This window comes from Streptomyces sp. NPDC050546, from assembly GCF_044457425.1.
Lineage (GTDB): Bacteria > Actinomycetota > Actinomycetes > Streptomycetales > Streptomycetaceae > Streptomyces.
This window is the reverse complement of the sequence record NZ_JBITGX010000013.1, coordinates 56703-112888: the sequence shown is the minus strand read 5'-3', so window position 1 is coordinate 112888 and position 56186 is coordinate 56703. Positions and strand designations below refer to the sequence as shown.

Below are 56186 nucleotides of genomic sequence, written 5' to 3'. Positions count from 1 at the left end.
ACCCTTCGAGCCCGCCGAACTGGTCGGAATGGTGCGGCAGTTGATGGAGCGCTCGCGGCGTCGGGAGAGGCGGGGCGGTGGTGGTCCCGACATCGGGGGCGACGGTGCCCAGGCACAGACCGTCGATCAGCCGGCCGTACCGTAGGTGAGGAAGAGCCGCTCGGCCTCCTGAGGGAAGCCGCGTCCACATCCCGGACCCTCCCCAAACCGGCTCGCATACCCACCCCCCTCCTCCCATACGCTTGTGCCCGTGACCCCCGTCGAGCTCTCCCGCACCGTGCTGCACGCCGTGCGTCGCGCTGTCGACGAGGGTGAGCTCAGCGTGACCGTGCCGGAGCGGGCCGTGGTCACGCCGCCGGGGCCCGGAGGGTGCGGCGACTACGCCACCAACGTCGCCCTCCAGCTGGCCGGTGCGGCGGGACAACCGGCACAGCGCGTGGCCGAGATCCTGCGGGCGCGGCTCCAGGACGAGGACCGCATCAGCGACGTCGTCGTCACCGGGCCCGGATTCCTCAACTTCAGCATGGCGAGCACCGCCCCCGCCGCCCTTGTCGACGAGATCCTGGGGCGCGGGCGACGGTACGGCCACGCCTCGGGATTCAGCGGGGACGTCGTGCGGATCCTGTGCCGGGCGGAGGTCCGTGCCGTTGTCGTCGCGGACACCCTCGCCCGGTTGCTGCGCAGCCAGGGTGACTCCGTCCGCATCGAGTGCGACGGCCGGCCCGACCCGGAGTGGCGTTCCGTCCTCGGCGCGGACGTCACCACCCGGGGGGCCCGGCTTCGCATCGACAGCCCCGTCTTCGTCCGCCCCGTCCCCGCCCCCGCCGACCCCCTCCCGCTCGGCCGGGACGCCGCCCGCTGGGCCCTGCTGTACCCCGCCGCGCACGACCGTCCCAGGATCACCGGCGATCACCTGGTCCAGCGGGAGACCAACCCCCTCTTCCGCGTCCGGTACGCCCATGCCCGCACCCGGGCCCTGCTGCGCAACGCCGACGACCTCGGCTTCCGGCCCGAGCCCGGTCCCGCGCACACGAGCGACACGGCACCGCTGATCGCCGTACTCGGCGACCACCCCCGTGTCCTCACCGCCGCCGCCACCGACCGCACCCCCGACCGCCTGGCCCGGCACCTCGTCACCGTCGCCGACGCCACGCTGCCGCTGCTCCCCGCCGTGCTGCCCCTCGGCGAGGAGAAACCCTCGGCCGCCCACCGTGCCCGGCTCGCGCTCGCCGAAGCCGCCGGGACGGTGCTGGCCGGCGGCCTGTCCCTGCTCGGCATCGACGCACCCGATCACCTCTGAAAGACACGAACATGAGCCGTTCCGCGCACCCCGCCGGGCCCCGTCACGCCGATGTCTACCCCGAGGGCCACTACTCCGCCCCGCCCGCCGACCTCAACGCCCTGGACCCCAAGGTGTGGGCCGAGACCGTCGGGCGGGACGAGGACGGTGTCGTCACCGTCGGCGGCATCGCCGTCACCCAGCTCGCCGAGGAGTTCGGTACCCCCGCCTACGTCCTCGACGAGGCCGACTTCCGGGCACGCGCGCGTGCCTGGCGCACCGCGTTCGGGACCGACGCCGACGTCTTCTACGCCGGCAAGGCGTTCCTCTCCCGTGCCGTCGTGCGCTGGCTGCACGAGGAAGGGCTGAACGTCGACGTCTGCTCCGGCGGCGAGCTGGCCACCGCCCTCTCCGCCGGCATGCCCGCCGACCGCATCGCCTTCCACGGCAACAACAAGTCCGTCGACGAGATCACCAGGGCCGTCGAGGCCGGCGTGGGCCACATCGTGCTCGACTCCTTCCAGGAGATCGCCCGGGTCGCCCACATCGCGCAGAGCCTCGGGAAGCGGCAGAAGGTCCTGATCCGGATCACCGTCGGTGTGGAAGCCCACACGCACGAGTTCATCGCCACCGCCCACGAGGACCAGAAGTTCGGGATTCCGCTGGCCGGCGGGCAGGCCGCCGAGGCCGTACGCCGTGCCCTGCAGCTCGACGGGCTCGAACTCGTCGGCATCCACAGCCACATCGGCTCGCAGATCTTCGACATGTCCGGGTTCGAGGTCGCCGCCCACCGGGTCGTCTCGCTGCTCAAGGACGTCCGCGACGAGCACGGCGTCGAGCTGCCGGAGATCGACCTCGGCGGCGGGCTCGGTATCGCGTACACCAGCGACGACGACCCGCGCGAGCCGCACGAGATCGCCAAGGCGCTCACCGAGATCGTCACACGGGAGTGCGAGGCCGCCCGCCTCCGCACGCCGCGCATCTCCGTCGAGCCCGGGCGCGCCATCGTCGGCCCGACCGCCTTCACGCTCTACGAGGTCGGCACCATCAAGCGCCTCGACGGGCTGCGGACCTACGTCTCCGTCGACGGCGGCATGTCGGACAACATCCGCACCGCGCTGTACGACGCCGAATACAGCGTCGCGCTGGTCTCCCGCACCTCCGACGCCGAGCCGATGCTCGCCCGTGTCGTCGGCAAGCACTGCGAGAGCGGGGACATCGTGGTCAAGGACGCGTTCCTGCCGGCCGACCTGGCACCGGGTGACCTCATCGCCGTACCGGCGACGGGCGCCTACTGCCGGTCCATGGCCAGCAACTACAACCACGTGCTGCGGCCGCCGGTCGTCACCGTGCACGACGGCGAGGCCCGGGTGATCGTCCGCCGCGAGACGGAGGAGGACCTGCTGCGTCTCGACGTGGGCTGAGCCACGCCAGGCGTGGGGTGGAAGATCTCCTGTCTTCCACCCCCGTACAAATGAAATAGATATCTCACGATCCGGACGAAGGGCAGAAAGTCCCGTCCGGTGAGTGAGACTGGTGCAACCGTAGACGGTATGAGGAAACGAGGTCGGATGATGCGTACGCGTCCGCTGAAGGTGGCGCTGCTGGGCTGTGGAGTGGTCGGCTCAGAGGTGGCGCGCATCATGACGACGCACGCCGACGACCTCGCAGCCCGGATCGGCGCCCCCGTGGAGCTCGCGGGCGTGGCCGTACGGCGGCCGGACCGGGTCAGGGAGGGCATCGACCAGGACCTCGTCACCACCGACGCCACCGCCCTCGTCAAGCGCGGCGACATTGACGTCGTGGTGGAGGTGATCGGCGGGATCGAGCCCGCCAGGACCCTCATCACCACCGCCTTCGAGCACGGCGCCTCCGTCGTCTCCGCCAACAAGGCGCTGCTCGCCCAGGACGGCGCCGCCCTGCACGCCGCCGCCGAGCAGCACGACAAGGACCTCTACTACGAGGCCGCCGTCGCCGGCGCCATCCCGCTGATCAGGCCGCTGCGCGAGTCCCTCGCCGGCGACAAGATCAACCGAGTGATGGGCATCGTCAACGGCACGACCAACTTCATCCTCGACAAGATGGACTCGACCGGGGCCGGCTACCAGGAGGCCCTCGACGAGGCCACCGCCCTGGGATACGCGGAGGCCGACCCGACCGCCGACGTCGAGGGCTTCGACGCCGCCGCCAAGGCCGCCATCCTCGCCGGTATCGCCTTCCACACGCGCGTGCGTCTCGACGACGTCTACCGCGAGGGCATGACCGAGGTCACCGCGGCCGACTTCGCCTCCGCGCGGGAGATGGGCTGCACCATCAAGCTGCTCGCCATCTGCGAGCGGGCCGCCGACGGTGCGTCCGTCACCGCGCGCGTGCACCCCGCCATGATCCCGCTGAGCCACCCGCTCGCCTCCGTCCGCGGCGCCTACAACGCCGTGTTCGTCGAGTCCGACGCCGCCGGGCAGCTCATGTTCTACGGGCCCGGAGCGGGCGGTTCCCCGACCGCCTCCGCCGTGCTCGGCGATCTCGTCGCCGTCTGCCGCAACCGCCTCAGCGGCGCGACCGGACCGGGCGAGTCCGCCTATGCCGCCCTGCCGGTGTCGCCGATGGGCGACGTGGTCACGCGCTACCACATCAGCCTCGACGTGGCCGACAAACCGGGTGTTCTCGCCCAGGTCGCGACCGTGTTCGCCGAGCACGGAGTCTCGATCGATACGGTTCGCCAGTCGGGGAAGGACGGCGAGGCCTCCCTCGTCGTCGTCACGCACCGTGCGTCCGACGCCGCCCTCACCGGGACCGTCGAGGCGTTGCGCAAGCTCGACACCGTGCGTGGTGTCGCCAGCATCATGCGGGTTGAAGGAGAGTAACCAGCAATGACCCACCAGTGGCGCGGAATCATCGAGGAGTACCGGGACCGGCTGCCGGTATCCGACACCACGCCGGTCGTGACGCTCCGCGAGGGCGGCACGCCGCTCGTGCCCGCGCAGGTGCTCTCCGAGCGCACGGGCTGCGAGGTCCACCTCAAGGTGGAGGGCGCGAACCCCACCGGGTCCTTCAAGGACCGCGGCATGACCATGGCCATCACCCGGGCCAAGGAGGAGGGGGCCAAGGCCGTCATCTGCGCCTCCACCGGCAATACGTCGGCCTCCGCCGCCGCGTACGCCGTGCGGGCCGGGATGGTCTGCGCCGTGCTCGTCCCGACGGGCAAGATCGCGCTCGGCAAGATGGGCCAGGCCCTCGTGCACGGCGCGAAGATCCTCCAGGTCGACGGCAACTTCGACGACTGCCTCACCCTCGCGCGCGCCCTGAGCGACAACTACCCCGTCGCGCTGGTCAATTCGGTCAACCCGGTACGTATCGAGGGCCAGAAGACGGCCGCCTTCGAGATCGTGGACATGCTCGGCGACGCGCCCGACATCCACGTCCTGCCGGTGGGCAACGCGGGCAACATCACGGCCTATTGGAAGGGCTACAAGGAGTACGCCGCCGACGGCGTCTCAGCCCGGACCCCCCGGATGTGGGGCTTCCAGGCCTCCGGCAGCGCCCCGATCGTGCGCGGCGAGATCGTCAAGGACCCCTCGACCGTCGCCACCGCCATCCGCATCGGCAACCCGGCGTCGTGGAACCACGCGATCGCCGCGCGGGACGAGTCCGGCGGCTTCATCGACGAGGTGACGGACCGTGAGATCCTGCGCGCCTACCGGCTGTTGGCCTCCCAGGAGGGCGTCTTCGTCGAGCCCGCGTCCGCCGCGTCCGTCGCCGGTCTGCTGAAGGCCGCCGAGCAGGGCAAGGTCGACCCGGGGCAGCGGATCGTGTGCACCGTCACCGGCAACGGTCTGAAGGACCCCGACTGGGCCGTCGCCGGCGCCCCGCAGCCGGTCACCGTCCCCGTCGACTCGGCGGCCGCGGCGGAGCGCCTCGGACTCGTCTGACGTGCGCGGACGTGCCGAGCGCCGGTGGAGCGCTCGGCACGGTCCGGCGTAAGACGGCGCTTGCCCGGGGAAGTTTCCGGCAGGGGGTGCACAGGGCTCATACGACACGCATCGTGCGCCTCCTGTGCGCCCTATGTCGCGACAGAACCTTCTTTCGATAGGCTGTACTGAACCCGCCCGCCGCATATGCCTCCGCATAGAGCGCGGTGCCGCGCCGTCTCCGCGGCCGGGACAGCGGCCGGCCACCCCGGTCGGCAGCGGCCCCCAGGGTTCTCGTACGCATCGAATGTCCATCGAACGTCATTCGACAATCACGCAGCTCAAGGAGAGTCATCGAGCGATGGCCGGTCCAGCGTTCCGCGCCGCCGCCGTCCGGGTGCGCGTCCCCGCCACCAGCGCCAACCTCGGCCCGGGCTTCGACGCCCTCGGCCTCGCGCTGGGCTTGTACGACGACGTCGTCGTCCGGGTGGCCGACTCCGGGCTGCACATCGACATCGCGGGTGAGGGCAGCGAGACGCTCCCGCGCGACGAGAAGCACCTCCTCGTCCGCTCCCTGCGCACGGCCTTCGACCTGCTCGGGGGACAGCCGCGGGGTCTGGAGATCGTCTGCGCCAACCGCATTCCGCACGGCCGGGGCCTGGGCTCCTCCTCGGCCGCCATCTGCGCCGGGATCGTCGCCGCCCGCGCCGTGACCATAGGCGCCGACGCCAAGCTCGACGACACCGCGCTGCTCGAGCTCGCCACCGAGATCGAGGGCCACCCCGACAACGTCGCGGCGTGCCTGCTGGGTGGCTTCACGCTCTCCTGGATGGAGGGCGGCGCGGCCCGCGCGATCAGGATGGAGCCCGCCGATTCCATCGTTCCGGTGGTTTTCGTGCCCGGAAAGCCCGTTCTGACGGAGACGGCGCGCGGCCTGCTCCCGCGCTCCGTCCCGCACGTCGACGCCGCCACCAACGCCGGCCGGGCGGCCCTGCTCGTCGAGGCCATGACCCGGCGCCCGGAGCTGCTGCTGCCCGCCACCGAGGACCGGCTGCACCAGGAGTACCGCGCACCCGCCATGCCCGAGAGCGCGGCGCTGGTGGAGCGGCTGAGGGCCGAGGGCGTCCCCGCGGTCATCTCCGGCGCCGGGCCGACGGTCATGGCGCTGACCGACGCGGGCACCGCCGACAAGGTCGAGGCCCTGGCGGGCGCGGACTGGGCCGCGAACCGACTGAGCCTCGACGCACAGGGCGCGAGCGTTCTTCCGCTGGCGGCCCCCGGCGACCTTTAAAAGCACTCGGTTGCCGGATTTGGAGAGGGGGAATGTTTGTTGGATCCGGTAGTGTTAACCTCAAGTCTGCACCCGACCCCACCATGGCGAGGTGCCTCGTGTCCCCGTCCGGGACAGACATTCTTCCGGGAGCCCCCCAAACCGCACTGTGTTCTGTACGTCGGACCGTACGCCGTACGCGGACACTGAGCGGGGCGCAGGGCACGCTCCGGAACCGGTGCGACCACGCCGCGTGACACTGACACTGGGTGCCACGGCTCAAGGAAGCGCCATCACCAGATTCCTCCGCCGCTTAGGCGGACCACCGCCCCGGCACGGTTCACACCACACGGACCGAAGCCGGACAGCACAACCGGTCGCCGAGCCAGACAGGCCGACGTCCGCTCCAGGGAAGGACCCTTCGTGAGCGACACCACCGATCTGATGGGCGCACGTGTCGAGGAGACCGCTGCCGCGCCCGCCACGGACGCCTCCGCGCCTGCCACCGGTGCCGGCTCCCGGCGGCGCCGCGGTACCGGCCTCGAGGGCATGGTGCTGGCCGAGCTGCAGCAGGTCGCATCCGGCCTCGGCATCAAGGGCACGGCGCGTATGCGCAAGAGCCAGCTGATCGAGGTCATCAAGGAGGCGCAGGCGTCCGGCGGCGCCGCTCCGGCCGCCAAGGCCGAAGCCCCCGCCGAGACCAAGCCGAAGCGCCGCGCCACCTCCCGGACCCGTACGGGGGACAACGCCGAGAAGGCGGAGAAGAAGGCGGACGCGAAGCAGGCCTCCGAGGCCCCCGCCGAGAAGGCCGACAAGGCCGTGGCGCAGCAGCAGATCGAGATTCCCGGTCAGCCCGCCAACAACGACGAGCCCTCCGAGCGCCGGCGTCGCCGGGCCACCGCCGACGCCGGATCCCCGGCTTCCGCTCCTGAGACGGTCGCCGCCGAGGCGAAGAACGAGGCCAAGGCCGAGGCCCCGGCCCAGCAGTCGCAGCAGCAGTCCCAGAACGACGCCAAGTCGGACTCCGGTGACGGCGGCGAGGGCCGCCGCCGCGACCGCCGTGACCGCGGCCGTGACCGTGACCGCGGCGGCCGGGGCAACAAGGGCGACGACCAGCAGGGCGGCCAGCGCGGCCAGCAGCAGGGTCAGCAGCAGGGCGGCGGTGGCGGTCGTCAGGACCGTGGCCAGCAGCAGGATGACGACGACTTCGAGGGCGGCCGCCGTGGCCGTCGTGGGCGCTACCGTGACCGTCGTGGCCGTCGCGGCCGCGACGACGTGCAGGAGCCGCAGATCACCGAGGACGACGTCCTGATCCCCGTCGCGGGCATCCTGGACATCCTCGACAACTACGCCTTCATCCGCACGTCCGGCTACCTGCCCGGCCCGAACGACGTGTACGTCTCCCTCGCCCAGGTCCGTAAGAACGGCCTGCGCAAGGGTGACCACATCACCGGCGCCGTCCGTCAGCCGAAGGAGGGCGAGCGCCGCGAGAAGTTCAACGCGCTGGTCCGCCTGGACTCCGTCAACGGCATGGCTCCCGAATCCGGGCGCGGGCGGCCGGAGTTCAACAAGCTGACGCCGCTGTACCCGCAGGACCGGCTCCGCCTGGAGACCGACCCGGGCGTGCTGACCACTCGCATCATCGACCTCGTGTCGCCGATCGGTAAGGGCCAGCGCGGTCTGATCGTGGCCCCGCCGAAGACCGGCAAGACCATGATCATGCAGGCGATCGCCAACGCGATCACGCACAACAACCCCGAGTGCCACCTGATGGTCGTCCTGGTCGACGAGCGTCCGGAAGAGGTCACCGACATGCAGCGGTCGGTCAAGGGCGAGGTCATCTCCTCGACCTTCGACCGCCCGGCCGAGGACCACACCACGGTCGCCGAGCTCGCCATCGAGCGTGCCAAGCGTCTGGTGGAGCTGGGTCACGACGTGGTCGTCCTGCTCGACTCGATCACGCGTCTGGGCCGTGCCTACAACCTGGCCGCGCCCGCCTCCGGCCGCATCCTGTCCGGTGGTGTCGACTCGACCGCGCTGTACCCGCCGAAGCGCTTCTTCGGTGCCGCGCGGAACATCGAGGACGGCGGCTCGCTCACCATCCTGGCCACCGCGCTCGTCGACACCGGGTCCCGCATGGACGAGGTGATCTTCGAGGAGTTCAAGGGCACCGGCAACGCGGAGCTCAAGCTCGACCGGAAGCTCGCCGACAAGCGCATCTTCCCCGCGGTGGACGTCGACGCGTCCGGCACCCGTAAGGAAGAGATCCTGCTCGGCAGCGACGAGCTTGCCATCACCTGGAAGCTGCGCCGCGTGCTGCACGCGCTCGACCAGCAGCAGGCGATCGAGCTGCTTCTCGACAAGATGAAGCAGACGAAGTCGAACGCCGAGTTCCTGATGCAGATCCAGAAGACGACGCCGATGCCGGGGAACGGCGACTAGGCACCTTCTGGCCAAAGGGCCGCCCCCGTCCGGAAAGGGACGGGGGCGGCCCTTTGTGGTGTTCGTGTGCAGGTAAGATCACGCTCTTCGAACATGTGATCCCGAGGGGGGACATACGTGGGTACATCCATGCCTGGGGGCGGGCGCCACAGACGCCGGATACGCATCGCACTGCCCGTGGCAGCGGCCGGTGTCGCGGCTGCCGTGGCCGCCGCGCTGCTGACGACGTCCGCCGGCGCGGCCACCCCGCTGCCGCAGCCGACGGTCAAGCCCGCCACCGGCTCGCCGTCGTCCGCCGAGCTGGAGAAGCGCGTCGCGGGCGCCCTGGCCGGCGACGACATCGCGGGCAAGGCGAGCAAGGCGTCGCTGAGCGCGAGCACCGACGAGGGCCGCATCGACCCGAAGATCATCGGCGGCGGCCAGACCACCATCACCACGGCCCCGTGGATGGCGCAGCTCCACTACTTCGACGACCGGGGCACCTCGAGCACGAGCGACGACGTCGGCTTCTTCTGCGGCGGCGCCGTCGTCTCGCCGACGAAGATCCTCACCGCCGCGCACTGCGTCAAGGGCTACGACTGGAACGCCAACGGCGCGGTCGTCACCGGCACCGCCCAGCTGCCCTCGGCAAACGGCACCGACCTGCACGGCGGCACCGCCACCGGCGTCTGGCGGCAGTGGAACCACCCGTCGTACAACGCGTCGACCATCGACAACGACATCGCGGTGCTCACCCTGCCCGAGCCGGTCAAGGCCAAGCCGATCCGGATGACGACGTCCGGTGACACCGCCTCGTACAAGGCCGGCACCAGCGCCAAGGTCTACGGCTGGGGCCGCACCAGCTCCACCAGCGACGACGTCTCCGAGAGGCTGAAGACGGCCACGCTGCCCGTCCAGTCCGACGCCACCTGCGCCGGCGCCTACGGCAGGGACTTCGTCAAGGGCCACATGGTCTGCGCGGGCAAGCCCGCCACCGGCAGCGACTCGGGCACCACCTCCGCCTGCAACGGCGACTCCGGCGGCCCGCTGGTCGTCAACAACCGGATCGTCGGTGTCGTGTCCTGGGGCGTGACCGACTGCGTCAAGAAGGGCGCCTACAGCGTCTTCGCGAAGGTCAGCTCCTACGTCGGCGCCGCCTATCCGCGCGTCGACGACACCAACTTCAGCGGTGACCACAAGGCCGACCTGTGGGTGCGCAACGCCTCCACCAAGACCGGCTACTCCAAGGACTCCAAGGGCACGTCGTTCGCCGCCCGCCAGTCCTGGGGCAACTGGAACGGCTTCAACGTCGTCCTGCAGACCGACCTCGACCGCGACGGCTACCAGGACCTGGTCTACCGGCGCAGCAGTGACGGCGACCTCTTCTGGACCCACTTCGTGCTCGCCGACAACGCCTGGTCCACCAAGCAGATCGCCGACAACTGGAAGACCCGCACCCGCGTCATCACCCCCGGGGACGTCACCGGCGACTACCTGCCCGACCTGCTCTCGGTCGACTCTGCGGGCGTCATGTGGATCTACCCCGGCAAGGGCAACGGCACCTTCTCGTCCCGCGTCAAGGTCGGCTCCGGCTGGAACCAGTACAACTCCGTACGCGGCAAGGGCGACTTCACCGGCGACGGCAAGACCGACCTGATCGCCCGCAGCAAGTCGGGCAGCCACATCTACCTCTACAAGGGCACCGGCAAGTCCGGCTCAGGCGCCTTCTCGGCCCGGGTCAAGGTGCGCTCCTGGGGCGGCTACAACGCCTTCGACGCGACCGGCGACATGACCGGCGACGGCAAGGCCGACTTCCTGGCCCGCACCCCCGGCGGCACGCTCTACCTCTACCCGGGGACCGGAAAGGCGACCAGCGAGATCTTTGCCACAAGAAAGTCCGTAGGTACCGATTTCAAGCAGTACGACATCTTCGGCTGAAACCGCAGGTGAGCGGGATACACCCCGCTGTGACGAACACGCACTGTGCCCACCGCCGCACGCGGTGGGCACAGTCCGTTGTGCAACCCTTTCCCGAGTTTCCCCGTCTGACCAGGCGGAGCGACGATGGTGCCAGGGAGCAGTCCCCCGACCGAGCACGCCTGGCACCGACCGCAGGGGGTAATCGACCGAAGACGAGCCGAGGAGCACATGTCTGCCGAGAGCACGCCGGGTCCGGGTATACCGGGCGAGACCGGCACCACCGGATCGCGCCACCGCGCCAAGGGCCGACGCCGCAAGCCCCGCAAGCGTCACAAGGGCCTGATGGTCACGGCCTGGACCGCGGCGGGCATCGTCGTCCTGGGCGGGACCGGGGCGGGGTACGTGTACTTCAAGCTCAACGGCAACCTCAAGAGCGTCGACATCGACCAGGCCCTCGGAACCGACCGGCCCAAGAAGGCCGACAACGGCTCCCAGAACATCCTCGTCCTCGGCTCCGACACCCGCGCCGGCGGCAACAAGAAGCTCGGCGGCGGCACCGACGACGGCAGCGCCCGCTCCGACACGGCGATGATCGTGCACGTCAACAAGGGCCACAAGAAGGCCAGCGTGGTCTCCATCCCGCGCGACACCCTCATCGACCGGCCCTCCTGCACGGACACCAAGGGCAAGCAGTACCCCGCGGCGAACGGCGTCATGTTCAACTCCGCGTACTCCACGGGCGGGGCCGCCTGCGCCGTGAAGACCGTCGAGTCGATCACCGACCTGCGCATGGACCACTACCTGGAGGTCGACTTCGCCGGCTTCCAGACCCTCATCGACGACCTCGGCGGCGTCGAGGTGACCACGAGCAAGGCCATCGACGACCCCGACAGCCACCTGAAGCTGAAGGCCGGCACCCACAGACTCGACGGTGAGCAGGCCCTCGGCCTGGTCCGCACCCGGCACGGTGTGGGCGACGGCTCCGACCTGGGCCGCATCCAGCTCCAGCAGGCCTTCATCAAGGCCCTGCTCCACCAGGTCAAGGACGTCGGCGTCTTCTCCAACCCGAAGAAGCTCTACGACCTCGCCGAAACCGCGACCAAGACGGTGACGGCCGACTCCGACCTCGGCTCGGTCAACAAGCTCGCCTCCTTCGCGAACGGCCTCAAGGGCATCACCCCGGCGAACATGAACATGGTCACGATGCCGGTCGCCTACGACCCCGCCGACCCCAACCGAGTCCTCCTCCAGGAGAAGAAGGCCGACCAGATCTGGAAGGCCCTGGAGCACGACGAGCCGATCCCGAAGAGCGCCACAAAGGGCAACGCCTCGGGCGAAGCCAAGGGTGTAGTAAGCGCCCCGTAAGGGGCGCGGGGAACTGCGCGACAAGCCCCCACCGGCCCGCGGGGAACAAACAACGGCAACCCCCGGTTTTGGGGGATGGCCCCAGTCCTGGCAGACTGGTACGTCGGCTCCGGTTCACGCTCCCGCACCCCGCGGCAGCGACCCGGCGCCCTCCCGAAACCTAGGAGACACCTTGAAGCGCGACATCCACCCCGAGTACGTCGAGACGCAGGTCAGCTGCACCTGCGGCGCGTCGTTCACGACTCGCAGCACCATCGAGTCCGGCACCATCCGTGCCGACGTGTGCTCCGAGTGCCACCCGTTCTACACGGGCAAGCAGAAGATCCTCGACACCGGTGGCCGTGTGGCCCGCTTCGAGGCCCGCTTCGGCAAGGCCGCCGGCTCCAAGAAGTAGCGAGCCCCATTTCGCCGGTCCACGGACGCGCCCCCCACCGAGGGCGCTCCGGGACCGGCGTTTTTGGTCGCCCGCCCTTCACCCCCGTCCGTACACAGGAGCCACAAGATGTTCGAGGCAGTCGAGGAACTCGTCGCCGAGCACGCCGACCTGGAGAAGAAGCTCGCCGACCCGTCGGTGCACTCCGACCAGGCCAACGCGCGCAAGCTGAACAAGCGTTACGCCGAGCTCACCCCGATCGTCGCCACATACCGCTCCTGGACGCAGACGGGCGACGACGTCGAGACCGCGCGCGAACTGGCGGCCGACGACCCCGACTTCGCGGCCGAGGTCAAGGACCTGGAGCGGCGGCGCGAGGAGCTCACGGAGAAGCTGCGTCTTCTTCTCGTCCCGCGCGACCCCAGTGACGACAAGGACGTCATCCTCGAGATCAAGGCCGGCGCGGGCGGCGACGAGTCGGCGCTGTTCGCCGGCGACCTGCTGCGCATGTACCTGCGCTACGCCGAGCGGGTCGGCTGGAAGACCGAGATCATCGACGCCACCGAGTCCGAGCTGGGCGGCTACAAGGACGTCCAGGTCGCCGTGAAGACCAAGGGCGGTCAGGGCGCCACCGAGCCCGGCCAGGGCGTCTGGGCGCGGATGAAGTACGAGGGCGGTGTGCACCGCGTGCAGCGGGTGCCGGCCACGGAGTCGCAGGGCCGGATCCACACCTCCGCCGCCGGTGTGCTGGTCACCCCGGAGGCCGAGGAGGTCGACGTGGAGATCAACCCCAACGACCTCCGGATCGACGTCTACCGCTCCTCGGGGCCGGGCGGACAGTCCGTCAACACCACCGACTCCGCCGTGCGCATCACGCACATTCCCACCGGAGTCGTCGCCTCCTGCCAGAACGAGAAGAGCCAGCTGCAGAACAAGGAGCAGGCACTGCGTATCCTGCGCTCGAGGCTGCTTGCCGCGGCGCAGGAGGAGGCGGAGAGGGAGGCCGCCGACGCTCGCCGCAGCCAGGTCCGCACCGTCGACCGCTCCGAGAAGATCCGCACGTACAACTTCCCGGAGAACCGCATCTCGGACCACCGCGTCGGCTTCAAGGCGTACAACCTGGACCAGGTCCTGGACGGCGACCTCGCAGCGGTGATCCAGGCCTGTGTCGACGCGGACTCGGCGGCCAAACTGGCGGCCGCGTAAGACACGTAGGAGACGAGTACCGGAGGACTTGCGTGAACCTGCTGCTCGCGGAGGTGGCCCAGGCCACCCAGCGGCTCGCCGACGCCGGCGTGCCCTCGCCGCGCACCGACGCGGAGGAACTCGCCGCGTTCGTACACGGCGTCAAGCGCGGCGAGCTGCACTCCGTCAAGGACTCCGACTTCGACGCCCGTTACTGGGAGGTCATCGCCCGCCGCGAGGCCCGCGAGCCGCTCCAGCACATCACCGGGCGGGCCTACTTCCGGTACCTGGAACTCCAGGTCGGCCCCGGGGTGTTCGTGCCGCGCCCCGAGACCGAGTCAGTGGTCGGCTGGGCCATAGACGCCGTACGGGCCATGGACGTCGTCGAGCCGTGCATCGTCGACCTGTGCACCGGCTCCGGCGCCATCGCCCTCGCCCTCGCCCAGGAGGTGCCGCGCTCGCGCGTGTACGCCGTGGAGCTGTCCGAGGACGCCCTCAGGTGGACCCGCAAGAACGTGGAGGGGTCCAGGGTCGAGCTGCGCCAGGGAGACGCCCTGACGGCCTTCCCGGACCTGGACGGCCAGGTCGACCTGGTCATCACCAACCCGCCGTACATCCCGCTCACCGAGTGGGAGTACGTCGCCCCGGAGGCGCGGGACTACGACCCCGACCTGGCCCTCTTCTCCGGCGAGGACGGCCTCGACCTGATCCGCGGCCTGGAACGCACCGCGCACCGGCTGCTGCGCCCCGGCGGCGTCGTGGTCGTGGAGCACGCCGACACCCAGGGCGGCCAGGTGCCGTGGATCTTCACCGAGGAGCGGGGCTGGGCCGACGCGGCCGACCATCCGGACCTCAACAAGCGCCCGCGTTTCGCCACGGCCCGCAAGGCGCTTCCGTGAGCACCCCGATCACCCCACAGTCTTCGCAGTCTTCATCCCAGCAGCACGTGTACGAGGAGGCCAGCTAAAGATGGCACGGCGATACGACACCAACGACGCGACCGACCGCGTGACCGGTCTGCGTGAGGCAGCGTCCGCCGTCCGCCGTGGCGAGCTCGTGGTGCTGCCGACGGACACGGTGTACGGCATCGGCGCCGACGCGTTCTCCTCGGAGGCCGTCGCCGACCTGCTGGACGCGAAGGGCCGGGGCCGCAACATGCCCACCCCCGTCCTCATCGGCTCCCCGAACACCCTGCACGGGCTCGTCACGGACTTCTCCGAGCTGGCCTGGGAGCTCGTCGACGCCTTCTGGCCGGGCGCGCTGACCCTCGTCGCCAAGCACCAGCCGTCCCTCCAGTGGGACCTCGGGGACACCCGTGGCACCGTCGCCGTGCGCATGCCGCTGCACCCGGTCGCCATCGAGCTGCTCACCGAGGTCGGCCCGATGGCCGTGTCGTCCGCCAACCTCACCGGCCACCCGGCGCCGGAGGACTGCGACGCCGCGCAGGAGATGCTCGGCGACTCCGTCTCCGTCTACCTCGACGGCGGCCCGACCCCCGGCAACGTGCCGTCGTCGATCGTCGACGTGACCCGTGAGGTGCCGCTGCTGCTGCGCGCGGGCGCCATCTCGGCGGACGAGCTCCGAAAGGTCGTACCCGACCTCGAGGTGGCGAATTGACGGCCCCTGGAGCGGGGCGTGGCATAGGCAACGGGGAAAGCGCGGCGGAGATCACGACGACGTTCGTGGGGCTTCCGCGTGACAGCTTCCGCATCCTCCACGTCAGTACCGGCAATGTGTGCCGCTCGCCCATCACCGAGCGGCTGACCCGCCATGCCGTGCGGGAGCGGCTGGGGATCCTGGGCGGCGGGCTGATCGTGGAGAGCGCGGGCACCTGGGGCCACGAGGGCGCGCCCATGGAGTCCCACGCGGAGACCGTCCTGGCCGACTTCGGCGCGGACGCCTCCGGCTTCACCGGGCGTGAACTCCTCGACGAGCACGTGATCCGCGCCGACCTGGTGCTCACCGCCACCCGGGACCACCGGGCCCAGGTCATCTCGATGGGGCACTCGGCGGGCCTGCGGACCTTCACGCTCAAGGAGTTCACCCGTCTGGTGAAGGCCATCGACCCGGCGACCCTGCCGCCCCTTGAGGAGGGCGTGGTCATCCGCGCGCGTGCGCTGGTGCGTGCCGCGGCGGCTCTACGCGGGTGGCTCCTGGCGCCGAACGCCGAGGCGGACGAGGTGTACGACCCGTACGGGGCGCCCCTGACGTTCTTCCGGTCCATCGGGGACGAGATACACCAGGCACTCGATCCGGTGGTCACGGCCCTCACGGGTGTCCCCGCAAAGGCGTAGCAGCCGAGCGCCCCGGGGGCACCGGGCCTACATTGGACGTACGTCACCGTCGACGCCGCCCGGAGCCCATCATGACGGTCACCCCTGCCATCGAGGCCGACGTCCTGCGCCACCAGGACCCCGAGCTCGCCGACGTCCTGCTCGCGGAGCGGGAGCGGCAGTCGACGACGCTCCAGCTGATCGCCGCCGAGAACTTCACCTCGCCGGCCGTGCTGGCCGCCCTCGGCTCGCCGCTGGCCAACAAGTACGCCGAGGGCTACCCGGGGGCGCGGCACCACGGCGGCTGCGAGATCGTCGACGTCGCCGAGCGCCTCGCCGTGGACCGGGCCAGGGCCCTGTTCGGCGCCGACCACGTCAACGTCCAGCCGCACTCGGGCTCTTCGGCGGTGCTGGCCGCCTACGCCGCCCTGCTCCGCCCCGGCGACACCGTCCTCGCCCTCGGCCTGCCCCACGGTGGCCACCTCACCCACGGCTCGCCCGCCAACTTCTCCGGCCGCTGGTTCGACTTCGCCGGCTACGGCGTGGAGGCCGAGTCCGGGTTCATCGACCACGAGCAGGTGCGCACCCTGGCCCGGACGCGCCGGCCCAAGGCGATCGTGTGCGGCTCGATCGCCTACCCCCGGCACATCGACTACGCGTTCTTCCGCGAGGTCGCCGACGAGGTGGGCGCCTACCTCGTCGCGGACGCCGCGCACCCCATCGGGCTCGTCGCCGGGAGAGCGGCGCCGAACCCGGTGCCGTACGCGGACATCGTCTGCGCGACCACCCACAAGGTGCTGCGCGGCCCGCGCGGTGGCATGATCCTGTGCCGCGCTGAGCTGGCCGAGCGGGTCGACCGGTCGGTGTTTCCTTTCACACAGGGCGGCGCGCAGATGCACACCATCGCCGCCAAGGCGGTCGCGTTCGGGGAGGCGGCAACACCGGCGTTCGTCGCGTACGCCCATCAGGTGGTCGCCAATGCGAGGGTTCTCGCGGCCCGGCTGGCCGCCGAGGGCCTGGTCGTCACCACCGGTGGCACCGACACCCACCTCATCACCGCCGACCCGGCACCCCTGGGCGTCGACGGACGCACCGCCCGCGGCCGTCTCGCCGCGGCAGGCCTGGTCCTGGACTGCTGTGCGCTTCCTCACGGCGACGCCCGTGGCCTCAGGCTGGGCACGGCCGCGGTCACCACGCAGGGCATGGGAGAAGCCGAGATGGCGAGGATCGCCAAGCTGCTCGCGGGGGTGCTCAGGGGCGTGACCGAGACCGCGAGGGCACGTGAAGATGTGCGGGAGCTGGCCGGTGGATTTCCGCCGTATCCGCGCTGAGTGGGGGTAGACGGACCAGGGTGCACAGCCACTCGTGCAACCATCGTCGCTACCCGGAAGTCCCCACCCATATGCGCGCATCGCTAGGGTGTGGGGCTGTGATGGCCAGCGAGACCTGTGGGGAAGCCCGTGCGTGAATACCTGCTGACGCTCTGCATCACGGCCGCGGTGACGTATCTGCTGACAGGGCCGGTACGGAAATTCGCGATCGTGGCCGGAGCGATGCCGGAGATCCGGGCACGTGACGTGCACCGGGAACCCACTCCGCGGCTCGGCGGGATCGCGATGTTCCTCGGCCTGTGCGCGGGTCTGCTGGTCGCCGACCACCTGACCAACCTCAGCCAGGTCTTCGAGACGTCGAACGAACCCCGGGCGCTGCTGTCCGGGGCGGCGCTGATCTGGCTGATCGGTGTGCTGGACGACAAGTTCGAGCTGGGAGCCTTGATCAAGCTCGGCGGCCAGATGATCGCGGCCGGCGTCATGATCCTTCAAGGCCTGACCATTCTGTGGTTGCCCGTCCCCGGCGTCGGAACGGTGTCCGTCACTCCCTGGCAGGGCAACCTGCTCACCGTGGCCCTCGTGGTCATCACGATCAACGCGGTCAACTTCGTCGATGGCCTGGACGGCCTGGCGGCAGGGATGGTGTGCATCGCCGCGGCGGCGTTCTTCCTGTACACCTACCGGATCTGGTACGGCTACGGCGCCGAGGCGGCGGCCCCCGCGACCCTGTTCTCCGCCGTGCTCATGGGGATGTGCCTAGGTTTCCTGCCGCACAACATGCACCCTGCCCGGATCTTCATGGGGGACTCCGGCTCCATGCTGATCGGCTTGGTCCTCGCGGCGAGCGCCGTGTCCGTCACCGGCCAGTTGGACGTTGAGGCACTCAACGTCAACCTCGGCGGTGACCGGGAAACGACCCACGCGATGCTTCCCGTCTTCATCCCCCTGCTGATGCCGTTGACGATCATCGCGATCCCGGCCGCCGACCTGATCCTGGCCATCGTGCGGCGCACCTGGCGGGGTCAGTCGCCGTTCGCCGCCGACCGCGGCCATCTGCACCACCGTCTCCTTGAGATCGGCCACTCGCACAGCCGCGCGGTGCTGATCATGTACTTCTGGTCGGCGCTGATCGCCTTCGGGGCGCTCGCCTACTCGGTCAACTCGGCGTCCATGTGGATCGTGCTCGGCGTCGTGTTCCTCAGCGCGATCGGGCTCCTGCTGCTTCTGCTGCCGCGCTTCACGCCGCGCGCTCCGCGCTGGATGGAGCGCTTCGTGCCGCCGCGCTACCGGCGCCGTGTCTCCGTCGCCGCCCTCGCGCCCGAGGCCTCGACGCCGGCGGCCGCGGCGGCTGTTCCCGGTGTCTCCGGTGTCTCTGGGGTCTCCGGTGTCAACGGGGCGACCGCCATCGGCCCCCGTTCGCGTCTGGCGGACCGGCGCAAGGCCGGGACAAGGTAAGAATCTGACTAGAGCATTGCCAAGTCGTGGGGTTGTGATGGGGGAGCGAAGCGCCCCAATACCAGACAAGTCGGCGCTGTTCTTGCACAGACGCGCAGCTTCACTCTCATGTGTGACTGCTCGCACACCCCCAGGTAAAGACTGCATCAAATAGTTTGTGATACGGTTCACGAGAACCCCCGGATAGAGCCGAAGGACCGCAGTGCGACGGTCCATTGGCGTGAGGACTCCACTCAGCCCGGGACTACGCTCGTCCATGACGACACCCCTGCCCCCTGCGAAAGCGGAGTTGCCGCCATGCCGTCCAATGACGCCCGGAACCTCTTGCAGTGCGCTGTGCCCACAGCGGCTGCCGGTGCGGTCGCGGTCGCCGTCAGTGGCGTGGTGGCCGGAGGCAAGGGAGCGATCGGAGCGGCTGTCGGCGTGGTGGTGGCCATCCTCTTCATGGGGATCGGTCTCTTCGTTCTCCAGTGGACGGCAAAAACGCTCCCGCAGTTGTTCCAGGCCATGGGGCTGATGCTTTATATGGCTCAGCTCCTGCTGCTCCTGATCTTCGTCGCCCTCTTCAAGGACACCTCTCTCTTCAACGCGAAGACGTTCGCCGCAGGGCTCGTCGTCGCGACCGTCGTGTGGATGGCTGCGCAGGCCCGTGCGCATATGAAGGCCAAGATCTTCTACATCGACCCGGACTCCGAGAAGAGTGAGAAGCCCGAGAAGACCGGGTCGACGTCGTGACGGGTAGGGGCGCGATAAAGAGCACTGAGAACTCCTGCTATCGTCCGGTGCCAACTGCGGCATCGCGGGCGCGGGCATCTGAGCTGACGCCTGCTCGAACGCGAGGCTCGATGCCCCAAAGCCGCCCTCACATCCGTAACACCAGTCCAGTGCCGATCCGCGGCTGCGCGCCGCGCCGACACAACGAGGTTGCCGTACCCATGCGTCACGCCGAAGGAGCCCGCGGTGAGTGCTGACCAGACCCAGCTCGCCTTTGACTGGAGCTGTCGGATCATGTCCGACGGGTGTGGTTTTCCGGCACCGGGCCTGCACTCGTTCCTCTTCAAGCCGATCGCCACGGTTGGAGGGTTCGAGTTCAACAAGGTGATGCTGCTTGCCCTCATCACCACCGTCCTCGTCATCGGCTTCTTCTACGCGGCCTTCGGCAAGGCCAAGGTGGTGCCGGGCAAGCTGCAGATGGTCGGTGAGGCGGGTTACGACTTCGTCCGCCGCGGCATCGTCTACGAGACCCTCGGAAAGAAGGAGGGCGAGAAGTACGTCCCCCTGATGGTCTCGCTGTTCTTCTTCATCTGGATCATGAACATCTGGTCCGTGATCCCGCTGGCGCAGTTCCCGGTGTCGTCGATCATCGCCTTCCCCGCGGTCCTCGCCGCGATCGTCTACGTGACCTGGGTCTCGCTGACCTTCAAGCGGCACGGCTTCGTCGGGTTCTTCAAGAACATCACCGGCTACGACAAGTCGCTCGGCCCGGTGCTGCCGCTCGTCATGATCATCGAGTTCTTCTCGAACCTGCTCGTCCGGCCCTTCACGCACGCCGTGCGACTGTTCGCCAACATGTTCGCCGGCCACCTGATGCTGGTCATGTTCACCGTGGCCTCCTGGTACCTGCTGAACAGCTGGATGATCCCCGCGGCCGGTGTCTCGTTCGTCATGACCGTCGCCATGATCGGCTTCGAGCTTTTCGTGCAGGCCGTCCAGGCGTACGTCTTCGTACTCCTCGCCTGCACGTACATCCAGGGCGCTCTGGCCGAGCACCACTGAGCCCTGCCCCCGCAAGTCCCAAGAACGTCCGGTGGCCAACCCCCGCCGGTCCGTGAAAGAGAAGGAAGATTCAGCATGGCTGCCACTGAGACCCTTGCCGCTGTCTCCGGTTCGCTCGGCTCCATCGGCTACGGCCTCTCCGCCATCGGCCCCGGCATCGGCGTCGGCATCATCTTCGGCAACGGCACCCAGGCCCTGGCCCGCCAGCCCGAGGCCGCCGGCCTGATCCGTGCCAACCAGATCCTGGGCTTCGCGTTCTGTGAGGCGCTCGCCCTCATCGGCATCGTTATGCCGTTCGTGTTCGGTCAGTAATTTCCTGCTCACCGACACGTTTCGACGAAAGGCACTGATGTGATCGCCAACCTGGTGCAGCTGGCGGCCGAGGAAGAGCAGAACCCGCTCATGCCTCCGGGCCCCGAGCTGCTCGTCGGCACCATCGCCTTCGCCATCGTGTTCTTCTTCTTCTGGAAGAAGCTGCTTCCGAACATCAACAAGGTTCTGGAGGAGCGCCGCGCGGCGATCGAAGGCGGTATCGAAGAGGCCGAGACCATGAAGGTCGAGGCCCAGAGCGTCCTTGAGCAGTACAAGGCACAGCTCGCCGAGGCCCGGCACGAGGCCGCGCGTCTGCGCCAGGAGGCGCAGGAGCAGGGCGCCACGCTCATCGCCGAGATGCGGGCCGAGGGCCAGCGTCAGCGCGAGGAGATCGTCGCCGCCGGCCACTCGCAGATCGAGGCCGACCGCAAGGCCGCCGCGTCCGCGCTGCGTCAGGACGTCGGCAAGCTCGCCACCGACCTGGCCGGCAAGCTCGTCGGGGAGTCCCTCGAGGACCACGCCCGCCAGAGCCGTGTGATCGACCGGTTCCTCGACGAGCTCGAGGAGAAGGCCGAGGCCGGGCGATGAACGGAGCGAGCCGCGAGGCCCTGGCAGCCGCACGAGAGCGTCTCGACGCGCTGACGGACTCCACGTCCGCCGACGCGGGCTCGCTCGCCGACGAGCTGGCCGCCGTCACCGCTCTGCTCCACCGCGAGGTATCGCTGCGTCGGGTCCTCACCGACCCGGCGCAGGCCGGAGAGGCGAAGGCCGAGCTGGCCCAGCGTCTGCTCGGCACCCAGGTCAGCGGCCCGGCCGCCGACCTGGTTGCCGGCATGGTGCGCTCCCGCTGGTCGCAGTCGCGCGACCTGGTGGACGCGCTGGAGCAGCTGGCCGACACGGCCGACCTCACCGCCGCGCAGAAGGCCGGCAAGCTCGACGACGTCGAGGACGAGCTCTTCCGGTTCGGCCGGATCGTCTCCGGCAGCACCGGGCTGCGTGCCGCGCTGACCGACCGGAAGGCCACCACCTCGGCCAAGGGCGAGCTGCTGCGCAGCCTGCTCGGGGGCAGGGCGCAGTCGGCGACCGAGCGTCTGGTGACGCGCCTTGTGACCGCGCCGCGGGGACGTAGCCTGGAGTCGGGACTTGAGTCCCTGTCCAAGCTCGCCGCCGAGCGCCGGGACCGCATGGTGGCCATCGTCACCTCGGCGGTGCCGCTGAGCGACCCGCAGAAGCGACGCCTGGGTGCCGCCCTCGCGAAGATCTACGGCCGCCAGATGCACCTCAACCTGGACGTGGACCCCGAGGTCCTCGGCGGAATCCGGGTGCAGGTCGGCGACGAGGTCATCAACGGCTCCCTCGCGGACCGGCTGGAGGACGCGAGCCGCCGCCTGGCGAGCTGAGCAGCAACTCAATAGCACCACGTACTTACGACGGCCCTGGTTGGGCCGTGCAGAAGAATCCTGGGGGTCGCCCCCAGACCCCCAAAGAAACTTCGGGCCCAACAAGGAGAGCAGGGAACCCAGATGGCGGAGCTCACGATCCGGCCGGAGGAGATCCGGGACGCGCTGGAGAACTTCGTCCAGGCGTACAAGCCGGACGCGGCCTCGCGCGAGGAGGTCGGTACGGTCACCTTTGCCGGCGACGGCATCGCGAAGGTCGAGGGTCTGCCCTCGGCCATGGCCAACGAGCTGCTGAAGTTCGAGGACGGCACCCTCGGCCTCGCCCTCAACCTCGAGGAGCGCGAGATCGGTGCCATCGTCCTCGGCGAGTTCAGCGGCGTCGAGGAGGGGCAGCCGGTGCAGCGCACCGGTGAGGTTCTCTCCGTCGCGGTGGGCGAGGGCTACCTCGGCCGCGTGGTGGACCCCCTCGGCAACCCGATCGACGGCCTCGGCGAGATCGAGACGGACGGCCGTCGCGCCCTGGAGCTGCAGGCCCCGGGCGTCATGGTCCGTAAGTCGGTCCACCAGCCGATGGAGACGGGCTACAAGGCCGTCGACACCATGACCCCGATCGGCCGTGGCCAGCGTCAGCTGATCATCGGCGACCGCCAGACCGGCAAGACCGCCCTGGCCGTCGACACGATCATCAACCAGCGCGACAACTGGCGCTCGGGCGACCCGGACAAGCAGGTCCGCTGCATCTACGTCGCCATCGGCCAGAAGGGCTCCACCATCGCCGGTGTGCGCGGCGCTCTGGAGGAGGCCGGCGCGCTGGAGTACACGACCATCGTCGCCGCCCCGGCGTCCGACCCGGCCGGCTTCAAGTACCTGGCGCCGTACACCGGTTCGGCCATCGGCCAGCAGTGGATGTACGACGGCAAGCACGTCCTCATCATCTTCGACGACCTGTCGAAGCAGGCCGACGCCTACCGCGCCGTGTCGCTGCTGCTGCGCCGCCCGCCGGGCCGTGAGGCCTACCCGGGTGACGTCTTCTACCTGCACTCCCGCCTGCTGGAGCGCTGCGCCAAGCTCTCCGACGAGATGGGCGCCGGCTCGATGACCGGTCTGCCGATCGTCGAGACCAAGGCCAACGACGTCTCGGCGTTCATCCCGACCAACGTCATCTCCATCACCGACGGCCAGTGCTTCCTGGAGTCGGACCTGTTCAACGCCGGTCAGCGTCCCGCGCTGAACGTCGGTATCTCGGTCTCCCGAGTCGGTGGTTCCGCGCAGCACAAGGCGATCCGCCAGGTGTCCGGCCGCCTCCGCGTGGACCTCGCCCAGTTCCGTGAGCTGGAGGCGTTCGCCGCCTTCGGTTCCGACCTGGACGCCGCGTCCAAGGCTCAGCTCGAGCGTGGTCAGCGCATGGTCGAGCTGCTGAAGCAGCCGCAGTACCAGCCGATGGCCACCGAGGACCAGGTCGTCTCCATCTGGGCCGGCACCACCGGCAAGATGGACGAGGTCCCGGTCGCCGACATCCGCCGCTTCGAGAAGGAGCTGCTGGAGTACCTGCACCGCAAGGAGCAGGGCCTGCTGACCTCCATCCGCGAGGGCGGCAAGATGTCGGACGACACCCTCCAGGCCATGGCCGACGCCATCGCGGAGTTCAAGAAGCAGTTCGAGACCTCCGACGGCAAGCTGCTCGGCGAGGACACCCCGGCTGCCGGTAAGTGACGACGGAAGGGACCTGACTCATGGGAGCCCAGCTCCGGGTCTACAAGCGTCGCATCCGATCCGTCTCCGCGACCAAGAAGATCACGAAGGCGATGGAGATGATCGCCGCCTCGCGCGTCGTCAAGGCGCAGCGCAAGGTGGCGGCCTCCACCCCGTATGCGACCGAGCTCACCCGCGCGGTCACCGCGGTCGCCACCGGGTCGAACACCAAGCACCCGCTGACGACGGAGGCGGAGAACCCGACCCGCGCCGCGGTCCTGCTCCTCACGAGCGACCGTGGTCTGGCCGGCGCCTTCAACTCCAACGCCATCAAGGCCGCGGAGAGGCTCACCGCGCAGCTCGAGGGTGAGGGCAAGGAGGTCGTCAACTACATCGTCGGCCGCCGTGGTGTCGCCCACTACAACTTCCGCGAGCGCAAGATCGCGGAGTCGTTCACGGGCTTCACCGACGACCCCTCGTACGCGGACGCCAAGAAGGTCGCGGCCCCGCTGATCGAGGCGATCGAGACGGAGACGGCCGAGGGCGGCGTGGACGAGCTCCACATCGTCTACACCGAGTTCGTGTCGATGATGACGCAGACGGCTGTCGAGGCGCGGCTGCTGCCGCTTAGCCTCGACGAGGTCGCGGAGGAGGCGAAGCCGAGCAAGGGCGAGATCCTCCCGCTGTTCGACTTCGAGCCCTCGGCGGAGGACGTCCTGGACGCCCTGCTGCCGCGCTACGTCGAGAGCCGCATCTACAACGCGCTGCTCCAGTCGGCCGCCTCGAAGCACGCCGCCACGCGGCGCGCGATGAAGTCGGCGACCGACAACGCCGGTGATCTCATCGAGAACCTCACCCGGCTTGCCAACCAGGCCCGCCAGGCCGAAATCACCCAGGAAATCAGCGAGATCGTCGGTGGTGCCAGTGCCCTGGCCGACGCGACCGCGGGGAGTGACTGAAAATGACCACCACTGTTGAGACGGCCACGGCGACGGGCCGCGTCGCGCGGGTCATCGGCCCGGTCGTCGACGTGGAGTTCCCCGTCGACGCGATGCCGGACATCTACAACGCCCTTCACGTCGAGGTCGCCGACCCGGCGCTGGCGGGCGAGAAGAAGACGCTGACCCTGGAGGTCGCCCAGCACCTGGGTGACGGCCTGGTCCGCGCGATCTCCATGCAGCCCACGGACGGTCTGGTCCGCCAGGCCTCGGTGACCGACACGGGCGCGGGCATCTCCGTCCCCGTCGGTGACTTCACCAAGGGCAAGGTGTTCAACACCCTCGGTGAGGTGCTGAACAGCGACGAGACCTACGAGGGCGAGCGCTGGTCCATCCACCGCAAGGCCCCCGCGTTCGACCAGCTCGAGTCGAAGACCGAGATGTTCGAGACGGGCCTGAAGGTCGTCGACCTTCTCACCCCGTACGTCAAGGGCGGCAAGATCGGTCTGTTCGGTGGTGCCGGTGTCGGCAAGACCGTGCTGATCCAGGAAATGATCATGCGTGTCGCCAACCTCCACGAGGGCGTCTCCGTCTTCGCGGGCGTCGGTGAGCGCACCCGTGAGGGCAACGACCTCATCGCGGAGATGGAAGAGTCCGGCGTTCTGGACAAGACCGCCCTGGTCTTCGGCCAGATGGACGAGCCCCCGGGCACCCGTCTGCGCGTGGCCCTGGCCGGCCTGACGATGGCGGAGTACTTCCGTGACGTCCAGAAGCAGGACGTGCTGTTCTTCATCGACAACATCTTCCGCTTCACCCAGGCCGGTTCCGAGGTGTCGACCCTGCTCGGCCGTATGCCCTCCGCGGTGGGCTACCAGCCGAACCTGGCCGACGAGATGGGCACCCTGCAGGAGCGCATCACCTCGACCCGTGGTCACTCGATCACCTCGATGCAGGCGATCTACGTCCCCGCGGACGACCTGACCGACCCGGCCCCGGCCACCACCTTCGCCCACCTCGACGCGACGACGGTTCTCTCCCGTCCGATCTCCGAGAAGGGCATCTACCCGGCCGTGGACCCGCTGGACTCGACGTCCCGCATCCTCGACCCGCGGTACATCGCGGCGGACCACTACAACGCCGCGATGCGCGTGAAGAACATCCTGCAGAAGTACAAGGACCTGCAGGACATCATCGCGATCCTCGGTATCGACGAGCTCGGCGAGGAGGACAAGCTCGTTGTCCACCGTGCCCGTCGCGTGGAGCGCTTCCTGTCCCAGAACACCCACGCCGCCAAGCAGTTCACCGGTGTGGACGGTTCGGACGTGCCGCTGGACGAGTCGATCGCCGCGTTCAACGCGATCTGCGACGGCGAGTACGACCACTTCCCGGAGCAGGCGTTCTTCATGTGCGGTGGTCTCGAGGACCTGAAGAACAACGCCAAGGAGCTGGGCGTCTCCTGACCCGAGCCGCGCTCGAGTCTTGAGGGGGCGGGGTTCGTCCCGCCCCCTCTGTCACGCCTACTAGACTTGTAACCAACACCCGGCACTACCGCCGGGTGGTGACCCGAGGAGCCACCTTGGCTGCTGAGCTGCACGTCGCGCTGGTCGCCGCCGACCGTGAGGTCTGGTCCGGCCAGGCCACCCTGGTCGTCGCGCGCACCACGTCCGGCGACATCGGCGTCATGCCCGGTCACCAGCCGCTGCTCGGTGTGCTGGAGTCGGGCCCGGTGACCATCCGTACGAGCGACGGCGGGACGGTCGTCGCCGCGGTCCACGGCGGTTTCATCTCGTTCGCGGACGACAAGCTCTCGCTGCTGGCCGAAGTCGCCGAGCTGTCGGACGAGATCGATGTCCAGCGCGCGGAGCAGGAGCTGGAGCGCGCGAAGGCGGAGGACGACGCGGACGCCCAGCGCCGCGCGGACGTCCGTCTGCGTGCGGCCACGGCGGCGCGCTGACCCTGTCCGCCGTGTGAAGTCGTCACTCAGCCGCGGCTGGGTACCGGAGAGATCCGGACCCAGCCGCGGCTGAGGCAGATGTGGGAGATTTTTCCGTTCCGTTACCTAGGAGACGAGGAGGTCGGTGTCGATGGTCCTCGCTCTGACTGTGTGCGGAATCGTGGTGGCCCTAGTGGTGGTGGGGCTGTTCGTCTTCGGTCTGCGCCGTCGGCTCATCCAGCGCTCGGGCGGCACCTTCGACGCCAGCCTGCGCTGGGGCGTCCCCGAGCAGGGCGACACCAACGGCAAAGGCTGGGCGTACGGAGTGGCCCGGTACAACGGCGACCGCGTCGAGTGGTACCGCGTCTTCTCGTACTCGCCGCGCCCGCGCCGCACCCTGGAGCGCTCCGCCATCGAGGTGGCCGGCCGCCGCGTCCCGGAGGGCGAGGAGGAGCTGGCGCTGCTCTCCGAGCATGTGATCCTGGCCTGTCTGCACCGGGGCTCGCGTCTCGAACTCGCGATGAGCGAAGACGCGCTGACCGGTTTCCTCGCGTGGCTCGAGGCAGCCCCGCCCGGTCAGCGCGTCAATGTCGCTTAGTTCTCAGGTCAGTTGAGCCCGTTGTTGATCGCGTTCACCAGCTCTCCATTGCCGGTGTCACCGCTGAACTCCCAGAAGAACGCGCCGCCGAGGCCCTGGTTCCTGGCCCAGCTCATCTTTCCGGCGATGGTCGACGGGGTGTCGTACGACCACCAGTTGCTGCCGCAGTGGGCGTACGCCGTGCCCGCGATCGTGCCGGTGGCCGGGCAGGAGTTCTTCAGGACCTTGTAGTCCTCGATGCCCGCCTCATACGTACCGGGAGCCGCGCCGGTCGCCGATCCGCCCGGTGCCGACTGGGTGACGCCGGTCCAGCCGCGGCCGTAGAAGCCGATGCCGAGCAGCAGCTTGGCGGACGGGACGCCCTTCGCCTTCAGCTTGGCGATCGCGTCGGCCGAGTTGAAGCCGGCCTGCGGGATCCCGGGGTACGAGGTGAGCGGGGAGTGCGGGGCGGTCGGGCCGTCCTTGTCGAAGGCGCCGAAGTAGTCGTACGTCATCACGTTGTACCAGTCGAGGTACTGAGCGGCGCCGCCGTAGTCGGCCGCGTCGATCTTGCCGCCGGAGGAGCCGTCGGCGGTGATGGCCGCGGTGACCAGGTACTTCGAGCCGAACTCCGTGCGCAGCGCGGACATCAGGTTCCTGAAGGCCGCCGGGCCGGACGTGTCACAGGTCAGGCCGCAGGCGTTCGGGTACTCCCAGTCGATGTCGATGCCGTCGAAGACGTCGGCCCAGCGCGGGTCCTCGACGACGGCCTTGCAGGACTTGGCGAACGCGGCGGCGTTCTGCGCGGCCTGGCCGAAGCCGCCCGAGTAGGTCCAGCCGCCGAAGGAGTACAGCACCTTGATGTGCGGGTACTTGGCCTTCAGCTGGCGGAGCTGGTTGAAGTTGCCGCGCAGCGGCTGGTCCCAGGTGTCGGCGGTGCCGCTGACGGACTGGTCGGCGGTGTAGGCCTTGTCGTAGGCGGCGTAGGTGTCGTCGACGGTGCACTGACCGTTCTTGACGTTGCCGAACGCGTAGTTGATATGGGTGATCTTCGAGGCCGAGCCCGAGGACACCAGGTTCTTGACGTGGTAGTTGCGGCCGTAGACGCCCCACTCGACGAAGTAGCCGAGCTTGACCTTGTCGCCCGTGGGCGGGGGCTCGGTGGTGCCGCCGGTGGTGCGCACCGCGCGGGCGCCGCTGACCGGGCCGGTCTGGTCGGTGGTGTCGCGGGCCCGGACGGTGTAGGAGTAGTCGGTGCCGGCGGTCAGGCCGGTGTCCGAGTACGACGTCGTCGTCACGGTGGCGACCTTGGCGCCGTCGCGCAGGACGTCGTAGTTCTTGACGCCCTTGTCGTCGGTGGCGGCGCTCCAGGACAGCTTCACCGAGGTGTCGGTGATGTCCGAGGCGGTGGGGGTGCCGGGGGCGGAGGGAGCGGCGTCTCCCGGAGTGCTGCCGCCGTCGCAGCTGCCGCCGTTGAGCTCGCAGTTCGACGGGGAGCCGGAGCCGGTGCCGTTGAAGCCGAAGGAGACGGACGCGCCGGGGGCGAGGGTGCCGTTCCAGGACTTGTTCTTGGCGGTCCAGTGAGTGCCGGAGGAGGTGACGTCGGCGTCCCAGGCTGAGGTGACGGACGTACCGGAGGGGAAGTCCCACTCGACGGTCCAGGAGCTGAGGGCGGTCGTGCCGGTGTTCCTCACCGTCCACTTGCCCTCGAAGCCGGAGCCCCAGTCCTGGGTCTTGGCGTAGGTGGCGGTCGCGGATGTCGCGGCCTCTGCGGGGCTCGCGAGGCCGACGAGACCGGCCAGCGGGAGCAACAGGCTCGCGAACCCTGCCGCGGCTCTGTGTCTGAAGCGCATGCTGCGCCTCCCTTGTGGGGTGGTCGGGGCGTGACTGAGCCTCACGTCCCTCATGGTGCGGTGAGAATAGAAAGGTCTGGACCACCGGTCAATAGGTCTGGACCACCGCTCCCCACGGTTGGGTCAGATACCCAACTCCTGCGCCAGCACCGCCGCTTGTACCCGGCTGCGCAGCTCCAGCTTCGCCAGCAGCCTGCTGACATGGGTCTTCACGGTCGCCTCGGCCATGTCGAGCCGATCGGCGATGTCCGCGTTGGACAGGCCCTCGCCGAGGCACGACAGCACCTCGCGCTCGCGCCGGGTCAGCCGGTCGAGGACGGCCGGGTCGGCCGTGGGCTCCCGTGTCGGCTTCGCGGCGAACTCCGCGATCAGCCGCCGCGTGACCGCCGGGGAGATCAGCCCTTCCCCGCGCGCGACCGTCCGTACGGCCTCCAGCAGCTGCCTCGCCTCGGTGTTCTTCAGCAGGAAGCCGGACGCGCCCGCCCGCAGCGCCCCGAAGACGTACTCGTCGAGGTCGAACGTCGTCAGCACCAGTACGTCGGCGAGCCGTTCCGTGACGACCTGGCGGGTCGCCGACACCCCGTCCAGGCGCGGCATCTGAACGTCCATCAGCACCAGGTCCGGCCGCAGCTCGCGGGCCAGCGCCACCGCCTGCTCGCCGTCCGCAGCCTCGCCGACGACCTCGATGTCGGGCGCGCTGCGCAGGATGAGCACCAGTCCGGCGCGGACGGCGGACTGGTCCTCGGCGACCAGGACGCGGATCATGCGGGTTCTCCTTCGGTGACGGGCAGGGTCGCGCGTACGACCCAGATCTTGCCCTGCGGCGAGTCCTCGGGGCCGGCTTCGAACGTGCCGTCCAGCAGCGCCGTGCGTTCCCGCATGCCGACCAGACCGGCGCCCGAGCCGGGGGCGCTCGGCCCGTCTCGGTCGCCGTAGGGGCTGGTCACCGCGACGGTCAGCAGCCCGTCCCGCTGGGCGAGGGACACGGTGACCCGGCCGTGGCCGGCGTGCTTGAGGGCGTTGGTGAGCGACTCCTGGACGATGCGGTAGGCGGCGAGTTCCACGGGCGCCGGGACCGTTCCGTGGGAGGCGTCGAGCGTGACGTCGAGGCCGTTGGTGCGGGCCCCCTCGACCAGGGCGCCGAGTCCGTCGAGGGTGGGGGCGGCGACCGGCTCGGTGTCACCGCTGGAGTCCCGGAGGATCCCGATGAGCCGCCGCATCTCCGAGAGCCCTTCCACGCTGTTCTCGCGGATCACGACCAGGGCGTCCTGGGAGGTCTTCGGGTCGTCGAGGGAGAGGGCGGCCGTGGAGTGGATGGCGATCGCGGACAGGTGGTTGGCGACCATGTCGTGCAGTTCGCGGGCCATCCGGGCGCGTTCTGCGGTGACCGCCTGGGTGCGGTCCATCTCGGCGAGCAGCGCGGTCTGCTCGGCGCGCAGCCGGGCGGACTCGGCCGCGTCGCGGTGGTTGCGGACGATCAGGCCGGTGGCGGCGGGGCCGAAGGAGACCAGGCCGGTGATCACGCCGATCAGCAGTGCCTCGGGCTCGCGCCAGATCGCGAACGGCACCACCGCCCCCGCCACCGAGAGCAGCCCGGTGATCCGCGGGATGCGGTGGGCCGATGCGGGCGGGCCGTACAGAACGGCCGCGTACATCAGGTCGGTGTACATCAGGATGGAGACCAGGTTGCCCTGTGTGAGGACGTCCAGGATGATCGCGGCCGTGCCGATCAGCAGGCCCGTGCGCGGGGCGCTCCGGCGCAGCAGCTCGCAGCCGGCCATGACGAACAGCGGCAGCAGGACAGGCCAGCTCCCGGGCAGGAGTACGTACACCTCGGTGTGCGGTCTGGTGGCCAGGCCGACTCCCCACAGCAGCAGTCCGCCGAGCAGGCCGCCCGTCGCGATGCAGACGTCGAAGCGGCGTGGGCGGGGGAGTCGTACGGCCATGACTCCATCCAACACGGCCGTGGCGCCACGCGCGTGATCCCCGCGTAGGGTCCCTGGCTGCATCTTTCGATGTACCGCGGGTTCGTCAGTCGCGACGACGATTCCGGCCGCCCCGACCGGGAGCCTTGAAGGTGACCGAGAGGAGCGAACCGTGATCGTCGCACTGATCGCCGCCTGCGAGATCGGCTTCTGGGTACTGCTGGCCGCCGGACTCGGCGCCCGCTACCTGCTGAAGATGCCGCGCACCGGCCTGGCGCTGCTGCTCTGCGAGCCGCTGCTGGAGGTCGTCCTGCTGGTCGCCACCGCGCTGGACCTGAAGAACGGTGCCGACCCGAACTGGACGCACGGCCTGGCCGCGCTGTACATCGGCTACACCGTCGGGCACGGCCACCGCACCGTGAAGTGGCTCGACGGCCACGCGGCCCACCGGTTCGGCGGTGCCCCGCCTCCGCAGAAGCCCCCGCGCGACGGCATGGCCCGCGCGCGCCACGAGGCCAGCATCTGGCTGGGCACGCTGATCGGCGCGGTCGTCGCGACCGTGCTGCTCCAGGGCGCCATCTGGTACGTGGACGACCCGAGCCGCGTCACCTCCCTGGAGAGCTGGCGCTATACCGCCTGGCGCGCGGCCGGTATCCACGGCCTGATCGCGCTGAGCTACTTCGTCTGGCCGCGCAAGCCCTCCGCCGGGGAGCAGGACACCACTGTCAGCACATCGAAGGAAAGGATCCAGTCATGACCAAGGCAAAGCAGTATCTGACCGAAGGCGTCGCCACCTTCCTGATCGGCCTGCTGCTGTGGCGCTTCACCGGAGACATCGACGTCCCCGTCGTCACCCTCACCAAGGTCGGCATCGTGATGATGATCGTCGGCGGGGTCCTCTCCGCCAACGGCCTCTGGCACGCCGCGCGGGGGAGAACCTAGCGCTCGCCGCCCGGAACCCACAACACGTCTCCGACCTGCTTGTTCGCCGTCCTCGCGAGGATGAACAGCAGGTCGGAGGCGCGGTTGAGGTAGGTCGCCGTCAGGGGGTTCATCGTCTCGCCGTGCACCTCCAGGGCGGCCCACGTCGAGCGCTCCGCCCGGCGTACGACGGTGCAGGCCTGGTGGAGCAGGGCCGCGCCCGGGGTGCCGCCCGGCAGGATGAAGGAGCGGAGCTTCTCCAGCCGCTCGTTGAAGTGGTCGCAGTCCGCTTCGAGCTTGTCGATGTAGAACTGCTCGACCCGCAGCGGCGGGAACTCGGGGTTCTCCACCACCGGCGTGGACAGGTCCGCGCCCACGTCGAACAGGTCGTTCTGCACACGGGTGAGGACCTTGACGACCTCCTCGTCCAGGCCGCCCAGGGCGATCGCCGCGCCGATCGCCGCGTTCGCCTCGTTGGCGTCGGCGTACGCGGAGATCCTGAGGTCGGTCTTGGCGACCCGGCTCATGTCGCCGAGGGCGGTGGTGCCCTGGTCGCCGGTCCTGGTGTAGATGCGCGTCAGATTGACCATGTGGCCAGCGTAGTTATGCTCCGGCGGTTCGGAACACGCGTGTGCCCACTGTCACGGACGCGGTCGTGAGGCCGACGGCCACCAGAACGCCGTAGAGCATGGGCGCCGTCGTGTAGCTGCCGACGTAGGCGTCCCGCACCGCGTCCACCAGATAGCGGAACGGCATGAGGTGCGACAGCACGTCCAGCCAGGCCGGGCCCAGGGTCATCGGGAGCATCAGGCCGGACAGGAGCATGGACGGCATGGTCAGCGCGTTGACCGCCGGGCCGAAGCTCTGCGGGGTGCTCAGCTTCATGGCCAGCGCGTACGACAGCGAGGCCAGCGAGAGCGAGAGCAGGGCGACGAACCCGAAGCCGATCAGCACGCCTCCCAGCGGGGCCCGCAGCCCCATCGCCATCGCCGCCAGCACCAGCAGCACCGCCTGGAAGACGAACACCGTGGCGTCCCGCAGCACCCGGCCGAGCAGCAGGGCCAGCCGGCTCACCGGGGTGACGCGCATGCGTTCGACCACCCCGTGGCCCTTCTCGATGATGATCGAGAAGCCGGCGAACGACGCCCCGAACAGCCCCAGTTGGAGCAGCAGTCCGGGGACGAGCACCTGCCAGGAGCTGCCCTGCCCGCCGAGCGGCAGGTCCGTGAGCAGGGGACCGAAGAACAGCAGGTAGAGCAGCGGCATCAGGACGCCGAAGAGCAGGGCGAATCGGGAGCGCAGGGACTGGCGGAGATAGCGCCCGTAGACAAGCGCGGTGTCGTGGAAGAGCATCTCTGGGATTCCTATACGGCTACGGGTTCGGCGTCGGCCGGGGTGGCGCTGCGGCCGGTGATGGCGAGGAAGGTGTCCTGGAGCGAGGCGTCGAGCGAGCCTCCGTACCGGAGCTTCAGCGCGCTCGGGGTGCCCTCGGCGACCACCACGCCCTGGTCGACGACGACCAGCCGGTCGGAGAGGGCGTCGGCCTCGTCGAGGTAGTGGGTCGTCAGGAAGACGGTCGTGCCGTGCTCGTCGCGCAGCCGGCGCACCAGGTCCCACAGGTCGGCACGGCTGCCGGGGTCGAGACCGGTCGTCGGCTCGTCGAGGAACAGCACCTTCGGGCGGTGGGTGAGCGCCATCGCGATGTCCAGCCGCCGCCGCTGCCCGCCGGAGAGCGCGGCGCACTTGCGGTCGAGCAGTTCGGTGAGGCCCAGGTCGCGGGCGAGTTCCTCGGCGCGCTCGGCGGCCCGCGCCCTGTTCAGGCGGTACATGCGCCCCTGGGTGACCAGCTCCTCCCGCACGGTGATCCCCGGGTCGACCCCGCCGGACTGCGCCACGTAGCCGCAGGCCTGTCGCACCCCCGCCGGGTCGGTCGCCAGGTCATGGCCCGCGACGGTGGCGGCCCCGCCGGTCGGCTCCAGCAGGGTCGTGAGCATGCGCAGTGTCGTCGTCTTGCCGGCGCCGTTCGGGCCGAGGAAGCCGAGGATCTCGCCCTCGCGGACGGTCAGGTCGATGCCGCGCACGGCCTCCACGACCCCACGCCTGGTCCGGAAGGCACGGGCGAGCCCGGCCGTACTGATGATTGCCATGCCCATAGAAAAACAGAGTCTCTTAAAGTTTGCAATGACTCCAAGTTTTCAGACTCCCCAGGGAAGCTAGGATTCGGACATGGCTGAGGGACTCAGGGAGCGGAAGAAACGCGAGACCAGGCAGCGCATCTCGGACATCGCCACCGGGCTGTTCCTGGAGCACGGGTTCGTGACGGTGACGATCGCGGAGGTGGCGGAGGCGGCCGACGTCTCCGTGAACACCGTCTACAACTACTTCCCGGCCAAGGAGGACCTCTTCTTCGACCGCTCCCAGGGCGTCGTCGACCGCCTCTCCCGCTGGGTGCGCGGCCGGGACGCGGGGGAGTCGGCCGCCCGGGCGGTGCTGCGCGAGCTGCGCGCCGAGACCGAGGCCGTCTCGCCCCGGATGGGCCTCATCGAGGGCTACGACCGCTTCATGCGCTGCATCGACGAGGCGCCGCCGCTGCGCTCCCGGCTGTGGAGCATCCAGCAGGAGGTCCAGGACAACCTGGAGGCGACCCTCCGCGAGGAGACCGGCGCCGGTGACGGCGACCCGCTGCCCGGGCTGATCGCCGGTCAGATCTGCTGGATCCACGGCACCGTCTTCGTCGCCGTCGGCCGCGAGATGGTCAAGGGGCGCAACCCGGACGAAGTATCACGAGAGATGCTCGTCCTCCTCGACGACATCGAGGAGCTGTTGAGCGAGAAGGTGCTCAACTACGCCGTACGAGCCGCCCCATGACCCTGCCCGGTGTGATGTCCGTCATGTGAGACGTGACGCGCGTTACTTAGCGGTCACACAGCGCCTCACGAACGCTAGTGTCCGCCCGAGAGGCATACATAAGAGCCGTGTCAGCAGGGAGTCGTAACGTGGCAGGGAAGCTCGCCGTCATCGGAGCCGGCCTCATGGGAGCCGGTATCGCCCAGGTCTCGGCACAGGCGGGCTGGGACGTCGTCCTGCGCGACGTCACCGACGAGGCGCTGAAGCGGGGCACCGACGGAATCAAGGCCTCGTACGACAAGTTCGTCGCCAAGGGCAAGCTGGAGGCGCACGACGCCGACGCCGCCCTCGCCCGGATCACCGCCACCACCGACCTGGACGCCGTGGCCGACGCGGACGTCGTCGTCGAGGCCGTCTTCGAGAAGCTCGAGATCAAGCACGAGATCTTCCGCGCGCTCGACAAGCTGGTGAAGGACGAGGCGATCCTCGCCTCCAACACCTCCGCCATCCCGATCACCAAGATCGCGGCCGCGACGGAGCGCCCCGAGCGGGTCGTCGGCGCGCACTTCTTCTCGCCGGTGCCGATGATGCAGCTGTGCGAACTGGTCCGCGGCTACAAGACCAGCGACGAAACTCTCGCCAAGGCCCGTGAGTTCGCCGAGTCGGTCGGCAAGACCTGCATCGTCGTCAACCGTGACGTCGCCGGCTTCGTGACGACCCGTCTCATCTGCGCCCTGGTCGTCGAGGCCGCGAAGCTGCAGGAGTCGGGCGTGGCGAGCGCCGAGGACATCGACCTCGCCTGCAAGCTGGGCTTCGGCCACGCCATGGGACCCCTGGCGACGGCGGACCTGACGGGCGTCGACATCCTGCTGCACGCCACCAGCAACATCTACACCGAGTCCCAGGACGAGAAGTTCGCTGCTCCCGAGCTGATGCGCCGGATGGTTGACGCCGGTGACATCGGACGCAAGAGCGGGCAGGGCTTCTACAAGCACTGAAACCGCACATGCCCCGGGGGCATCACACCCCCGGGTGAATTCGGTATCGGTTCGCTTACAAGAAGCAACCTCTGCCGCCTCCACACAGTCAGAGGTTGCATCACCGGCATCAGAACGCGGAGCACGAGACGCACGCACGGGGAGCGCATATGCACATCAGGGGCGACCACGCCGAGCTGGTCGTCGGGGGCCGCCTCGACGTCCGGAGCGCGGCGGACGCCCGTACGGTCCTGCACTCGGCCGTCGACGACGGAGTCGGCGACCTCGTGCTCGACCTGTCCGAACTGGACTCCTGGGACGCCACCGGACTCGGCGTGATCATGGGAGCCCACCGGCGGGCCGGCCGCTGCGGCCGGCGCCTGGTGCTGCGCGGTGTACCGCCGCAGATGCAGCGCCTGCTGGTGGCCACCCGCCTGCACCGGATCCTGGCGATCGAAGGGGGCATCGGGGTGGAGACACTGCCCCGCGTGTGACGCCGGAGTACGGGTGTGAACCGGGCGACCGGGGAGACCCGGACGGACCTTGTCGAATCGTGCGACGAGCACAATCCTCACGAGACCGTGACGTCTCGGACGCCGCGGTACCCCGGACTGTCGTAGATACTGTGCGAATGGTTTAGGGTTCGGCTGCCCGCTGCCTTGCCACCCTTCGAGCGGGCCCGGACCAGAAGCGACAGCGCGGTGTGCAGCAAGGCCGGGAGGGGCTTTCACAGCACACACCCGCTTTTGGGGGGCTTGACTTATGGACCCGAACACCCGGGGACCCGAGGAGTACGGCCACGAGGGCGACGGCCAGGGGCCGCGCCAGCGCCCGCCCCGGGAATCCCTCACACCCGACTTCGCCCAGCACGCGCCCGCGCTCGCGCGCACGGTGCGGCTCGTCGCCGGCGACTTCCTGCTGACCGTCAACCCCGTCGACGGCAGCGAGATAGAGGCCTGCCCGCCCGCCGAACGGCCCGCCCGGCCCGTGAAGCTCACCCCGGCCGAACGCGCCGAGGCCGAGCGCGCGGCCCGGCCGCCCGTCCCGCCCGGCCCCGCGCGTCCCGCCCTGCCCCTGCTGGCCCGACAGGACGAACGCGAGCGACTGGTGCGCCTGCTCGCCCGCGGCCGCTCCGTCCGCCTCACCGGACCCGCCGGCTCGGGCCGCACCCGCCTCCTCGACCTCGTCGCCGAGGACTGCTCGGACCTCGCACCCGACGGCGTCGTCCGCCTCAGCGGCTTCGGCCGCACCTCCGGCGACCTGCGGTACGAACTCTTCCGCGCCGTCTTCAACGCCCCCCTGTACCGCCCGGACCAGGACGAACTGCTCACCCACCTCCGTGAGATCGGCGCGGTCGTCGTCCTCGACGACATCGAGTTCGGCGGCGCCGCGCTCGACGAGCTGCTGGAGGCGACCCCGGAGTGCGCCTTCCTGCTCGGCGCCACCCCGGACGTGCCCGCTCCCTCCGCCGGCTCGGCCGTCGAGGAGGTCGCCCTCGGCGGCCTGGACCGCGCGGCCGGACTCGACCTGCTGGAGCACGCCGTCGGCCGGTCCCTCACCGAGGAGGAGTCCAACTGGGCGGGTGACCTCTGGTTCGAGTCCGAGGGCCTGCCGCTGCGCTTCGTCCAGGCCGGTGCCCTGCTGCGGCAGCGCGACCATCTGCGCGCCGGGACGAGCGCCGTCGACGAGTTCGGCGTCTTCGAGGACGCGCCCCCGGCCGAGGCGTACGACGCCGCCGACGGGGACGACGTACCGCTGCCCTCGCTCGGCGAGGCCGCCGCCCCCGCCCCGCTGCTCGCCTCCCGGCTGAGCGCCTCCGCCCGCGCCACCCTGCGCTTCGCCGTCGCCCTCGGCGGCGAGGTGCCGCACCAGGCGCATCTGCCCGCCCTGGTCGGCGACACCCACGCGGACGCCGCCCTCGGTGAGCTGGCCGTCTGCGGCCTGGTCTCCCCGGTCGGCTCCCGCTACCGGCTCGCCGCGGGTGTGCCGGCCCAGCTGGAGGCCGCCGGATACGGCGACGAGGCCGAGGCAGGCGCCCGCAGCGCCGCCCAGCACTACTCCTGGTGGGCCGGGCACCCCTCGGTCACCCCGGAGCGCGTGTGTGCCGAGTCCGACGCCGTCCTCGCGGCCCTGGCAGTCCTCGGGCCCCTCACCCGGCCGCCCGCCGAGGGCGAGGAGAGCGCGGCCGTCCACCTGGCCCGCACCGCCGCCCCCGCGTTCGCCGCCGGACTGCACTGGAGCGCCTGGGAGCGGGCCCTGCGGGCCGGCGCCGAGGCCGCCCGGCTCGCCGGGGACGTCGCCGAGGAGGCCTACTTCCACCACGAGCTCGGCATCCTCGCCCTGTGCGGCGGCCGGCTCGACCGGGCCCGGGCCGAACTGGAGGCCTCCATCGGCCTGCGCGGCGCCCTGTCCGACAAGCGCGGCACCGTCGCCGGCCGGCGCGCCCTCGCCCTGGTCTCCGACCGCTCGGGCACCCCGATCGGGCTCGGGCCGACCGCGGGGGAGGAGGTGCCCGACGCCCGGGTCGAGGAGTCGGCGTCTCCGGCCGGCGGTGTTCCGGCGGCCTTCCCGACACTCCAGCAGCCCTCCTCGCCGACCGTGATCAGCCACCACAGCTCATCCGCGTCCTCGCACAAGGCCCGGGGCGGCCTCAAGGGCCTGGCCCGTCGCAACCTCGTCGCCGCGGGCGCCGGTGCCCTGCTCGTCGCCGTGCTCGGCACGGTGGTGACCCTCGGCGCCACCTCCGACAAGGACCGGAACCCGCCCTCCGACCAGGTCGGCGTCAACCCCTCGGCCAGCCAGGGCCTGGGCGACGGCAGCCTGGGCGCCGACCCGGCTGCGAACGAGGGCGGCGGCGACACGGGCGCGGCGACCAGCCGCCCGACCGACCCGGGGCCGGACGGCACGCCCGGCACGTCGGACGACCCGACGCCGACGGACGGACCGAGCGGTTCGCAGGACCCGAGCGACCCGGCGGCGACGTCCAAGCCGCCGACGTCCTCGAAGCCGCCGACCACGTCCAAGCCGCCGTCGACGTCCAAGCCCCCGACCACCCCCACCAAGCCGCCGTCGAGCTCGACGCCGCCCTCGCCGACGCCGACACCGACGGACACCGGGGAGCCCACTCCGACGACGACTCCGCCGACGACCAGCCCGTCCACGTCCGACTCGGCCAGCGGCCCGGCCCCGAGCGCACCCACGAGCACCAGCGCGAGCGCGCCCCAGAGCAGTGGCGCGGGTACGCCCAGCAGCTCGGACCAGGTGATCTGACACCCGTACACACAGCAGGGCCGGGTCCGCTATCCGCGGACCCGGCCCTCTTCGTCGGGTGGGGTGGGTCAGAGACCGGGGCGGTCAGAACAGTCGCAGCTTGTCGTCCTCGATGCCGCGCATCGCGTCGTAGTCGAGGACCTGGCAGCCGATGCCCCGGTCCGTCGCGAGGACGCGGGCCTGGGGCTTGATCTCCTGGGCGGCGAAGATGCCGCGGACCGGCGCCAGATGGGGGTCGCGGTTCAGCAGCTCCAGATAGCGCGTCAGCTGCTCCACACCGTCGATCTCACCGCGCCGCTTGATCTCCACCGCGACGGTCTTGCCGTCGGCGTCCCGGCACAGGATGTCCACCGGCCCGATGGCCGTCGGGTACTCGCGGCGGATCAGGGTGTAGCCGTCGCCGAGTGTCTCGATGCGGTCGGCGAGCAGCTCCTGAAGGTGCGCTTCCACGCCGTCCTTGATCAGGCCGGGATCCACGCCCAGTTCGTGCGAGGAGTCGTGGAGGACTTCCTCCATCGTGATGATGAGCTTCTCGCCCGCCTTGTTGATGACGGTCCAGACGCCTTCTTCCTCGCCGGTGCCCTCCTTCAGTGTGCAGGGCGGCGACATCCAGTTCAGGGGCTTGTAGGCCCGGTCGTCGGCGTGGATCGAGACGCTGCCGTCCGCCTTCACCAGGATCAGGCGCGGGGCCGAGGGAAGGTGGGCGGTGAGCCGCCCGGCGTAGTCAACGGAACAGCGGGCAATGACGAGACGCATGGTCGGCAACGCTACTCGACGGGCGCCTGCCGACGCGATTCGCCCTGGAAAACACGTGTTCAGTAATGGCCGATTGTGTGCAGGGTGTGCTCATTGAGAGTGTCTCATCTGCGCATTCTCCTGGTGCCGTCACCGTCGCTTGCTTACGGTATGAACGGGAGGTCGCGAGGTGTGTACGCAGCGTGTCCGGTATCGCGAACCTCCCCTATCTGTCCGGCAACCCCCGCTCGCCGGGGGTGCGAGAGGAGAACTCATGTCGCTCGACGTCTCACCGGCCCTACTCGAACAGGCCGAGCGAGGCGAGGTCGACGAAGCGGAATTCGTCGACTGCGTCCGGACCTCCCTGCCCTATGCGTGGGAGATGATCAGCTCCCTGGTGGCCCAGCTGAAGGTGGACGGCGGTGCGTTCGCCGACAACCAGACGCCTCCGCCGGACGAGCGGGCACGCGGTCAGTTGCTGCGTGCGCTTGCGAGTGACGCGATACGAGGCGCGCTGCAACGGCACTTCGGTGTGCGGCTGGCTTTCCAGAACTGCCACCGGGTAGCCGTGTTCCCGCTTGACTCCTCGGTCGACGAGAAGCTGAACCGCTTCACCTCGGTCCGCAGCCAGGTGCTGAACCAGTCACCCGAGTTCCGGGACTGCTGACGCGGCGCCGCTTGCTTGCCGCTCCGTACGCGGGAGGTGCGCTTTTGTACCGGAGCGGCAAGCCCCCAGGAATCCATCGCGCGCTCAGACGAGTTGGGGGAGCACCTCGGTCCCCAGCCGCCGTACGTTCTCCTCGGTCGCCGCCAGGTCACCCGAGCCCTCGACGAGCAGGGCGAAGCGCGAGATGCCGGTCCGCTCGCTGGTCGCCGCCAGCCGGTCGGCGCACAGCCGCGGCGTCCCCACCGGGTGCAGCCCGCAGAGCAGTTCGGTGTACGCCAGCGGGTCGCGCATCCGGCGTGTGCGCCCGTCGACCGTGACATGCGCCTCCAGGCCCTGCTTCAGCCAGCCCGGCATCGCCTTCATCAGCGTCTCCGCCGCGTCGACGCGCCGGTCCGCGATCTGGCAGACGCCGGCCGACACATGGGACGCGCCGAGGATCTCCTCGGCGGACCGGCCGCACGCCCGCGCGTGCTGCCGCCACAGGGCGACCATCTCGGCCTTCTCCTCGTCCCCCACATGCATCCCGAGCAGCATCGAGAGACCGCGCTCGGCGGCCAGCCGCACGCTCGCCGGGGAGGTGCAGGCGACGACCAGCTCGGGCCCCTGGACGTCGGTCAGAGCCTCCGACGGCCGGGGGACCACCGGGACTTCACGGAAGCGGAAGCGCTCCCCGTCGGCCGCCACGGACGGTTCGCGCAGCCAGCGGTCCAGGAGGTCCAGGGCCTCCGGGAACCCCTTCTCGTACGCATCGAGGCCCGCGCCGAACACCTCCAGGTCGACCCACGGGCCGCCGCGCCCGACACCCAGCGTGAACCGCCCGCCGCTCGTGTGGTGCAGCAGCGCGGCCTGTTCGCCGAGGGTCACGGGGTGGGCGGTGGGCAGGACACTGACCGCCGTACCGACCCGGATGCGGCGGGTGCGGCCGAGCAGTAAGGCTGCCAGGGTGATGGCCGACGGGCATGTGCCGTACGGCACGAAGTGGTGCTCGGCCAGCCAGACCGCGTCGAGCCCCGACTCCTCGGCCACCTCGGCCGAGCGGACCGCGCGGTGCAGCGCCTCTCCCTCGCCCTGACCGGGGAACTGGGCCGCCAACACGAAACTTCCAACGTGCATTGCTTTCCTGCTTCCTTGGCTCCGACACGGAGCTCCCCCACAGGGCATAACCGTCTGACACGTGCCGAGGACACGGCCGGGCGGAGTATTTTGCGGATTGTCTGCAGAATGGGGCGTTCCGCTGCGGGTCGCGGCGCACCCGCCTCGCCCGGCGAGGGACTTGTGGCGATTGGTGCCGTACGCGTACCCTCGTCCGCGCCGCGTAGGCTGGACACGGCCCGTGCTTCCTGTATAGCCCCGAGAGGTGTCCTGTGTCCCCGCGTCGCAACCGACCCAAGGATGCCGGTTCGTCAGGCCGGAGCGCCGAGGACGACAGCCCCGGCCGCTACGGCGGCTGGCAGTCCTCGGAGAACTGGCAGGGCGAGAACTGGAGCGTGCGGCATGTGGCCGGCGCGAGCGCGCAGGGCAAGTCCTACCGCTGTCCCGGCTGCGACCAGCTGATCCCCGACGGTGTGCCGCACGTGGTGGCCTGGTCCGAGCACACGGGCGTCGACGACCGCCGGCACTGGCACAAGGCCTGCTGGAACGCGCGGGACCGCCGCACCCCGGGGGTGCGGCGGTCCCGTAACTCGCCGAGATTCTGAGGGGACTCAGAGATTCTGAGGGGACTCAGACGTCCCGCTTCTCCAGCAGCGCGAAGGCGGCGGCGAACGCCACGGCCGTCGCGCCGAGGATGATCCACAGCGGGTCCCAGCCGGACGGGCCGGACTCGCTGAGGGAGTTGGCGTAGAAGATGCTCAGCTGGTTCGGGATGGAGTACTCGAACAGCGCGTCGCGCACGGCCCGCAGCGACTCCGAGAACATGAACAGCGCGATCACCAGCGGGGCGAGCACGGCGCCGATCATGATGGTGATCGCGCCCGCCGAGTGCCGGATGATCGAGCCGACGGCGAGCGAGAGCAGGCCCAGCAGCGCGACGTAGGCCGACATGCCGACCGTGGCCTTCAGCCACTCCCCGCCGGTGGGGGACTTGGCGCCGTCGCCCTCCAGCATGGCGACGTGCAGGAAGGCGACGAGGGACGCGGACACCAGCGTCACCACGAACGCGACCAGGAAGAACACGATGGCCTTGGCCGCCAGCACCCGGCCGCGGCTCGGGCACGCGACCATCGTGGTGCGGACCATGCCGGTGCCGTACTCCGAGGCCGTGGTCAGCACGCCCAGCGTGATGATGCACATGCTGCCCAGCAGCAGCCCGAAGAAGCCAAGACCGAGCGGGCTCTCACCCTGCAGGGCCGGGTCGGAGTTCGCCACCACCACGCCGGTCAGCAGACCGATGCCGACGACGAGCAGGACGAACACGCCGAGCGTCCAGATGGTGGAGCGCACCGACCTGATCTTCGTCCACTCGGAGGCGAGGGCGTGCCCGAGGTGCGTGCGCACGACCGGGATCGGCGAGGTGTAGCCGGGGTACGCCGAGCCGGAGGCGGGGTGCGGGGTGCCGGGAGCCGCCTGCCAGGCGGGCGCGGCCTGCGGTGTCTGGGACTGGGGGCTGCTCATCGGGCGTCCTCGGGCTTGGTCAGGTCGGAGGTCGGGGCGGGAGCCGGCGGGGCGGTGGGGGTCCCCGGTGGCACGGGCGGCTGGGCAGCCGCCTGCGGGGCCGGAGCGGCGGCGGGCTGCGCGGGGGCGGCTGCGGGGGCCTGCTGGGGAGCCTGAGGCGCCTGGGGTGCGGGCTGGGCGTACGGGTTGGGTGCTCCCGCGCCGGAGGCGCCAGGGGCGCCCGGAGCGGACCCGGGCGCGCTGGGGGCCGCGGGAGCCCCGGGTGCGCCGTAGGGGCCCGCCGGAGCCTGACCCGGTGCGCCCTGCGGCGGCATCGGGAGCGGCTGCCCGCCCTGCTGGGGCGGCGGCGGGGCGTACCAGCCCGGCTGACCCTGCCCCGGCACCGGCATCGGCGGCTGCGCGCCGGGCGGCAGCGGCTGCTGGAGGCCTTCCTTCTGGTCGATGGTCGAGCGGTAGTCGACGGCGCCCTGCGTCATCCGCATGTACGCCTCCTCCAGCGAGGCCTGGTGCGGCGACAGCTCCCACAGCCGTACGTCGGCGGTGTGCGCGATATCGCTGATGCGGGGGAGCGGCAGCCCGGTCACCCGCAGCGCGCCGTCCTGCTCGGGCAGCACGTGCCCGCCGGACTCGGTGAGCGCGGCGGACAGCTTCTCGCGCTGCTGCGGCTCGGTGTCCGGCGTGCGCACCCGCGCGAAGTCCGCGGAGTTCGCGGAGATGAAGTCCGTGATGCTCATGTCGGCGAGCAGCTGCCCGCGCCCGATGACGATGAGGTGGTCGGCGGTCAGCGCCATCTCGCTCATCAGATGGGAGGAGACGAAGACCGTACGGCCCTCCGCGGCCAGCGCCTTCATCAGGTTGCGCACCCAGAGGATGCCCTCGGGGTCGAGGCCGTTGACCGGCTCGTCGAACAGCAGCACCTGCGGGTCGCCGAGCAGCGCGGCGGCGATGCCGAGCCGCTGCCCCATGCCGAGGGAGAAGCCCTTGGACCGCTTCTTGGCCACGTCCTGGAGCCCGACGACCCCGAGCACCTCGTCCACCCGCCTGCCCGGGATGCCCGACAGCTGGGCCAGGGACAGCAGGTGGTTGCGGGCGGACCGGCCGCCGTGCACCGCCTTGGCGTCCAGCAGGGCACCGACCTGGCGGGCGGCGTTGGGCAGCTTGCGGTACGGATAGCCGCCGATCGTCACCTGCCCGGCCGTCGGGTTGTCGAGCCCGAGGATCATCCGCATCGTCGTCGACTTGCCCGAGCCGTTCGGCCCGAGGAAGCCGGTGACGGACCCGGGCCGCACCTGGAAGGAAAGGTTGTACACAGCGGTCTTGTCGCCGTAGCGCTTCGTCAGGCCGACTGCTTCGATCATGCTCCGCACCCATCGCAAGGTTCAGGACAGCGGGGCACACGCCCCCCGTAAGGGTTAGGAGGATATCGAGGCGCTGACGGTTCCGCCCAAATGAAAGTAAAGGCTGGGGCCCCGAAGGGCCCCGACAGCCCCCCTTCCCGACTCTGCCCAGCCTAGGCGTCGCGCTTCTTCAGCAGCACGTACCCGCCGATCAGGGCCGCGAGCACCCACAGCCCCATGATCCCGAGGCCACCCCACGGCCCGTACGGGGTGTCGTCGTCGATCGGCGTGACCACCTGCATGATCTTGCTGCCGGCCTGGTCGGGCAGGAACCGGCCGACCTTCTTCGTCGCGTCGACATTGCCGAGGATGTTGGAGATCAGGAAGAAGAACGGCATCAGGATGCCCAGCGCCAGCATCGGCGAGCGCAGCATCGCGGCGACGCCCATGGAGAACATCGCGATCAGGGCCATGTAGAGGCCGCCGCCGAAGACGGCCCGCAGCACACCCTGGTCACCGATCTCCGCCCCGTGCTCGCCGAGCATCGCCTGCCCCAGGAAGAACGCGGCGAAGCTGGTGACGAGCCCGACCAGCAAGGCCAGCCCCGTGGCCACCGCGATCTTGCTGAACAGGAAGGAGCCGCGCTGCGGCACCGCGGCCAGCGAGGTGCGGATCATGCCGGTGCTGTACTCGTTCGACACCACCAGCACGCCGAACACGATCATCGCGAGCTGGCCGAGGCTCATCCCCGCGAAACTGATGAACGTCGGGTCGAACTCCGCCCGGTCCTGCGCGTTCATGCTGTCGAACTCGTTCTTCGACAGCGCCGAGATCAGCATGCCGAGGGCGACCGTCACGACCACCACCAGCGAGAGCGTCCACACGGTGGACGCGACTGACCGGATCTTGGTCCACTCCGACCGTACGACCTGGGTCGTCGCCATGCTCAGCCCTTCTTCCAGCCGTCGCCCCACTGCTGCTGCTGTGGCGGCTGCGGGCTTGTCTCGCTGTGTGCGTGGTACTCCACCGACTCCGCGGTCAGCTGCATGAATGCCTCCTCGAGCGAGGCCTGTTGCGGGCTCAGCTCATGCAGCGTCAGCCCGTGCTGCGCCGCCAGCTCACCGACGTGCTCGGCCTTGCCGCCGTCCACCTCCAGCACCCCCTCGCCGCTCTCCACGGCCACGATCCCGGCCTGGTGCAGCACATCGAGCAGCCGCTCCCGCTGCGGGCTGCGGACCCGGACGTACGACCGTGAGTTGCGCGCGATGAAGTCGGCCATGGAGGTGTCCGCCAGCAGCCGCCCCTGCCCGATGACCACGAGGTGCTCGGCCGTCAGGGCCATCTCGCTCATCAGATGGGAGGAGACGAACACGGTCCGGCCCTGCGCGGCCAGCGACTTCATCAGGGTGCGGATCCAGTGGATGCCCTCGGGGTCGAGGCCGTTGACCGGCTCGTCGAACATCAGGATCCGCGGGTCGCCCAGCAGTGCGGCCGCGATGCCGAGCCGCTGTCCCATGCCCATCGAGAAGCCCTTGGTCTTCTTCTTCGCGACCGCCGTCAGCCCGACCGTCTCCAGCACATCTCGCACCCGGCCGCGCGGAATGCCGTTGCTCTGTGCGAGGCACAGCAGATGGTTGTAGGCGGTGCGCCCGCCGTGCCAGGCCTTGGCCTCCAGCAGGGCGCCGATGTACGTCAGCGGGTCCTTGAGCTGCTGGTAGTGCTTGCCGTCGATACGGACGTCGCCGGCGGTGGGGTGGTCAAGACCGAGGATCATCCGCATGGTCGTGGACTTCCCCGCGCCGTTGGGCCCGAGAAAGCCGGTGACGATGCCTGGTCTGACAGTGAAGGACAGGTTGTTGACCGCCACCTTCTCGCCGTAACGCTTGGTCAGCCCCTCGAGCTCAATCATGCCGCCACGCTAGAACGGGACAAAGCCCTCTGCCACCCGAGCGGCAGAGGGCTTTGCGGAGATTCAGACTCCGTATGTCCGCGTGTTACCGGGACTGCTGGGCCGGGACCCCACGGGAGATCGGCTCGTCCTCGGCCGGCGTACCGGCGGCGGCCACCGCGGCGCCCGTGAGCGTCGCGAGCATCTCGCGGACGTTCGTCAGCTGGGCGTTGATGCTGTCGCGGCGGTTGGTGAGGGCGGCCAGCTCGCGCTCGGATTCCGAACGGATGCGGTCGGCCTTGGCGTTGGCGTCGGCCACGATGTCCTCGGCCTGGCGCTGGGCCGTCTCCACCGTCTGGCGGGCGCGGCGCTCGGCGTCCGTGCGCAGCTTCTCCGCCTCCAGGCGCAGCTGCTCGGCGCGGTGCTCGATCTCGGCGAGGCGCTTCTCGGCCTTGGCCTGACGCGACGCCAGGTCGCGCTCGGACTGCTCGCGGCGCTTGGCGAGGTTCGTCTCGAAGTCCGCGGCGGCCTGAGCGGCCTTGGCACGGGTCTCCTCGAAGAGGGCGTCCGCCTCCTCGCGCTTGGACTGCGCGTCCTTCTGCGCCTCGGAACGCAGCTGGGAGGCGTCACTCTTGGCCTTCTCGACGATCCGCAGGCCCTCGTCCTCGGCCTTGGCCTTGCGCTCCGACGAGTACGCTTCGGCGTCGTTGCGCACCTGCTGGGCCGCCGACTCGGCGAGCTCACGGTGCTGCTCGGCCGCGCGCCGGGCCTCCTCGCGCAGGTCCTTCGCCTCTTCCTCAGCGAGGCGGAGGATCTTCTCCACACGCGCACCGAGACCCGCGTACGACGGCTCGGCGTCGGTGACCTGGGCCTGGGCGTTCTGCGTCTCGAGGTGGAGCTCTTCGATGCGCTTTTCCAGAGCGGTGATGCGGGCGAGAGCGCTGTCACGGTCGGAGACGAGCTTGGAGATACGTTCGTCCACCTGAGCGCGGTCGTATCCACGCCGCACAAGCTCGAAGCCGTAGGGGGAAGTGTCGCTCATGGGGTTCCTGTCGAATGAGACCGGTGAGGTGATAGGTGGAATCCTAGGGGCCGAAACGGTGTGTCATCGAGCGGATGCGCGTTTGATCTGGAAAATGAGACCCCTTTTGAGTGGCTAAGCGGCAGAGGGCTTGCCAAAACTTGGCCAAAGCCCCCGGATGACCCCGGAATCGACCTCCCGCCCCGGGTTGCCTCTCGCCGCGGGGGCGCCCCAACGCCCCCGCGCAGCCATGGCCCGAAGCGTCCGTCCAAGTGTGGCACGGGCCGCCCGAAGGCCCTAGCTCTCCGAGGACTTGCCACCCGAACGGGGTGCGCCGACTGTCGCGCCCGCCTTGACTCCGTTGTCCTTGCCCCCGGCCGGGGCCTCGAAGGACTCCAGCGCCTCCAGGACGTCCTGGACCCGGGAGATCTCGGCGTTGATGTCCTCGCGCCGGCGGACCAGGACCTCCAGCTCGCGCTTGCCCTCCTCGACCGTGCGCTTGGCCTCGCGGATCGCCTCGGCCTTGAGCTCCTCGGCCTCCCGGACCAGCGTGGACTTCTTCTGCTCGGCCTCCTTGAGCAGCCCCTCGGCCTTCTTCACCGCGGCGATACGGACCTTGCCCGCCTCGGAGTTGGCCTCCGAGACGATCTCCTTCGACTTCGCCTGCGCCTTCGCGAGCTGCTCCTCGGCGGCCTTGACGAGCGCGTCGCAGCGGTCGCCCGCCGACTTCATCGTCTCGGCCGACTCCCGGCGGGCCCGCTCGTGCAGCTCCTCGATCTCACCCGTGATGCGGTCGCGCAGCTCCTCGGCGCGCTCCCTGATCTGCGTGGCGTCCCGACGCGCGCCGACCAGCAGCTCGTCCGCGTCCGTACGGGCCTTCTCCACCAGCGAGTTGCCCTCGACCGTCGACTCGGACACCAGCCGGTCGGCCTCCGTGCGGGCCGCACCCACCATCGTGTCGGCCTGCGTCTCGGCCTCCGCGGTGGTCTTGTGCGCCTGCTGCTGCGCCTCGCTCAGCAGCTTGTCGGCCTCGGCCGTGGTCTCGGTGATGAGCTTGTCGACCTGCTCGGCCGCCTCGGAGCGCCGCTTGTTGGCGTCCTTGCGGGCCTCGTCCAGGGTGCGGTCGGCCTCCTCGCGCGCGGTGGCGACGAGCCGCTCCGCCTCCGCCTCAGCGTCGGCCTTGACGCGCCCGGCCTCGCTGCGCACCCGCTCGGCGTGCTGCTGCGCCGAGCCGACCGTCTCGGCGGCCTCGGCCCGCAGCCGCTCCGCCTCGCCGGTGGCCTCCCCGACCAGCTGGTCGGCCTTGGCGACCGACTCGGCCCGGACCCGCTCGGCCTCGTTCAGGGATTCGGTGCGGACCCGCTCGGCCTCGGCGACCGTCTCCATCCGCAGCCGGTCCGTCTCGGTGACCGTCTCGGTCGTGAGCCGCTCCGCCTCGCCCCGCGCCTCGGTGATGAGGGTGTCCGCCTGCGTCGCCGCGTCCGACCGGATGCGGTTGGCGTCCTCACGGGCGTCCGCCCGGGTGCGCGAGGCGTTCTGCTCGGCCTCGGCGATGGCGTCCGACGCCTCCGTGCGCGCCCGCTGGGCGTGCTCGGAGACCTCCGTACGGATGCGCTCCGCCTCGGCGATCGCCTCGGACATCGTGCGCTCGGCGAGCGCCTTGGCGGCCTCGGTCTCCTCGTGCGCCTCGCGCCGCAGCCGGCCGGCGTCCTCGCTCGCCCGCTCCCGCTCCGCGTAGGCGTCGGTGCGGACCCGGTCCGCCTCCTCCTGGGCCTCCCGCCGCGTCCGGTCCGCGACGTGCTCGGCGGCGCTGCGCAGCCCGGCGATCTCGTCCTGGGCCTGCTCGTGCAGCCCCGCGACGGAGTCTCGTACGTGCTGGGCGTGCTGCTCGGCGGCGGACACCATCTCCGTGGCCCGCCGGTCGGCCTCCTCGACCAGCCGTACGGCCTCGGCCTGCGCCTCCTCCACGCGCTTGCGCGCCGAGGCCAGCAGTTCCTCGCTCTGCTCGCGGGCCCGCTCGCGCTCCTGGTCGGCCTCCTGCCGGGCGCTGCCGAGCAGATCATCGGCCTCCCGGCGCCGCCGGTTGGCCTCTTCCTGGGCGGCGGCCAGCGTCTCGGACGCCTCCGTGCCGAGCCGCTCGGCGGCGGCCTGTGCCTCCGCGCGCATCCGGTCGGCGCTCTCCTGCGCCTCCGACTTCAGCCGCTCCGCCTCGTTCGAAGCCTCCGAGCGCAGCCGTACGGCGACGGCCTCGCCCTCGGCGCGCGAGGCGGACGCGTCGGAAGCGGCCTCGTCGCGCAGCCGCTCGGCCTCCGTCTCGGCCTGCTGCTGGAGCGTACGGATCCGCTCAGCGGCCTCGGCACGCAGCCGCTCGTTCTCCTCGGCGGCCTCGCGGCGGATCCGGTCGGCCTCCTCACGGGCGTCCGACAGCGCCTGCTCGGCGGCCGTCAGCCGCTCCTCGGCCTCCGTCTGGAGCCGCGTCAGCTCCTCGGCGGCCTCCGCGCGGCGGGCCTCTATGGCGCGCTCGGTCTCCTCGTGCAGTTCCACCGCCGCGCGCTCGGCGTCCGCCTTGAGGCCCTCGGCCTGCTCGACGACCTCCTCGCGGTGCCGCTCGGCCTCCTGCCGGGTGCGCTGAAGGGTCTCCTCGGCCTGCCGGCGCAGGGTCGTCGCCCGCTCGATGGCCTCGGTGCGGACCTTCTCGCTGTCCCCCTGGGCGTTCGTGCGCAGCTCGTCCGCGTCCGCCTTGGCCTTGGCGAGCAGCTCCTCGGCGGACCTCGCCGCCTCCTCGATCTGCGCCACGGCCTCCTTGCGGGCCTCGGCGCGGATCTTCTCGCCCTCTTCGACGGCGTCCGCCCGCAGCTGCTCGGCGTCGCCGCGCAGCCGGCGGGCCTCCTCCTGCAGCTCGACCGTCTTGGCGCGGTACTCCTTGGTGTCGTCCTTCGCCGTGCCCTTGAGCTCCTCGGCGATGTCGTGCGCCTCGGCGCGCAGCCGGTCCGCCTCGGCCTCGGCCTCCGAGCGGATCCGCTCGGCCTCCTCGGCAGCGGCCTTGGTGGTCTTCTTGGCGTCCTCGGACGCCTTGTTGAGGACCTCCTCGGCGGTCCTGGCCGCCTTGGACAGCTGGGTCGCGGTCTCCTCGGCGGTGGACGTACGGGCGTTCTCGGAGGCCTCCGCGACGATCTTCTCGGCCTCGGCGCGGGCGTCGGCGACGAGCTGCTCGGCCTCGGACTTGGCGTTCTCGGCCTCCTTCGTGGCCTCCTCGACCAGCCGGGCGACCTGCTCCCTGGCGGTGCGCGTCCGCGTCTCGTTCGCGGACTCGGCACTCGACAGGGCCTTGGCGGCGGCCTCCTTGGCCTCCGTGACCAGCTTCTCCGACTCGGTCTGCGCCTTGCGCAGCGCCTCCTCGGCCTCGGCCATCCGCTGCTCGGCGGCCTTGCTCAGCTCCGTGGCCTCACGGCGCGCGGACTCCGACTCGGTGGCGGTGGACGTCCGCAGCTGCTCGGCGTGGTCCGTGGCCTCCTGGGCCTGATTGGAGGCCGCGTTCAGGAGCCGCTCGGCGTCCGTACGGGCGCGGCGCAGAATCTGCTCGGCCTCGGCCCGGGCCTCCTCGGCCGCGCTCGTCAGCCGCTGCCGGGCCTCGCCGGACAGCCGCTCGGCCTCCGCGCGGGCCTTGGCCATGGCCTGCTCGGCCTCGGCCCGGGACTCCTCCATCAGGCGCCGGGCCTGCTGCTCGGTACGGGCCCGCAGCTGCTCGGCCCACGCCACGTTCTCGTTGACGTGCGACTCGACCGTCTGGCGGCGCTCGGCCAGCTCCTGGTCGAGCTGCTGGCGGCGGGTCACCGCCTCCTGGTGCAGCTCGGACTGGAGCCGGGCCGCCTGCTCGGCGTGCTCCTGGAGGATCCGCTGGGTCTGCGCCCGCGCCTCGCTCAGCTCGCGGTCGGCGTCCGTCCGGATCTGGTCGGCCTGCATCTGAGCGTTGCGCAGCAACTGCTCGGCCTGCCAGCCGATGTCGCCCCCCTCGAAGGAGGGCCGGGACATGATGGTGCGCCGCGCCTCGTGCAGCTTCGCACGCAGCACCTCGACCTGGTAGCCGAGGTCCTCGGCGTGCTGGATCGCCTTTTCCCGCTCGGTCTTCAGCCGCTTCATCTCGGCTTCGAACCGAGAGAGGTGGTCGACGTCAGCCGCCGGCTCTCGCTCCTGGCTCTCGTAGCCCCGCACTGCGCGGTCCCATCCGTCCCCTGGTCGCAACTCTCTCCAAACGAGCTCCGTCCATCCGCCGAACGGGGCCCCCGGGGAATGGTGTCAGATCATCGGCGGAGCAGAGGCTGCTGCCCCGACGCTCGTCCCCCGAAACCCGGACCCCGGTGGTCCTGCCGTCGCACGGCGGGACCGCGGTCACCCTGCAACGAGCGGCGACCGCACCCAACCCTACCGGCCCCTATGTACGAGGGTCAGTGCTCAGGTGACTCAACAGGCGCCGAAGTGACCAGTTCTGTCAGTACGCCATGACAGTCCTTGGGGTGCAGGAAGGTGATTCGTGACCCCATGGAACCGCGTCGCGGCTCTTCGTACAGCACGCGTACGCCCTTGTCCTTGATCTCCGCGGCGTCCCCGTCCACATCCGCCGTACCGAAAGCGATGTGGTGGACGCCTTCGCCGTTCTTGTCGAGCCACTTCGCGACGGTGGAGTCCGGGCGGGTGGGTTCGAGAAGCTGCAGGTACGAGGCGCCGCCGTCGGACGTATCGTTGATCTTGAGCATGGCCTCGCGCACGCCCTGCTCCTCGTTGACCTCGGAGTGGAACACCTCGAAGCCGTAGGTGGCACGGTAGAACTCGACGGTCTTGTCGAGGTCGAAACAGGCGATTCCGATGTGGTCGATTCGCGTCAGCATGGATTCAGTGCAGCGCCCCGGAGGTGGTTACGCAACGTGCGCGCGATCACACCGACAGCCCGATGACGGCACGGAGTGCCACTCAGTACATTCGAAGTAAACCCTCGTTCACTCCTCGGCTGTGCAGCCGGTAAGGGGATCGCAGCTCATGTCTTCTGCAACGAACAGCTCGGTGATCGTCGCGGGCGCGCGTACGCCCATGGGGCGGTTGCTCGGTTCGCTGAAGTCCTTCTCGGGAGCCGACCTCGGCGGCTTCGCCATCAAGGCCGCCCTCGACCGTGCGGGGATCGGCGGCGACCAGGTGCAGTACGTGATCATGGGGCAGGTGCTCCAGGCCGGGGCGGGGCAGATCCCGGCGCGCCAGGCCGCGGTCAAGGCCGGCATCCCGATGAACGTGCCCGCCCTGACGATCAACAAGGTGTGTCTGTCGGGCCTGGACGCGATCGCGCTGGCCGACCAGCTGATCCGTGCGGGTGAGTTCGACGTGGTCGTCGCGGGCGGTCAGGAGTCCATGACCAACGCCCCGCACCTGCTGCCCAAGTCCCGTGAGGGCTTCAAGTACGGCGCGGTCGAGATGATCGACGCCATGGCGTACGACGGGCTGACCGACTCCTTCGAGAACGTCGCCATGGGTGAGTCGACGGAGAAGCACAACACCCGGCTGGGCATCGGCCGGGCCGCGCAGGACGAGATCGCCGCGCAGTCGCACCAGCGGGCCGCCGCCGCGCAGAAGAACGGCCTGTTCGACGCCGAGATCACGCCCGTGGAGATCCCGCAGCGCAAGGGTGACCCGGTGCTGTTCAGCAAGGACGAGGGGATCCGCGGTGACACGACGGCGGAGTCGCTCGGGAAGCTGCGTCCGGCGTTCGCCAAGGACGGCACGATCACGGCGGGTTCCGCCTCGCAGATCTCCGACGGTGCCGCGGCCGTCGTGGTGATGAGCAAGGCCAAGGCCCAGGAGCTCGGCCTGGAGTGGATCGCCGAGATCGGGGCGCACGGGAACGTGGCCGGGCCGGACAACTCGCTGCAGTCCCAGCCGTCCAACGCGATCCTGCACGCGCTGAAGAAGGAGGGCCTGGAGGTCTCCGACCTCGATCTCGTCGAGATCAACGAGGCGTTCGCGGCGGTGGCCGTGCAGTCAATGAAGGATCTTGGGGTGTCCACCGAAAGGGTGAATGTCAACGGTGGTGCCATCGCCCTGGGTCACCCGATCGGGATGTCCGGTGCGCGTCTCGTGCTGCACCTCGCGCTGGAGTTGAAGCGGCGGGGCGGCGGCGTGGGCGCGGCCGCGCTGTGCGGTGGTGGTGGTCAGGGTGACGCGCTGATCGTGCGAGTACCGAAGGGCTGAGCGGCGGCTCACCGCCCCACCTCGGCCTTCGCTTTTGGTCCCTCCTTCATGAACGGAGCTGTGATGCAGGACGTCTCCACGCTGGTCGCCCAGGCCAGGGAGGGCCGGCCGCGGGCCGTGGCCCGGCTGATCTCCCTGGTGGAGGGGGCGTCCCCACAGCTACGGGAGGTCATGGCGGCGCTGGCGCCGCTGACGGGTGGGGCGTACGTGGTGGGGCTGACCGGGTCGCCCGGGGTCGGCAAGTCCACGTCCACGTCGGCGCTGGTGACGGCGTATCGCAAGCAGGGGAAGCGGGTCGGCGTGCTCGCCGTCGACCCGTCGTCCCCCTTCTCGGGCGGGGCGCTGCTCGGGGACCGGGTGCGGATGTCCGAGCATGCGTCGGATCCTGGGGTGTACATCCGCTCGATGGCGACGCGGGGGCATCTGGGCGGGCTCGCGTGGGCCGCGCCCCAGGCGATCCGGGTGCTGGACGCGGCGGGCTGTGACGTCGTCCTCGTCGAGACGGTGGGGGTCGGGCAGTCCGAGGTGGAGATCGCTTCGCAGGCGGACACGTCCGTGGTGCTGCTGGCCCCTGGGATGGGGGACGGGATCCAGGCGGCCAAGGCCGGGATCCTGGAGATCGGTGACGTGTACGTCGTGAACAAGGCCGACCGGGACGGGGCCGACGCGACGGCTCGCGAGCTGAACCACATGCTGGGGCTCGGGGAGTCCCGGGGGCCGGGGGACTGGCGCCCGCCGATCGTGAAGACGGTCGCCGCGCGGGGGGAGGGCACGGACGAGGTCGTCGAGGCCCTGGAGAAGCACCGCGCCTGGATGGAGGAGCGGGGGGTTCTTGCGGAGCGGCGGGCGGCCCGGGCGGCGCGGGAGGTCGAGACGATCGCGGTGACGGCGCTGCGGGAGCGGATCGGGGATCTGCACGGCGACCGGCGGCTGGGGGCGTTGGCCGAGCGGATCGTGGCCGGGGAGCTGGATCCTTATCGGGCGGCTGATGAACTGGTGGCGGGGTTGACGGAGGGCTGAGCGGCGGCCGGTGGGGGGTCGGGGACCTAGCTGCGGGCATGCGTGCCGCTAGGGGCGGCACGGGTGGGCGCAGCGGTACCTCGTCACGCCGAGTTGCGCACCCACCCGGCGCCAGCGCCGACGCCGAGTGTTTCGTCGTGCCGAGACATGCGACGCCCCGGCGTCAGGGGAGACGCCGGGGCGGTCGGAATGTGGCAGGAGTGGTCAGTCCTGGTCGTCGGCGTCGTCCGCGTCGTCGCCCTGGTCGTCCGAGCGGTCCGCCGTGACCTTGCCCGTGGTGAGGTCGATCTTCCAGTCCTGCTCGGCGCCGCCGGACGTGCGGGTCTCGGCCTCCCAGGACTTGTCCTTGCCGTCCTCGTCCAGGCCGACGGACGTCACCGTGCCCTTGCCGGCGGCAGCCTTCGCGGCCTCCTCGGCCGTCACGGAGGAGCCCTTCAGAGCCGCCCGCACCTGCGCCGTGTCGTCCTCGTCGTCGGTCTGCGCGCCGAGGACCTTGCCGTTGGACGGGTCGACGGACACGCTGTGCCAGGTGTTGTCACCGGACAGGACGTCGACCTTCCAGATCACCTTGTCGCTGTCGTCCTCGTCGTCCAGCTCGGCGGACACGACCGTGCCGGACGTGTGCTTCAGGGCGGAGGCGATCGCCTCGGGCGCCTTCACGTCGCCGGAAGCCGCCCGCGCGGCGTCGTCGTCCCGGCCGTTGTCGTCGTCGCGGTCGTCCTGGCCGTCGCGGACGTCGTCGTCCGAGAGGCGCGTGTTCGCCGCCTGCCGCGCCGAGCCCCCGCCGTCCTCCGTGGTCGCGAGGGCCGTGGCCGTACCGCCTCCGATCAGAGCGGCGGCGGTCACAGCGGCGATCACGATGTTGCGCTTCATGGGGGTTCCTCCCGAGTCGGTTTGTTTTCGACGTGTTCCAAGGTGGCTGACCGAGGCTGAGAGGAAGCTGAAGCCCCCTGAAGGGATCTTCAGCTTGGTTTTGCGACTCTTTACCCATGCGCCTGTTGATCGTGGAGGACGAGAAGCGGCTGGCCCTGTCGCTCGCCAGGGGCCTGACGGCCGAGGGGTACGCCGTGGACGTCGTCCACGACGGACGGGAGGGGCTGCACCAGGCCTCGGAGGGGACGTACGACCTGGTGATCCTCGACATCATGCTGCCCGGCCTCAACGGCTACCGGGTCTGCGCCGCCCTGCGCGCCGCCGGGCACGAGGTGCCGATCCTGATGCTGACCGCCAAGGACGGCGAGTACGACGAGGCTGAAGGGCTGGACACGGGGGCTGACGACTATCTGACCAAGCCGTTCTCGTACGTCGTGCTCGTCGCCCGGATCAAGGCGCTGCTGCGGCGGCGTGGGGCGGGGGCCGGGGCCTCGCCAGTGCATGTGCACGGGGAGCTGAAGGTGGACACGGCTGCTCGGCGGGTGTTTCTGGGAGAGGAGGAAGTGGCCCTCACGACCAAGGAGTTCTCCGTGCTGG

At 70.3% G+C, this 56186-nt stretch carries 53 protein-coding genes (2 of these 53 cut by a window edge); 37 read left to right on the top strand and 16 right to left on the bottom strand.

Annotated features, from left to right (window positions below; genetic code table 11):
• The 26 genes from ACIBK5_RS29735 to ACIBK5_RS29610 all read left to right on the top strand — a co-directional run.
• Window positions 1–145 carry the 3' end of a response regulator gene (locus ACIBK5_RS29735; RefSeq protein WP_399024218.1) on the top strand. 368 nt of this gene lie to the left of the window's left edge, so 145 of the gene's 513 nt are visible here — the last part of the coding sequence; the start codon falls outside the window, past its left edge; its stop codon occupies window positions 143–145.
• A 105-nt stretch (window positions 146–250) separates the two neighbouring features.
• Complete coding sequence (gene nrtL, locus ACIBK5_RS29730; RefSeq protein ID WP_399024216.1) at window positions 251–1300, top strand: ArgS-related anticodon-binding protein NrtL; 1050 nt, start codon at window positions 251–253, stop codon at window positions 1298–1300.
• Between the two features lie 11 nt (window positions 1301–1311).
• The gene (gene lysA, locus ACIBK5_RS29725) at window positions 1312–2703 is read left to right on the top strand and encodes a diaminopimelate decarboxylase (RefSeq protein ID WP_399024214.1); all 1392 of its coding nucleotides are present in this window, start codon (window positions 1312–1314) and stop codon (window positions 2701–2703) included.
• Window positions 2704–2850: 147 nt separating this feature from the next.
• The gene (locus ACIBK5_RS29720) at window positions 2851–4143 is read left to right on the top strand and encodes a homoserine dehydrogenase (RefSeq protein ID WP_399024212.1); all 1293 of its coding nucleotides are present in this window, start codon (window positions 2851–2853) and stop codon (window positions 4141–4143) included.
• A 6-nt stretch (window positions 4144–4149) separates the two neighbouring features.
• A complete protein-coding gene (thrC, locus tag ACIBK5_RS29715) occupies window positions 4150–5208 on the top strand; it encodes a threonine synthase (RefSeq protein ID WP_376393663.1) in 1059 nt (352 codons plus the stop codon).
• 340 nt (window positions 5209–5548) lie between these two features.
• Window positions 5549–6478, top strand: coding sequence for a homoserine kinase (gene thrB, locus ACIBK5_RS29710; RefSeq protein WP_399024210.1), 930 nt, complete (start codon window positions 5549–5551; stop codon window positions 6476–6478).
• 402 nt (window positions 6479–6880) lie between these two features.
• Window positions 6881–8899 (top strand): transcription termination factor Rho, encoded by a 2019-nt coding sequence (gene rho / locus ACIBK5_RS29705; protein ID WP_399024208.1) that lies wholly within the window; start codon window positions 6881–6883, stop codon window positions 8897–8899.
• Window positions 8900–9028: 129 nt separating this feature from the next.
• Window positions 9029–10816, top strand: a complete 1788-nt coding sequence (locus tag ACIBK5_RS29700) for a trypsin-like serine protease (protein ID WP_399024458.1) — start codon at window positions 9029–9031, stop codon at window positions 10814–10816.
• A gap of 210 nt (window positions 10817–11026) precedes the next feature.
• On the top strand, window positions 11027–12163 hold the full coding sequence (locus ACIBK5_RS29695) for an LCP family protein (protein WP_399024207.1): 1137 nt from the start codon (window positions 11027–11029) through the stop codon (window positions 12161–12163).
• 172 nt (window positions 12164–12335) lie between these two features.
• Complete coding sequence (rpmE, locus tag ACIBK5_RS29690; protein ID WP_003992975.1) at window positions 12336–12557, top strand: 50S ribosomal protein L31; 222 nt, start codon at window positions 12336–12338, stop codon at window positions 12555–12557.
• A gap of 108 nt (window positions 12558–12665) precedes the next feature.
• Window positions 12666–13742 (top strand): peptide chain release factor 1, encoded by a 1077-nt coding sequence (gene prfA / locus ACIBK5_RS29685; RefSeq protein ID WP_399024205.1) that lies wholly within the window; start codon window positions 12666–12668, stop codon window positions 13740–13742.
• Window positions 13743–13774: 32 nt separating this feature from the next.
• A complete protein-coding gene (gene prmC, locus ACIBK5_RS29680) occupies window positions 13775–14620 on the top strand; it encodes a peptide chain release factor N(5)-glutamine methyltransferase (protein ID WP_311127758.1) in 846 nt (281 codons plus the stop codon).
• A 70-nt stretch (window positions 14621–14690) separates the two neighbouring features.
• Window positions 14691–15338, top strand: coding sequence for an L-threonylcarbamoyladenylate synthase (locus ACIBK5_RS29675; protein WP_193480933.1), 648 nt, complete (start codon window positions 14691–14693; stop codon window positions 15336–15338).
• Window positions 15335–16015 carry a protein-tyrosine-phosphatase gene (locus ACIBK5_RS29670; RefSeq protein WP_382497342.1) on the top strand — a complete coding sequence of 227 codons (681 nt, stop codon included), beginning with the start codon at window positions 15335–15337 and terminating at the stop codon, window positions 16013–16015. Before ACIBK5_RS29675 ends, ACIBK5_RS29670 begins: the two co-directional genes overlap by 4 nt.
• A gap of 71 nt (window positions 16016–16086) precedes the next feature.
• The gene (gene glyA, locus ACIBK5_RS29665; protein ID WP_399024204.1) at window positions 16087–17325 is read left to right on the top strand and encodes a serine hydroxymethyltransferase; all 1239 of its coding nucleotides are present in this window, start codon (window positions 16087–16089) and stop codon (window positions 17323–17325) included.
• A 129-nt stretch (window positions 17326–17454) separates the two neighbouring features.
• Window positions 17455–18780 carry an MraY family glycosyltransferase gene (locus ACIBK5_RS29660; RefSeq protein WP_399024201.1) on the top strand — a complete coding sequence of 442 codons (1326 nt, stop codon included), beginning with the start codon at window positions 17455–17457 and terminating at the stop codon, window positions 18778–18780.
• Between the two features lie 297 nt (window positions 18781–19077).
• Window positions 19078–19515, top strand: a complete 438-nt coding sequence (locus ACIBK5_RS29655; RefSeq protein ID WP_399024199.1) for a hypothetical protein — start codon at window positions 19078–19080, stop codon at window positions 19513–19515.
• Window positions 19516–19788: 273 nt separating this feature from the next.
• Window positions 19789–20556: a F0F1 ATP synthase subunit A gene (atpB, locus tag ACIBK5_RS29650; protein WP_399024456.1), complete on the top strand. Its 768-nt coding sequence runs from the start codon at window positions 19789–19791 to the stop codon at window positions 20554–20556.
• 75 nt (window positions 20557–20631) lie between these two features.
• On the top strand, window positions 20632–20868 hold the full coding sequence (locus ACIBK5_RS29645) for an ATP synthase subunit C (protein ID WP_010040161.1): 237 nt from the start codon (window positions 20632–20634) through the stop codon (window positions 20866–20868).
• Between the two features lie 39 nt (window positions 20869–20907).
• Window positions 20908–21456, top strand: coding sequence for a F0F1 ATP synthase subunit B (locus ACIBK5_RS29640; RefSeq protein WP_398663748.1), 549 nt, complete (start codon window positions 20908–20910; stop codon window positions 21454–21456).
• A complete protein-coding gene (locus tag ACIBK5_RS29635; protein ID WP_399024196.1) occupies window positions 21453–22268 on the top strand; it encodes a F0F1 ATP synthase subunit delta in 816 nt (271 codons plus the stop codon). Before ACIBK5_RS29640 ends, ACIBK5_RS29635 begins: the two co-directional genes overlap by 4 nt.
• Window positions 22269–22391: 123 nt before the next feature.
• Window positions 22392–23981: a F0F1 ATP synthase subunit alpha gene (gene atpA / locus ACIBK5_RS29630; RefSeq protein ID WP_399024194.1), complete on the top strand. Its 1590-nt coding sequence runs from the start codon at window positions 22392–22394 to the stop codon at window positions 23979–23981.
• Between the two features lie 20 nt (window positions 23982–24001).
• The gene (locus ACIBK5_RS29625) at window positions 24002–24919 is read left to right on the top strand and encodes a F0F1 ATP synthase subunit gamma (protein WP_399024192.1); all 918 of its coding nucleotides are present in this window, start codon (window positions 24002–24004) and stop codon (window positions 24917–24919) included.
• Window positions 24920–24921: 2 nt separating this feature from the next.
• Entirely contained in the window at window positions 24922–26358 is a 1437-nt protein-coding gene (gene atpD / locus ACIBK5_RS29620) for a F0F1 ATP synthase subunit beta (RefSeq protein ID WP_399024190.1), read from the top strand.
• 116 nt (window positions 26359–26474) lie between these two features.
• Window positions 26475–26852, top strand: a complete 378-nt coding sequence (locus ACIBK5_RS29615) for a F0F1 ATP synthase subunit epsilon (RefSeq protein WP_184590438.1) — start codon at window positions 26475–26477, stop codon at window positions 26850–26852.
• A 130-nt stretch (window positions 26853–26982) separates the two neighbouring features.
• Complete coding sequence (locus tag ACIBK5_RS29610) at window positions 26983–27429, top strand: DUF2550 domain-containing protein (RefSeq protein WP_399024187.1); 447 nt, start codon at window positions 26983–26985, stop codon at window positions 27427–27429.
• A gap of 8 nt (window positions 27430–27437) precedes the next feature.
• Here ACIBK5_RS29610 and ACIBK5_RS29605 read toward each other — a convergent pair whose 3' ends face one another.
• The 3 genes from ACIBK5_RS29605 to ACIBK5_RS29595 all read right to left on the bottom strand — a co-directional run bounded on the left by ACIBK5_RS29605 (window position 27438) and on the right by ACIBK5_RS29595 (window position 31207).
• On the bottom strand, window positions 27438–29261 hold the full coding sequence (locus ACIBK5_RS29605; RefSeq protein WP_399024185.1) for a glycosyl hydrolase family 18 protein: 1824 nt from the start codon (window positions 29259–29261) through the stop codon (window positions 27438–27440).
• Window positions 29262–29384: 123 nt separating this feature from the next.
• Window positions 29385–30026 carry a response regulator gene (locus ACIBK5_RS29600; RefSeq protein ID WP_399024184.1) on the bottom strand — a complete coding sequence of 214 codons (642 nt, stop codon included), beginning with the start codon at window positions 30024–30026 and terminating at the stop codon, window positions 29385–29387.
• The gene (locus ACIBK5_RS29595) at window positions 30023–31207 is read right to left on the bottom strand and encodes a sensor histidine kinase (RefSeq protein WP_399024182.1); all 1185 of its coding nucleotides are present in this window, start codon (window positions 31205–31207) and stop codon (window positions 30023–30025) included. Before ACIBK5_RS29595 ends, ACIBK5_RS29600 begins: the two co-directional genes overlap by 4 nt.
• A 151-nt stretch (window positions 31208–31358) precedes the next feature.
• On the opposite strand from ACIBK5_RS29595, the gene ACIBK5_RS29590 reads away from it, so the two are divergent.
• Window positions 31359–31943 carry a hypothetical protein gene (locus tag ACIBK5_RS29590; RefSeq protein WP_399024181.1) on the top strand — a complete coding sequence of 195 codons (585 nt, stop codon included), beginning with the start codon at window positions 31359–31361 and terminating at the stop codon, window positions 31941–31943.
• Window positions 31940–32128: a DUF5708 family protein gene (locus ACIBK5_RS29585; RefSeq protein WP_399024179.1), complete on the top strand. Its 189-nt coding sequence runs from the start codon at window positions 31940–31942 to the stop codon at window positions 32126–32128. The genes ACIBK5_RS29590 and ACIBK5_RS29585 overlap by 4 nt, the downstream gene beginning before the upstream one ends.
• Here the strand turns inward: ACIBK5_RS29585 and ACIBK5_RS29580 are convergent.
• From ACIBK5_RS29580 to ACIBK5_RS29570, 3 genes are read right to left on the bottom strand one after another with little or no spacing between them, the layout of a single operon-like run.
• Window positions 32125–32697, bottom strand: a complete 573-nt coding sequence (locus ACIBK5_RS29580; protein WP_399024177.1) for a cob(I)yrinic acid a,c-diamide adenosyltransferase — start codon at window positions 32695–32697, stop codon at window positions 32125–32127. The two genes, ACIBK5_RS29585 and ACIBK5_RS29580, sit on opposite strands and share 4 nt — an antisense overlap.
• A 13-nt stretch (window positions 32698–32710) precedes the next feature.
• Complete coding sequence (locus ACIBK5_RS29575; protein ID WP_399024176.1) at window positions 32711–33460, bottom strand: ABC transporter permease; 750 nt, start codon at window positions 33458–33460, stop codon at window positions 32711–32713.
• Window positions 33461–33471: 11 nt separating this feature from the next.
• Window positions 33472–34254, bottom strand: coding sequence for an ABC transporter ATP-binding protein (locus tag ACIBK5_RS29570; protein WP_399024174.1), 783 nt, complete (start codon window positions 34252–34254; stop codon window positions 33472–33474).
• Between the two features lie 79 nt (window positions 34255–34333).
• Here ACIBK5_RS29570 and ACIBK5_RS29565 point away from each other — a divergent pair, with 79 nt between their 5' ends.
• From ACIBK5_RS29565 to ACIBK5_RS29550, 4 genes are all read left to right on the top strand, one after another.
• The gene (locus tag ACIBK5_RS29565; RefSeq protein WP_391113616.1) at window positions 34334–34975 is read left to right on the top strand and encodes a TetR family transcriptional regulator; all 642 of its coding nucleotides are present in this window, start codon (window positions 34334–34336) and stop codon (window positions 34973–34975) included.
• A 128-nt stretch (window positions 34976–35103) separates the two neighbouring features.
• Complete coding sequence (locus ACIBK5_RS29560) at window positions 35104–35952, top strand: 3-hydroxyacyl-CoA dehydrogenase family protein (protein ID WP_382581231.1); 849 nt, start codon at window positions 35104–35106, stop codon at window positions 35950–35952.
• Window positions 35953–36101: 149 nt separating this feature from the next.
• On the top strand, window positions 36102–36425 hold the full coding sequence (locus tag ACIBK5_RS29555; protein WP_003993003.1) for an STAS domain-containing protein: 324 nt from the start codon (window positions 36102–36104) through the stop codon (window positions 36423–36425).
• Between the two features lie 268 nt (window positions 36426–36693).
• Entirely contained in the window at window positions 36694–39201 is a 2508-nt protein-coding gene (locus tag ACIBK5_RS29550) for an ATP-binding protein (protein WP_399024171.1), read from the top strand.
• Window positions 39202–39285: 84 nt separating this feature from the next.
• On the opposite strand, the gene nucS is transcribed toward ACIBK5_RS29550, so the two are convergent.
• Window positions 39286–39957: an endonuclease NucS gene (gene nucS, locus ACIBK5_RS29545; RefSeq protein WP_399024169.1), complete on the bottom strand. Its 672-nt coding sequence runs from the start codon at window positions 39955–39957 to the stop codon at window positions 39286–39288.
• Window positions 39958–40210: 253 nt separating this feature from the next.
• Between nucS and ACIBK5_RS29540 the strand changes: the two genes are divergently transcribed.
• Window positions 40211–40603: an SCO5389 family protein gene (locus ACIBK5_RS29540; protein ID WP_382497300.1), complete on the top strand. Its 393-nt coding sequence runs from the start codon at window positions 40211–40213 to the stop codon at window positions 40601–40603.
• An 84-nt stretch (window positions 40604–40687) separates the two neighbouring features.
• Here the strand turns inward: ACIBK5_RS29540 and ACIBK5_RS29535 are convergent, their stop codons facing one another.
• Entirely contained in the window at window positions 40688–41716 is a 1029-nt protein-coding gene (locus ACIBK5_RS29535; protein ID WP_399024166.1) for an LLM class flavin-dependent oxidoreductase, read from the bottom strand.
• A 251-nt stretch (window positions 41717–41967) separates the two neighbouring features.
• Here ACIBK5_RS29535 and ACIBK5_RS29530 point away from each other — a divergent pair, with 251 nt between their 5' ends.
• On the top strand, window positions 41968–42300 hold the full coding sequence (locus ACIBK5_RS29530) for an ATP/GTP-binding protein (protein ID WP_261683981.1): 333 nt from the start codon (window positions 41968–41970) through the stop codon (window positions 42298–42300).
• A gap of 25 nt (window positions 42301–42325) precedes the next feature.
• Here the strand turns inward: ACIBK5_RS29530 and ACIBK5_RS29525 are convergent, their stop codons facing one another.
• The 7 genes from ACIBK5_RS29525 to mce form a co-directional block, all read right to left on the bottom strand.
• On the bottom strand, window positions 42326–43216 hold the full coding sequence (locus ACIBK5_RS29525) for an ABC transporter permease subunit (protein WP_399024163.1): 891 nt from the start codon (window positions 43214–43216) through the stop codon (window positions 42326–42328).
• Window positions 43213–44574, bottom strand: a complete 1362-nt coding sequence (locus tag ACIBK5_RS29520; RefSeq protein WP_399024161.1) for an ABC transporter ATP-binding protein — start codon at window positions 44572–44574, stop codon at window positions 43213–43215. Before ACIBK5_RS29520 ends, ACIBK5_RS29525 begins: the two co-directional genes overlap by 4 nt.
• Window positions 44575–44726: 152 nt before the next feature.
• Entirely contained in the window at window positions 44727–45497 is a 771-nt protein-coding gene (locus tag ACIBK5_RS29515; protein ID WP_399024159.1) for an ABC transporter permease, read from the bottom strand.
• Between the two features lie 2 nt (window positions 45498–45499).
• A complete protein-coding gene (locus tag ACIBK5_RS29510) occupies window positions 45500–46462 on the bottom strand; it encodes an ABC transporter ATP-binding protein (protein WP_399024157.1) in 963 nt (320 codons plus the stop codon).
• An 85-nt stretch (window positions 46463–46547) separates the two neighbouring features.
• Window positions 46548–47483, bottom strand: a complete 936-nt coding sequence (locus ACIBK5_RS29505) for a cellulose-binding protein (RefSeq protein WP_189723252.1) — start codon at window positions 47481–47483, stop codon at window positions 46548–46550.
• 276 nt (window positions 47484–47759) lie between these two features.
• Window positions 47760–51674 carry a polarized growth protein Scy gene (scy, locus tag ACIBK5_RS29500; RefSeq protein ID WP_399024155.1) on the bottom strand — a complete coding sequence of 1305 codons (3915 nt, stop codon included), beginning with the start codon at window positions 51672–51674 and terminating at the stop codon, window positions 47760–47762.
• A 233-nt stretch (window positions 51675–51907) separates the two neighbouring features.
• Complete coding sequence (mce, locus tag ACIBK5_RS29495) at window positions 51908–52348, bottom strand: methylmalonyl-CoA epimerase (protein WP_391115535.1); 441 nt, start codon at window positions 52346–52348, stop codon at window positions 51908–51910.
• Window positions 52349–52496: 148 nt separating this feature from the next.
• On the opposite strand from mce, the gene ACIBK5_RS29490 reads away from it, so the two are divergent.
• Together ACIBK5_RS29490 and meaB are read left to right on the top strand one after the other, a co-directional pair.
• Entirely contained in the window at window positions 52497–53696 is a 1200-nt protein-coding gene (locus ACIBK5_RS29490; RefSeq protein WP_399024153.1) for an acetyl-CoA C-acetyltransferase, read from the top strand.
• Window positions 53697–53759: 63 nt separating this feature from the next.
• On the top strand, window positions 53760–54716 hold the full coding sequence (gene meaB / locus ACIBK5_RS29485; RefSeq protein ID WP_382497435.1) for a methylmalonyl Co-A mutase-associated GTPase MeaB: 957 nt from the start codon (window positions 53760–53762) through the stop codon (window positions 54714–54716).
• Window positions 54717–54920: 204 nt separating this feature from the next.
• Here the strand turns inward: meaB and ACIBK5_RS29480 are convergent, their stop codons facing one another.
• Window positions 54921–55589 carry a PepSY domain-containing protein gene (locus tag ACIBK5_RS29480; RefSeq protein ID WP_399024152.1) on the bottom strand — a complete coding sequence of 223 codons (669 nt, stop codon included), beginning with the start codon at window positions 55587–55589 and terminating at the stop codon, window positions 54921–54923.
• Between the two features lie 116 nt (window positions 55590–55705).
• Between ACIBK5_RS29480 and ACIBK5_RS29475 the strand changes: the two genes are divergently transcribed.
• Window positions 55706–56186, top strand: partial view of a response regulator transcription factor gene (locus tag ACIBK5_RS29475; protein WP_399024150.1) — the 5' portion only. 188 nt of this gene lie beyond the right edge of the window; only the first 481 of its 669 coding nucleotides appear in the window; its start codon is at window positions 55706–55708; its stop codon lies off the right edge, out of view.

Excerpts from the sequence above, each read along its gene's own strand:
- lysA (WP_399024214.1), top strand. The coding sequence starts at position 1,312 with ATGAGCCGTTCCGCGCACCCCGCCGGGCCCCGTCACGCCGATGTCTAC.
- ACIBK5_RS29720 (WP_399024212.1), top strand. The coding sequence starts at position 2,851 with ATGATGCGTACGCGTCCGCTGAAGGTGGCGCTGCTGGGCTGTGGAGTG.
- thrC (WP_376393663.1), top strand. The coding sequence starts at position 4,150 with ATGACCCACCAGTGGCGCGGAATCATCGAGGAGTACCGGGACCGGCTG.
- thrB (WP_399024210.1), top strand. The coding sequence starts at position 5,549 with ATGGCCGGTCCAGCGTTCCGCGCCGCCGCCGTCCGGGTGCGCGTCCCC.
- ACIBK5_RS29700 (WP_399024458.1), top strand. The coding sequence starts at position 9,029 with ATGCCTGGGGGCGGGCGCCACAGACGCCGGATACGCATCGCACTGCCC.
- ACIBK5_RS29695 (WP_399024207.1), top strand. The coding sequence starts at position 11,027 with ATGTCTGCCGAGAGCACGCCGGGTCCGGGTATACCGGGCGAGACCGGC.
- prfA (WP_399024205.1), top strand. The coding sequence starts at position 12,666 with ATGTTCGAGGCAGTCGAGGAACTCGTCGCCGAGCACGCCGACCTGGAG.
- ACIBK5_RS29675 (WP_193480933.1), top strand. The coding sequence starts at position 14,691 with ATGGCACGGCGATACGACACCAACGACGCGACCGACCGCGTGACCGGT.
- glyA (WP_399024204.1), top strand. The coding sequence starts at position 16,087 with ATGACGGTCACCCCTGCCATCGAGGCCGACGTCCTGCGCCACCAGGAC.
- ACIBK5_RS29655 (WP_399024199.1), top strand. The coding sequence starts at position 19,078 with ATGCCGTCCAATGACGCCCGGAACCTCTTGCAGTGCGCTGTGCCCACA.
- atpB (WP_399024456.1), top strand. The coding sequence starts at position 19,789 with ATGTCCGACGGGTGTGGTTTTCCGGCACCGGGCCTGCACTCGTTCCTC.
- ACIBK5_RS29645 (WP_010040161.1), top strand. The coding sequence starts at position 20,632 with ATGGCTGCCACTGAGACCCTTGCCGCTGTCTCCGGTTCGCTCGGCTCC.
- ACIBK5_RS29635 (WP_399024196.1), top strand. The coding sequence starts at position 21,453 with ATGAACGGAGCGAGCCGCGAGGCCCTGGCAGCCGCACGAGAGCGTCTC.
- atpA (WP_399024194.1), top strand. The coding sequence starts at position 22,392 with ATGGCGGAGCTCACGATCCGGCCGGAGGAGATCCGGGACGCGCTGGAG.
- ACIBK5_RS29625 (WP_399024192.1), top strand. The coding sequence starts at position 24,002 with ATGGGAGCCCAGCTCCGGGTCTACAAGCGTCGCATCCGATCCGTCTCC.
- atpD (WP_399024190.1), top strand. The coding sequence starts at position 24,922 with ATGACCACCACTGTTGAGACGGCCACGGCGACGGGCCGCGTCGCGCGG.
- ACIBK5_RS29610 (WP_399024187.1), top strand. The coding sequence starts at position 26,983 with ATGGTCCTCGCTCTGACTGTGTGCGGAATCGTGGTGGCCCTAGTGGTG.
- ACIBK5_RS29605 (WP_399024185.1), bottom strand. The coding sequence starts at position 29,261 with ATGCGCTTCAGACACAGAGCCGCGGCAGGGTTCGCGAGCCTGTTGCTC.
- ACIBK5_RS29600 (WP_399024184.1), bottom strand. The coding sequence starts at position 30,026 with ATGATCCGCGTCCTGGTCGCCGAGGACCAGTCCGCCGTCCGCGCCGGA.
- ACIBK5_RS29595 (WP_399024182.1), bottom strand. The coding sequence starts at position 31,207 with ATGGCCGTACGACTCCCCCGCCCACGCCGCTTCGACGTCTGCATCGCG.
- ACIBK5_RS29585 (WP_399024179.1), top strand. The coding sequence starts at position 31,940 with ATGACCAAGGCAAAGCAGTATCTGACCGAAGGCGTCGCCACCTTCCTG.
- ACIBK5_RS29580 (WP_399024177.1), bottom strand. The coding sequence starts at position 32,697 with ATGGTCAATCTGACGCGCATCTACACCAGGACCGGCGACCAGGGCACC.
- ACIBK5_RS29575 (WP_399024176.1), bottom strand. The coding sequence starts at position 33,460 with ATGCTCTTCCACGACACCGCGCTTGTCTACGGGCGCTATCTCCGCCAG.
- ACIBK5_RS29570 (WP_399024174.1), bottom strand. The coding sequence starts at position 34,254 with ATGGCAATCATCAGTACGGCCGGGCTCGCCCGTGCCTTCCGGACCAGG.
- ACIBK5_RS29565 (WP_391113616.1), top strand. The coding sequence starts at position 34,334 with ATGGCTGAGGGACTCAGGGAGCGGAAGAAACGCGAGACCAGGCAGCGC.
- ACIBK5_RS29555 (WP_003993003.1), top strand. The coding sequence starts at position 36,102 with ATGCACATCAGGGGCGACCACGCCGAGCTGGTCGTCGGGGGCCGCCTC.
- ACIBK5_RS29550 (WP_399024171.1), top strand. The coding sequence starts at position 36,694 with ATGGACCCGAACACCCGGGGACCCGAGGAGTACGGCCACGAGGGCGAC.
- nucS (WP_399024169.1), bottom strand. The coding sequence starts at position 39,957 with ATGCGTCTCGTCATTGCCCGCTGTTCCGTTGACTACGCCGGGCGGCTC.
- ACIBK5_RS29540 (WP_382497300.1), top strand. The coding sequence starts at position 40,211 with ATGTCGCTCGACGTCTCACCGGCCCTACTCGAACAGGCCGAGCGAGGC.
- ACIBK5_RS29535 (WP_399024166.1), bottom strand. The coding sequence starts at position 41,716 with ATGCACGTTGGAAGTTTCGTGTTGGCGGCCCAGTTCCCCGGTCAGGGC.
- ACIBK5_RS29525 (WP_399024163.1), bottom strand. The coding sequence starts at position 43,216 with ATGAGCAGCCCCCAGTCCCAGACACCGCAGGCCGCGCCCGCCTGGCAG.
- ACIBK5_RS29520 (WP_399024161.1), bottom strand. The coding sequence starts at position 44,574 with ATGATCGAAGCAGTCGGCCTGACGAAGCGCTACGGCGACAAGACCGCT.
- ACIBK5_RS29515 (WP_399024159.1), bottom strand. The coding sequence starts at position 45,497 with ATGGCGACGACCCAGGTCGTACGGTCGGAGTGGACCAAGATCCGGTCA.
- ACIBK5_RS29510 (WP_399024157.1), bottom strand. The coding sequence starts at position 46,462 with ATGATTGAGCTCGAGGGGCTGACCAAGCGTTACGGCGAGAAGGTGGCG.
- ACIBK5_RS29505 (WP_189723252.1), bottom strand. The coding sequence starts at position 47,483 with ATGAGCGACACTTCCCCCTACGGCTTCGAGCTTGTGCGGCGTGGATAC.
- mce (WP_391115535.1), bottom strand. The coding sequence starts at position 52,348 with ATGCTGACGCGAATCGACCACATCGGAATCGCCTGTTTCGACCTCGAC.
- ACIBK5_RS29490 (WP_399024153.1), top strand. The coding sequence starts at position 52,497 with ATGTCTTCTGCAACGAACAGCTCGGTGATCGTCGCGGGCGCGCGTACG.
- meaB (WP_382497435.1), top strand. The coding sequence starts at position 53,760 with ATGCAGGACGTCTCCACGCTGGTCGCCCAGGCCAGGGAGGGCCGGCCG.
- ACIBK5_RS29480 (WP_399024152.1), bottom strand. The coding sequence starts at position 55,589 with ATGAAGCGCAACATCGTGATCGCCGCTGTGACCGCCGCCGCTCTGATC.